Source organism: Candidatus Brocadia sapporoensis, from assembly GCF_001753675.2.
In the GTDB taxonomy this organism is placed as follows: domain Bacteria; phylum Planctomycetota; class Brocadiia; order Brocadiales; family Brocadiaceae; genus Brocadia; species Brocadia sapporoensis.
The window spans coordinates 1-57,671 of the sequence record NZ_MJUW02000122.1; the positions used below are offsets into that span (position 1 = coordinate 1).

Sequence of the window (57,671 nt, forward strand, 5' to 3'; positions counted from 1 at the left end):
CAGACCATTTATCATCATGCGGTGTTCTTTGGACAATGCGTGTATGACATGCATTCTCGGAATGAGCGCGAATTTGTGAAAAGTAATTTCGTAACCATTTGGTTTTCGAAAAATTCCCAACAATAACCATGTTTCCCATGCCGTGTAGGGGCAGGTTTGAAACCTGCCCCTGCAATAAATACCATTCATGCAAAATGGTTTTAAAAAGCTAAATTATTACAAAAGAAGATTTTGGCAAGTGTAAAATTGCCCCGATGCTTTTCAAAAAAAGGATGTTTTCGTTCAGACACTAACGATAGGCCGGGGGTGTATTTCAGTATTTTACACACCCCTATATTACCTCTTTCCAGAGGGGACTTAAAAGATCGAAATTCCTTATCATTTAATTGAGTTTACAGTAACTTATACCTGGTCTCCTCCTGTCTCTCCACTGTTTACAGGAAGATTATGGGGGCATTTAAAATTTGTGAATATCCATCTTTAGACAGTTTCATTTCAGAAATTCATCTTGGCAATCCGTTGTGCTCCTTGACGGAAGGAAGAATTGCGGTGAACACGTCGATTGCCGATATGGTACGGCCTGCTTTAAACCCAAAGCTTGGATCATCAAGCAGGGGTGTCAGCATCAGTTCTTTGTCAGTGCAGTGTCCAATAAAATAGAGATTCAAAGCCGGTACTTGGACGGCAATATAAGAAGAAACAGGTATGCCCGTGGAGTCAGAGGCATTTCTTCGAATATTAGCAAGGATTTTAATCAGGTGAGGACCACCAAAATTTGTAGCATTCCAGGCCCCTTGAATTTTTTCTACAACAACTGAAGACCGTATCTGTTCTCTTGCTGTGAAAGGATAAATAATTTTATCGGCGTCTATGAGTAGTTTGTTGGAGTCGCTTCCCGGTTTATACTCACGCAACTGATCAAGTTGTACGAGGAAAACACGAATAGGCTCCCCCAGGGCAACAGCAGACACTTTGTCGAGTGATTCAAAGCCCATTGCTTTGTAGTTCTGCCCGTTGACCAATTTGCGGAGTGTCACCATCGACTCAGATGCTACCTTCTGTGATTCGTTATTATCCGATTGAGCATTTGCATGCGCAATCATCACTAACCATGGTAAGAGTAGTGCCATTAAGAGACGCATATTTGTTTTCCTCCTTATTTATAGGTAATGTCGTAATAGTCATTCCAATGACTATCGCCTGAACCACTGACATACGCGGTATAGGTGATAACGCGTTGGTCGCCAATGTTTGGTGGCCATGGATCGTTGATGATTACATATCTGTCCCGTCTATAGTTACATAACCAATTACAACCATCCTATGTCCTCCGCAGCCAGACCAGTGCCAGGAAAATGCAAATGGTTTCTTTTTACAGTAAATCGGGTCTTTTACTTGATACCAGCTTAAGGGTGTGCCGAAGGTGGTTTTAAATTCGAAGTTATACTTATCAAATTCCGGCCAAACGCTATTGAAGCATGTGGACGGCACGGGATTATTGCAGCAATCCGTGCTGCCGAATCTTTTGTTTGCTTGGTCACATTGGCTCACATCATGGCCCATAAAATCCATTATCATTTCACCACTGGCAGCCCAACACCACATTGACGTCTCCTGTGGGTGCAACCTAACAGCTTGGGAGCCGATCACAGCAGGCTTGCACCAACCAGCCATAAATACTGAAGCCGCAAGTAAGCTGCCTAATAAAAGCCCCCGTCTTTTGGTTCTCACTAATTCTTTAGCCACGACAAGTACCTCCTTTTTCTTGTTAAATACCGTGTAAATAACCTGTGTCTTTTACATAACAATTGCCCACCATGACTTTTCAATTTGGCAATCAAAATGCAGCCAGCGTCATCATATATGACGAAGTGTAGGCCATGGGAGCAAAAACTGTTATCTGCAGAGTCTATGTTATATGTTATGTTGTTAACTCTTTCGAGCTCCGTTTAAACCAACCTCCCTTCTCTGGGATGTCGTCGAGCGTCTATTTTGCCCAACGGTCTCCCTTCTAAAAGTATTGAGCTGGAAGAACTCCTTTTTGGCAGATTTCTCCCCCTTTCCCCTGTATGCTTAACCCAGCTTTCTACGAAAGCTGGGTTAAATGGTAACCGGTTTCTGTCTTTCAAAATTACGGTTGATCTCGCCCACATGGAAACATCTTCGGCAGTAAGGCTGTTTTTTGTGTACAGTAAGGTTGTCTAAGGAACTCACTTCTCTGTGCTCTCAAAGACCCTTTGCTTTGCGTCCCCTGATTACTCAGGGTTTGCCCTTATCGTAATGTTTTTGTTTATTTCTTCATTCTGTGAAAACCATTGCTATCAATCATCATTTAGATGTCAAGAAAAATAATAAATAGTATTGAGTTCTTTTCGAAACATTCTATAATGACGAGTAAAGAGTGATTCGTGAGATGTTGACAGACAAAAGACAAAAAAATGGAAGACGGGTAGTTATTATGTACTTACAAAACATATTCGAGCCAGCGAAAATTGACAACCTTATTCAATTAGCCATTCAGGAAGACATTTTTACAGGGGATATTACGACCGAGAATCTTATTCCGGAAAACCTGATTGTTGAAGGGGCGTTTATTGCTAAAGAAAATGGGATTATTGCCGGATTGCCGGTTGTTGAGTATTTTTTTCTAAAACGGGACAAGAATGTTTTTTTTAAACAATGGGTAAAGGACGGGATTTTTGTTCATAAAGGTGAGACCATTGCCACGATACATGGCAGTGCGAAGATATTACTCTCTGGTGAGCGGATTGCCTTAAATTTCCTGCAAAGGCTTTCAGGAATTGCGACGTTAACTGCGCAGTTTGTTGAACGTGTCAAACCTTCAAAAGCTTCCGTTTTAGATACAAGAAAGACAATCCCCGGCTGGCGATATTTGGAAAAATATGCAGTGACCGTGGGCGGTGGAGTTAACCATCGAATGGGACTCTACGACCAGGTGCTCATAAAAGACAATCATCTGGATATCATGAAAAACAAACTATCCTATGATCTTCCTTCCCATGTCAGCATTATAGAAAAGGCTGTCTCGATATTGCGGCAAACGATAAACAAAGGTGTTTTGATCGAGGTAGAGACAAGGACGCCGGAAGAAATAAAAAATGCCCTCAAGTCAGGGGTTGATATAATTTTGTTTGATAATATGAGCATCCAACAGTTAAATACTGCGGTGAGAATGGTTAATGAATGGAACTATAGTGAGGGTGTACGCCGACCGCTTACGGAGGCGTCGGGAAATATTAACCTCGAAAGTGTACACCTTGTGGCACAAACGGGTGTAGACAGAATCTCTATTGGCGCCATTACACATTCAGCAAAGGCTCTGGATATTTCGCTGGAAATATCCAGGTAAATATTTCAAAAATTGGTTGAATGCGAAAGATTTGTTCAATAGAATTAAACTTTTGTAACCATTTGGCTCTTTGAAAAAGGTAGCGCCGGCCGTCCGACGAAGTTCACGACAAAATCCCTTGTGGTCGGCTGCCTACGGGCGGGCATTGTGCGGGGGGCTTCGTAGTGAACTCTGTCGAACGATAAACCACCCGCGCTGTGGGGTATATTTTGTGAAGATTCCCATTGCAGGTGTTTTTCAAAGAGCGAAATGGTTACCAATTTTTAATTCCTAAAAGGTGATTGTATCAGAATGGCCATGATTTTCTTTATACTCCGCGTTCGGCGGCAAGAAGTTGAGGCTGAAGAATTCCATGATTGAATGTAGCGTATGAAGGCGGTTGTTATAATCCCTGCAAGATATGCGTCGACCCGGCTGCCTTGTAAATTGATCCTGCCAGAAGTCAAGTCCGTTACCGGAAAATATATCATAGAGCACGTCTATCAAAACGTAAAACAGGCGCGACGCATTCACCGGGTTATTGTTGCAACGGATAACCGGCTTATCTATGATATTGTGAAAGGTTTTGGCGGCGATGTGGAGATGACTTCCGTATCGCATACCTCAGGAACAGACCGGATTGCCGAGGTCGCGGGAAGGTTAGACGCCGATATCGTTGTGAATGTGCAGGGGGATGAGCCGGAAATGAATGCGGATATGGTCGACCAGGTTATTGATGCCCTGGCTGATGAAAAGACCGCCGTCATGGCAACTCTTGCACATAAGATAAGTGATACTACAGAATTATCCAATCCCAATGTGGTAAAGGTTGTACGGGATAATTGCGGATACGCACTCTACTTTTCCCGCTCGCAGATTCCTTATGTGCGTGATAATAGAGAACCCCTCAGTGAACCCGGTATTATTTTTCTGAGGCATCTGGGTCTTTATGCATACAAAAGAGAGTTTTTATTGCACTACTCCAAACTCACCTCTTCCGTTTTAGAACACGCGGAAAAGCTGGAACAGCTCAGGGCGCTTTCCAACGGTTACAAAATCAAAGTGGCAATTACCGAATACACTTCCCGAGGCATTGACACGCGGGAGGACTTGATGGCTTTTTTGGAAAGATACAAACATGACTAAACATATCTTTGTTACAGGTGGCGTAGTTTCTTCTCTCGGTAAAGGGCTCAACTCTGCATCCATTGGGTTGTTGCTGGAGAGCAGAGGACTTAAGGTACGACTGCAAAAATTTGATCCCTATGTGAATATCGATCCCGGGACGATGAGTCCCTATGAACATGGGGAGGTTTATGTAACGGACGACGGTGCGGAGACAGACCTGGACTTAGGGCATTATGAACGATTTACCAATAGCAGAACGAACCGGTACTGTAATTTTACAACGGGTTCGATCTATTATTCTGTTATCACAAAAGAACGTAAAGGTGAGTATTTAGGAAAGACCGTGCAGGTAATCCCCCATATTACCAATGAAATCATCGAATGTATCCAGAAGCTGGATGGGCCAGATACGGATATTGTTATATCCGAAATTGGCGGTATTGTGGGTGATATTGAAAACCAGCCGTTCCTTGAGGCTATCAGGCAGTTTGGCCAAAGGGTGGGGCGGGAAAACGTGCTCTACATTCACCTTACTCTCGTCCCTTTTTTGAGTGCAGCAGAGGAGATTAAGACAAAACCGACCCAGCATAGCGTTGGTATGCTGCGGCAGGCAGGCATTCAGCCGGACATTATTATTTGCAGGACAGAAAAGCACCTTGGCGTTGAGGTAAAAGAAAAATTGTCCCTTTTTTGTAATGTGGATAAAAATGCAATTATTGAAGAACGGGATGTGAAGCCCTATCTTTATGAGATACCGCTTATCCTTATCGATCAGGGCCTGGATACGTTTATCATACAGAAACTAGAACTGAAAACAAATGGTAATACTATCGATCGATGGTTGTCAATATTGGAGATATTGAAAAATCCAACTCAGGCTACCGAGATAGCGATCGTCGGTAAATATATTGCACATCAGTCAGCCTATGAGTCTATTTACGAATCCCTGATTCATGGGGGCATTGGGAATAACGCCCGGGTACGGGTGCGCAGGGTAGAATCTGAGGACGTGGAAAAGAACGGGGCAAGGGCACATCTGGAAGGGGCAAGAGGGATTCTCGTTCCCGGCGGATTTGGGGTGCGCGGGGTTGAGGGTAAGATTGAAGCGATACGGTATGCACGGGAAAACAAGATCCCCTTCTTTGGCATTTGCCTCGGAATGCAATGCGCCGCCATTGAATTTGCGCGGAATGTATGCAATCTCAAGAGTGCAAACAGCACGGAATTTGACATCAATACTCCTGATCCGGTAATCAGCTTGTTGGAAGAGCAGCGCGCTGTGTCGTCTAAAGGCGGGACCATGAGGCTTGGGGCGCAACCGTGTGTCCTTCATGAAGGTACAAAGGCATTTAAGGCATACGGAAGCAGGGAGATCTCAGAACGGCACCGGCACAGGTATGAATTTAATAATCGCTATACAGAGCTGTTTGTGGACAGGGGCATGGTTTTTAGCGGATATACCTCTGACAAGCAATTCGTAGAAATCATGGAACTCAGGGATCACCCCTGGTTTGTTTGTGTGCAGTTTCATCCGGAATTTAAGTCGAAGCCCACCGACCCCCATCCCTTATTCAGGGAATTTATCCGGGCATCGTTGCAGCAATAGGGAACACTTTTTCCCTGTATTTTCCAAAGAAAATATTGATATTTTAGCCAAAATGCTGACTCACAAATTTCGTGCTTCGCCTGCCTATCGGACAAATGGGGAACCTGCCTTTTCGGTAGGGCATTGATCACTGCTGTCCAAATTAGCTGAGAAGTCCAGGTACAGGCCTTGAATTTACTGGCATTTTGGACAAGTATTCGTTGTTTTTAAAATCGGGTTATCATAAACAATGGTTCGAACATTTTTTATTGAAAAAGTAAAAGAGGAGTATCATAGATCCTCGCGAGAGAATTTTACAAATGCCACAATAAGAGGATATATGGCACATCCAACTTACCGAGACGATTTTAAACCAAATGAAAGGTATACGCAAATCACAAGTTAAATTTATGGTAACAGCTTAGCTTTTTGAAAGGGAATTCCCATGCATTTTATTTGTATGGTAAGAGATGAAACATTTGCTGCCTTGTGACACACCCCCGACCTCTCTTTTTAGAAGGGGAGAGCAAGAGCCCTTTCTGGAAAAAAGGGATTTAGGGGTGAGTTTGATGCGATCAAACGCCTTGTCTTTTATAAAGAGCAGCAACCTTCATGTTGCTGGGATTTTTCAAAAAACGGAATTGTTACAAAAAATACAATCTGTTTATCAAGGACTGAGAAGTTACGGCGCTATTGCCGCTTAAATTTGTCTGAACTGTTGTATATACAAAGCACTACTTAAATTTATAAATGTAAATGGCTAAATATTTTTTTAATATATACCCAATCTTTTTCACTTTGAAAAACCACATGATTTGCCTCTAGTTCTTCTTTTTTCAATTGTTTTTCCCACCACTTTATCTGCTTAAATTCAGTAACAGAAACGACAAACGAATTCAAAATGGTATCGTGATCACCAATTTGCTTTTCCAGGGTTTTTATCTCTTTATGAAAACGTATCTTTGGATCATCAATGCCTTTTGCATGGCGAATGCCGTGCGGGTCGACAAAACTTACGTACTGCTTTCCAGAAAACACTAACCACATAATAAAATCTGGATAAAAATTATGTGCCTGAAAAAAACCTACACCCCTACCTTTGCCCAGGTTCCGGAGCAAATATAACTCTTTATCCTGAAAATAGTCGGTATTGCCCTCGAAATAGTTCTTTAAATCAATAACAAACTGATTTTCACCCTCATTCAATGCAACTGGCATCACCTTTATTTCACTATCTTTTATGTAAATCAGGGGTTTGTATAAATGCTGATCAAATGAAAATGAACGGAGTGATCTAAACTCAAAATCGCTGAAATCGTGACGTCCTATCTTTTGCTTTAGCTCTTTCAGTTTGGCAATGATGTCATCACGTGACCTCTCAACGAGGAAGGTATATTCATCTACGATATTACCCTTTTTCCCTTGTGCTTCTAAGGCTGCTTCGACCTCATCAAGATACCTATACTCCATCTTGTCTTTTTCATAATCTAACTTCTTTGCATGGTAAAAATGGTCACAATATTTTTTTAGTAGTGTTATTGCTATTTCCTGCCATAAACGCACCTGCTCAAAAGAACGAAATACAAGCTCTTCTTCCGGAATATAGAGAACATACCAATCCGTCCGTTCCAATAAAACGGGCAGTATATCCTTTTTAATATTGAGATTATGATAGGCACGCTCGTTCTTATATTTTTGCAATTCAAAATAGACATTCTCATAATCAATAAAGGCACGTTGCTCATCTCCCAGCTTTCCTTCATGAAGTGTCGCTGTTGCTGAAGATCGTGCCAAACGACTCTGAATTGCTTCGATTTTTGGATACCAATCAACGATTATGGGACGTTCAAGTAAATACTCATCAGGTTCTCCCAGTGTCGGTCTTTCGCCATCCTTCTTGAAATCTACCCCTTCCTTCAGTTGTGGATATTTCAGTTTTCTTGTACCAAGGTTGGAAATTGCAGGGATGACAATCTCTTCGTAATCATCCTTTCCCTTCACCCCTTCCTCTTCTAAATATTCACGAAATTGGCGCATATAATCAGCCTTAATCCCAAAAACATTCAGCGTCTCAACGGTTCCAATGTGCTTTGGCACTTTGGTTGTTTTTATATACGAGCTTCGTTTTAAACTCAGCTCGTATCCCTTCAACCGGACTCCCCGACCAAACAATTGAATAATTTCCGACCCTTCTGACCTGCCTATGTTCATAAGCCCCATAGTGCTTACGCGCCAGCTGTTCCATCCTTCGGTAAATTTCTTTGACCCGATAAGTATTTTCACCGGAGAATGCCTCTCTGAGAGCTGGTGAAAAAGCGAGTCAGAAAAATCTTTATCCGATGCAGAAATACCATTCTGTTCACAGAGCTTTATCAGCTCACGATCATCGCCAACGTTAATAACACCAAAATACTCGTTATCTCCCAGTCTTAAACCAATTTCACCCTGAACACCCTTTAGATTATCCAGATGCATCTGCGCCTCGGTAGTACCACAATTAAACACCAGCTTTCTAACATCTGCGTATACATCCAGAGCGCTCATCCCCTTTTCAATCAAATAGGTAAAACGTCCGGCAAAAAGGTCTCTGCCCTGGGTGTCGTTGAGTTGAGATGTGTCTGTTAAAAGTCTATCGATATACTCAATCGATTGCTGTGTATTCTTCAGAAAACCATTCAGAAACAGTAAAATATCGACAACATCAGATACCTTCTTTTTCTCTTCTGTGCGAACCGCAGTTACCTTACTTCCTACAAATACCCACAGCGGCTCTTCCAATAAAAACGGAGAAAATTCCCTCTCGTGTTCTTCATATATGAGAAGTTGCTGGTAAAAACTCAGGAGGCATGCGGTAAGATAGAGTTCCCTTTGCTCCTCATGGCGGTCTTCCGCAAGGTTTAAGATAGAATATTCCTTGCCATACCCGTCCCGGTAAAAATATTTATATGAGTAATCAAACACAATGCATTTCGCATACTGCAGAAGCATTTCTTTTTTACCCGATGCCTTCATTGCCTGGCCAAAGGTAGCTGAATACTCAAAGGAAAAACCCTGTTCACACAGTCGATTCCGCTTATCCATCCACTCCTCTCCGCCAGCGCCGCGGTGTCCCTCGTCAACAAGCACCAGATTATTTCCCTCAAAACAATCCACACCCACTGTCTTTTCCCCTGATTCTTCCTTGAGTTTGTGCACATCAATAATCTCAATGGCATTACTGCGAAAGAGTCCCATTGCGTCTTTGTTAAAAAGCTCTGCGTCCATGCCTGATAACAAGAATTCTCTTCTGTGCTGCTCTGAAAGCCCTTCATTCGGTGTTAAAAGGATGGTTCTGTTCACCTCATTCTGTCTGCCATACTTCTTCAGATAATAATGGTACTGGAGTATATTGACGTGCATAATCAACGTCTTGCCGGAACCTGTTGCCTGCCAGAAGGCGATTTTGTTAAGGTCGTCAGATGTATATGATTCCACCTGTTCCCCTGGTTCTTTATCCCTGTTGAATTGTGTAACAAAGTTATTCAATTCAACCAGAAATTTTTGGGGATTTTGGAAATACTTATCCAGATAAATCTCCGTAAAGAGGAGCGCCATATATTGGAAATATTTCCAGCGAAACCCTTCGCGTCTTCTGGAAATGCGCAGTGTGTGGCTTACGATATTTTGATCGTATTCCAGAAGCATATCATTAGGCAGAGCCTGCCTTTCAAAAAGTTTATTCACCAGATGGTTATGGAAACGAGACACGTTATCCTCGTCAAACCCTTCCAACTGGGATGCCTTCATGCCCTTGCACAAGTCACCAAGAGAGTCTGCTTCAAAAAGGCTCAGGATGTACTGGAAAAGGACAAGGGATTTCCCGAAGTTGAATGTTGTCTGCCTTTGTCTGTTTTGTCGTCTTTTGGCCATAGTTTTATAAAATATATTGCAAGAGTCTTTGTCTAATCATTACAAGGTTTGGGCTTGTAACAGACAGAAATTCCGCGTTCATTTTTACCCACCCCTCAATCCCCTCCCAAGAGGGGACTTATCAAATTCCCCTCTTGGGAGGGGCAGGGGTGGGTTTGTTCATTGGTTAACTAAAAATATTGAAATTCCGAAACGTTAAGAATAGATTTTAAATGAGTTTGACAAAGAAGTCAGGCTTTGGTACTTTAATCATCAGCGGGTAAATCCTGCAATGTGCCTCTGGCGCTTCCTTCCATCGGTTGGCTATGAACCAGAGGAAATGGGCATTGCAGGGACCGCATTATTTATACGACAAAGCATGTTTTAGACAATTATGACAATATAAAACATGGAGTGCTGTAGAGACGTATTACAATGCGTCTCTACTTGAACCTGTCGGGGTTACAAATAGTTATACTTTTTGTCTCACCAAATATACACAAACATATTTGTGTCTCACAAACAACTAAAAATGAGACGCAAAATAAATTGTGTTTCACCAGTTAAACACTAAACGTTATTCCACAATTTGGAATAAATGGTTTCATGTTCATTTTTTCAGATTTAATAAGTTAGACGTCCTTCACATCAAACATACGTTTTTTTAACTCTTCTTCTATAAGCGACACCTTCCACTTGTCTTCCGCAACCTTCAGATTTTCAAGGTTGTTGTCACCATTTACGAATATCCTGTCATATTCATAATCCTGTGTGTTATATTTCTGTTTTAGGAAAAATGTATCCAATTCCTTATTAGACTTTTCTTTTGTATTTCGCCAGATCACGAGCGTTTTTTCTCCTGTGCGCAACCTACCTCGAATTACCTTGAATCCACGAATGACCTCTGTCTGCTCCACATACAGTCCAATCAGATAGTTAAAGGTTTCCACAAGGTCTACCCTCGTTGTCTTCAGTTCACTATCATGGCGAATTTGTAATGTGTAATTGAAAGGGTCTTCAAATTTGTCAATGTTAAGGAGGCTGTCACTTTCCCGTGTTTCCACATCAAGCCAGTAACCCAGCATGTACTCCTCTTTTGCTGTCTTGCTGGAGGTAAGCGCCTTTTGTTGTTTCTTGTCACGCTTGATAATAAGGTTATCCAAGGTATCCTCATAGCTTTCGAGCTTCATATATTTGAACATGTGGCTAATGCCTTCTCTTGATACCGGCTTGCCGTCCTTCCAGTCTTTGGAATACACGACTTTCTGAATACGGGGTTTTAAGACCGTGTCGAAGTATTGCCCCATTTCCACGAGGATGTATTTGCGTTTTCCACCATCTTCACGGTTGAGATTGATGACTGCATGGGCTGTTGTGCCGGAACCGGCAAAAAAATCCAAAGTTAAATCATTTTTTGTAGTTGAAAAATTAATAAGATGTATTATTAACTCTTTTGGTTTTGGATTTGAGAAAAATTCTGGTATACCAAAAATATCATTATTTAATTCTTTAGCAGCACTATCAGAGGAACCATGTTCTAAAAGAAGATTTGGATGTGCAGATAAAGAATCTTCGTCTTCAAAATCATAAATCTTAAGCTTTACAATTCCCTCTTCAAATATAAACCTTTTTTTCTTTTCCAGTTTACGTGCCTTTTCTTCACCAATTTGCCATCGTTTCCCTTCCCTTGGTTTATGGCCAATAATTGAAAACTGCATAGAATCTCGTTTGTAAACGCCAACATTCTTTTTTTCTATTATTGTAGTGCGATATTTCCCTTCAGTATCCTCATAAGGATAACTTCGATTTTCAGCTTTTGTAATTCTCGGATAAATACCTCGTGTATTACCGTAAGTCAATGTGTTATCAACTAAAGAACTCACATATGCTCCTTCCACATTAGTAGACGTCCCTTTTTTCTTCCAAAGAAAGTTTGCGATAGGCTTATTAACTCCAAAAATTAAATTCATAAGCAATATAAAGTTCGCCTGCTCGGTATCATCGAGACTCACAAAAATATTACCAGTATCTGACATTAAGTGTTTAGTCCGAAAAAACCTGCTATTCATCATAGAAACCCAACTTGAATGCTGATAATTATCCTTATAAACAAATCCATCTTCCCCTGTGTTATAAGGCGGATCAATATAAACACACTTCACCTGCTCACGGTATTTCTCTAAAAGTAAATTCAGCGCCTGAAAATTTTCCGAATTAACAATTACCCCATCACACATCTCATCAATATTATCAAGGCTTGCCAACAGTCTTTCTTTGAACTCATTGCTAAAGAATTTCGTATCCACAATCAGATAAGGATTTGCCTTGAGAAATTTCACCGTAAGCGGTTTTGTATAGCCGGGGTTTGTTAAATTCTTTTTAATCTCGTCAATGGTAAACAATCTTACCCACTCTTCTCTTTGTGCATTATTTTTCGCTATTTCATCGTATAGTTCTTCTGGCACACGATCCAGGGTCACGCAATATCCACACTCAACCACAAACTTTTTCTTAAGCCACAACTTCTTCTGATAGTCCTCAAGCTGGGCAAGAAATGTGATAATCTTGTGCGCAATGCGCTTTAAGACCTTAACCTTCCCAATGGACTGAAAGACCTTTCTCTCATCCTGCTCATCAAGGTCATCAATAAAAAGCACCTCGTTTTTGATGTAGAAATCAAGTTCACGCCGTAAGAAGCCACCCAGGTCTTTATGAATGAAAAAATCAAAATTAAAGCGCGCGGTGTAGTTATTTAGATGCTTTTCAAGGAGTGTCCGATGTGGACTTTTTGCCGTTGGCATCATTTCAAACAATTCATGAAAGTCAACAAGTCCTTTTGGTTTTTTGTACTCACCGATAATGTATTCCAATGTTTTTTTGTTGAGATCTGCCTGCTTTGTATTATCAGGAAGATAGGTAAACCGGATATAAAGATTATCATCTTCGGTTTTTAACGGCTCGTCCTCGCAGAGACGAAAACGTCTCTCTTTTCCCTGTTCCTGTTTTACGTTATCTTTTTCCTCCGTTGCATCAACAAGCTTAAAATGCACCCGTTTTTGGAAAGGGAGTGTGAAAACATAGTCACGCAGATATTCGAATGACTTTATATAGTATTGATCTGCGTTTGCCCAGTGAAGCTTTACCTCTTCGCCTTCGTATGGAATGGCGTAGGTATCCTTTTTATAACGTCTGAGGCTTAAAAAGTCACCATTATCGTAATAGCGCCTGAAAAACATGGTTAAATGTGAAAAGACCTCATTTGCCAATGATTCCTCATCGCCATAAGCTGCCATTTCTTCTTTTATCTTTAAAACCTTTGAGTTTGTTTCAGGGTCAACATCCGCATCTTTCAGGGTTTTTATAAGCCCTTCCAATTCCTTTTGTCTTTCCCCGGCTTCGGCGCTTTTATATCTTGTAAATTCCTGTTTTACCTGCGGCAGCAGTTCTTTATCAAGAAAGTGTTCTATTTCTTCACGCTTCTGGTTCATAATACGATAAATGCCAAAATCAAGGTCTGCCTGATCCATCTGGAACATCTGCCTGAGAATTTTCTTTAGTTTTTCATACTGGGTTTCCATTATGTTCTACTCCTAAGTATATCTTAACCCTGACAGGGTTCGGAACCCTGTCAGGGTTAACTTTAAACGACCTTCCATCGTATCGTAAATAATACTTCTGAAGTTGTTTTTTGCTGCAATTTCTTTTTGAGTTTTTCAATTAAATCATTACGCTTTTCTTCGATTTCATCCTCAACATCAAATATCCTTTGCCTTTGTTTACGCTGAACCTTTTCTGTTTCCTTAATCTTTATCTCAAGGTCATGTTTTTCCTGCATTGACGTTGATTGGCGTAACAGACGGTTTAATGTCCTGATCTGATTTTTGGTATCTTTTAATTCCTTTTCTGCCGAAGAAACAAGATCGTCAGCCCATCGAAACAAGCGATCGCATTCGTCCTGATAATAAGAATTGTTTCGCTCCAATGTTTTATCTATCATAGCGTTTATATGGCATTGGGCATCATCCTGTAATCTCATAAGGACATCGTCAGGCAAACGAACGTCTCTGCAAGTAGTTGCACCGCAATCAAATATTTTTTCACATATTTCAGGATGTATTACAGCGCCTGACTCATCAAAGGCATTGAAAAGCAGATACTCGTCCTTCCCAAAACTGTGAATGGTGAGCTTGGATAAAACCATGTAACCAGTTTTTCCTTTGAGAGATTCTACCACAGAAATCTTAACGGGATGATTACTAATATCAAAGACTAGTTCTGCATGCGGTGTATTACACTTTTGTGACTCAGATAATACATACTCACCCAAAGGATGTGACATGCGATATAAATATACCCCTTCAATATTCTCTTTTCTCTTGGAAATGAGGGAATAATGTCCCGTTGGGAATTTATTACCAGGCGCTTCTTTAAGGTAAAAAGACAATCCATTGGGATTAAATTCGGCTCTATCCCGCAATGCATGTTCAGTTATTGCCCAAAACCGCCGTTCCATTTTATCAAGAAACGTTTGGGTTTGTTCCAGATGCACTTTGAGCCGCTCATGCACATCTTCATCAAAATGTTCTAAAAGGATTTGTTTGCTTTCCTCAATCTTTGATTGAATCTGCACATCCATGCGTTGTTGCAATTCGGAAAATGCCTTTTGAATTTCATCAGGCTTACGACATTCCTTATAAATTCTGAGCACTTCTCTCTCGAAATCAACCCCAGACTCAAGCGAACCAAGCACTTCATCTGATGCACCGAAAACCCCGCTAAAGAGGTTAAATTTATATTCCAAGAGATCGTACACCTGGCAGTCTACCTCATTCCGTTCATTGAGAAAATTAATCACAACAACGTCATATTTCTGTCCGTAACGATGGCATCTGCCAATTCGTTGTTCTATACGTTGCGGATTCCAGGGAAGATCATAATTAATCACCAATGAACAAAATTGCAGATTAATGCCCTCTGCTGCCGATTCCGTTGCAACAAGGATATCTGCCGTATCCCGGAAATGTTCGAGAATAGCCATACGTATATCTGAGCTTTTCGACTCTGTGATACGGCCAGTTTCTTTATTTCGTTCAAGCCAGCTTTCGTATAGATTTTTTGATTCCTGATCTGTATTTGTACCATTGAAGGTAACAACCTTTCCCTGATAACCATTAGCATCGAGAAAATTTTTCAAATACTGCTGAGTCCTCCTCGATTCTGTAAAAACAACAACTTTTCTCTTCGCCCCCATTCGCTCTGCTTCCATGAAACCCCGTTCAATACCTTCTTTGAGTCTTTTTGTCTTTGAGTCAATTTTAATATTCTTCGCATTTTCAATAAAGCTTTCCAGTAACGCAATCTCCTGCTTAACTCTTTCCTTGTCAATTTCTTCTTCACCCTGATTAGTTTCGGTTGCGTTATTACCCGAATCTTCTCCTGACGTTATCTCTAATTCTTCCAGTTCTTCTTCGTCAAGAGATTCGTCATCAACCAATTGCTCTATAATATTTTCACCGGGTAGTTGTTCATTCTGTAACTTTTCCAAACGGCATTTAATCGTTTCCAATGTCTTTATAAGCGCATACGATGACGAGACTAATATTTTTCTGATAACAAGGGTAATTAAAGACTTTTGACTGGTAGGTATGGCATACGTATCAGGCCGTTGAAGAAAAGCGGTTATGTCCTGATATAAAGAGACTTCCTGATCTGCCTGTGCAAAGCGAATGGTTATAGCCTTACGATGTGTGTAAGGGATATATTGTAAAACCTGTTTGCGAAGTGTACGTTTGCAAAAACCTTTTAATCGTGCCTTTAAACTTTCTAAATCCGTATCATTGACATATAACTGACGAAAACTTCTGCTATCGCCGAATATATAATCATCAATAATTGTGGATAATCCAAAAAGCTCCATTAAGGAATTTTGTAACGGTGTTGCGGTGAGAAGAATCTTTTTTGTATCTTCCAGAACCCATTTAATTGCCTGACCAAGTACATTTGTGGATCGGTATGCATTTCTTAGCTTATGTGCTTCATCAATAATTGCTAAATCCCAGGGCACGAGCTTTCCCGTTTCCTGTTTCTTATTTATAAATTGATATGAACAGATAACAACTTTATTTTGAAGAAAAGGATTCTCGTGCCCTTCACTTTCAAGTCGATTGTATACCACTGATTCAAGGATTACGGATGGTATATTGAATTTTTCTTCAAGTTCTATGCACCATTGCTTGCGAATAGAAGCGGGGCAGATGATGAGTAATTTACGCTTCCGTTCTGCCCAGTATTGGCACAATACCAGAGCGGCTTCTATCGTTTTACCCAAACCAACCTCATCGGCCAGGACAACGCCTTTTGATAAGGGTGAATTTAAAGCAAAGAGTGCCGCTTCAATTTGATGTGGATTCAAATCAACTGCAGCATCGAAGAGTGAACGGGATATTTTTTCAATCCCGTCTTCAGTAGAAGATCGTAACAGATCGTGGGCGAAATATTTTGCGTGGTAATCAGTGATATTCACTAAAACAAATCAATACAAAATCGGTCAGATGAAAACGGATATATACTTCTCAAAATCATTCCTATCATCTCATCAGGCAGTTTTATACAAGATGGTTTTTTTGGCAACAAAAGATACTTCAGCAGGTGTGTGGATAGTTTTGGAAGGGCTTATTAGAGATGTTCTGGAGAATGGCTACGACAACTACTCCGCTGTATACAACCAGCAAGTAAGGGGTGCACCTTATACGGTCCAACCTTTTTCCTGATTATAGTGCGTCAGAGTTTCCAACAGCCCGCTGAAGATATCCATTGTTTCAAAATACGTTGCGGAATATTTTCTGTGTATAGTATTTGCTCTGAATTCTTTGTCATGCTATTAACCGCAACAAGCCATTTTGTAATATTGTAAACAGGTGGAGATATACATAAAAAAAGCCAACCGGGAATATCCCGGCCCCTATAGTTAGTCTTTGTATAAGCATTACATCATCCTTTTGTGTTTTCAGCAATATCCTCAACACAGCGTGGATTTGTTTTCTGATGGTTTGATTCTATTCACTAAGTTTTGATTTATCAAGCTATTTTTCGTTTTTCTGCATGCGTCCTCGAAGATGCCTCGGTGATTTCAGAAGCACGGATGGCTTTATTGGGGGGGTAGGGTAATTCCTTCTACTATTTCTAAGACTCTTCTAACAAATCCTAACACGGAAAATGTAAGGGATAATCTATTAATTCCTAGGCTAAACCACCCGCTAGGCGGGTGAGAATAGGAAAGGCTATGCTGTGGTATTTACAAAAGAAGTCTCCGCCGGTAAAGTGCAAATGGGAATGCCCGGAATTTGTACAATGCCAGGGGGAGACGAAGATGAAAAAGAGTTTATCACGTGCCGTATGGGGGTGCAAGTATCTATACTGAACCCCGCATCTGAAACATTATCTCCCTTAATAACAGCAGAGGAAGGAAAAAAGCCACCCTATAACCGAAGACATAACTTGAATGAGCCTTTGGGCATATCCAAAAATCGGTCTCATGCCCAAAACGTAAAAGCCGGTTTCATGACTATACCCATTAATCATTTATGATGCTCAATATCTGAAATATTGGAACAACAGATTCCAGGTTGGTTTTGTAAATTAAAAGGATTTCATGCCGGTAGAAACATTTGCGCCGTCTATAAGGTGTCGTGTAATAAACATCAATACGCTTTGACCATGTCTGTTGCTGTTCAGCGAAGATGGTATTGCCGGTTCTTATGCGAATGTAGCATATCGAATATTTGGCTGGCTCCATGAGATACAATATACATATTTAATAAAATGATTCTTGAGTTTACTCGGCAAGTATCAATATATGGCACAAATTCCCCAAAACATCCTTACCCGTGGTGGTATGCTGAGGGGACCCAATAAGCATTTTAATGAATTTCTGGAAATTAAAATTTGTTGATTGACAACAAATACACTTATGATATACTGCCAACACCTTAACACCTTGGTAGAAGCATGTTTGATAAATCAGAGAGGTATAGTTCTTACATTTCAGGAGATGCAACATGCGATTTATGACAAAATTTTATCTTCGCCTATCTCTTCTTGTGGTCATGGCTTTATCCGGCTGCTATGCACCGCCTGCTTTTAAACCGATAACAACCATACCTGTGAAACCACCAAAAAAGGAAGTCCCCTATATAGGAAGCCAATTGGATCGTTACTTTGTGAGAGACTGGAAGTATATTGTCATACATCATAGTGCATCCGCATCGGGTTGTGCTGCGGAATTCGACAGATTTCACCGGCAGAAGAGAGGATGGGAAAACGGTTTAGGGTACCATTTTGTCATAGGAAACGGAAATGGCTCTGGTGACGGACAGATTGAGATTGGTAATCGTTGGGTGAATCAGATCGATGGTGCTCACGCTGGGGTACAGGAATATAATCATTATGGTATTGGGATTTGTCTGGTTGGAAATTTTAATAGCTCATCTCCGACAGCGAGCCAAATGTCCTCGCTTTCATCATTAATAGAATATCTCCAGGAGCGTTGTCATATCCCTTCAGAAAACATTATCATGCACCGGCATTTTAGAGAAACAGAATGTCCCGGCAGAAATTTTCCTTATTATAAATTGCTTGCGAAGACTACCCGGCGGTAAGCGTCCGCCTCGTTTCCGAGCCGTAGCAAACAAATATTGCAGATTTTAGCCAGTATTTTGTTTCATTCCACTTTATCCTCGTTACATTATCTCTTTGGTGGAAGTCTGAATGATACCTATCCGCGACCGAAGTCCGTCGGGAACGTTTCCCTTTGTTACTGTTGGTATTATTCTTGCTAATGTTTTCGTTTTTCTCATTGAGCTTTCTTTGGGGGGGCAGCTCGAATCTTTCCTGTTTCGATTTGGTGTGGTTCCCGTTAAGGTGTTCTATTCTTCCGAAATTCCTGATTCCACGTTAATCAATACCTATTTTCCCTTTCTGAGCTATATGTTCCTTCATGGTGGATTTGTTCATCTGATAGGAAATATGTGGTATCTGTGGATTTTTGGTGACAATATTGAGGACCTGCTCGGACGCGCCAGATTCATTCTCTTTTATCTTCTGTGCGGCGTGGGTGCCGCCATCGTACACGTGTTTTTTAATCGTCAGTCCGGGATTCCCTGCATAGGAGCAAGTGGGGCAATTGCGGGTGTGCTGGGCGCTTATATGGTTACTTTCCCAAGGGCGCGGGTACTTGTCATTCTTCCCCTTTTTATTTTCTGGGAATTCATTGAACTGCCTGCCATCATTGTGCTGGGCTTCTGGTTCCTTATTCAGTTTTTTGCTGGCACTGCGGCTATTTCCGCTGCACAGGGAGGAGGTGTTGCATGGTGGGCACATATCGGCGGGTTTATTCTTGGCATAATCTTTATAAAAGTATTTCCGAGACATCGCCATCGTCATCCATAAAAATCTGCCTGTTTGCAAAACCTGATGATAACTTGGGACACGAAATACGCCGGCATGCTTTTTCATAACGCAGTAGAGTCGCAACCAAATCCGATCTATCAAGGGAGATAAAGTTCTATAGTTCTGCGGGCGTTCTAGTCAAGTTTTAATTTCAAAAAGAAAAAAGAGCAATAAAGTTCTTTAAATATAAACAATTACAGCGCCATAGCCTAACCCGACTTTCGCAATTCGAGGAGTATGCAAGCTGCTAAGCCAGCAAATTCAAGGGGACAAACAAAAAGGTCGGCACTACAGCCCGATCTGTCCTGATGCATAAAGCTTGGGCAGCGGTTGTCCGGGAAGCGATAACCCCCTTATGCCAAAAGGAGGGAAACACCTTTTCTGTCTGTGTATAGTGGCTCATGACAATGTGGCGGCCATCCGTGGTTGGTAAATGAACATCAATCATTTGAATATTCGACATTTTTTCCAAAATGGCTTCGGATATCAGCCCTGCGGCTCGCCTACGCACAAGATTTCGCAACATGGTGTGGAGACAAAAAGCCAAAAGGGAGACCAAAATATGGGCTTCCATTCTCCATTCCAATTGTTGCCAGAGGGGGCGGATGGGAAGCGATCCCTTCAAATCCTTAAACGCCTGCTCACTGCGTGTCAAAAGTAGATACGATTTCCAGACGGTTTTAGGCGAAGCGGCCTGCATGTTGGAACGAAGCCGATAGCGTCCCTCACGCCGTAACGTTCGCCGCAGGCGTTCACGATCCAGGCTGAAATGGAACGTATTCCCATTGACCGGTTCCTGCGGATTGGGAGGGGGTAACAATTTAGTTTTTTGAAAAATTCTCTATATGAATAACCTTGTCTCGTAGGGGCAGGTTTGAAACCTGTTCCTACCTGCAGGTAATACGTTGTTTTTGTTGAAATATTTTCACGCGGATATTCTCCCGCGTCTGCATTCAGGTCTCTTCGAGCAACGGTTTTTCAACACGCGTCAAGTGTCCCTTCGGGGTGCTTACCAAATAATCAATCCCTCGTTCACGCATCTTTTCCAAGGTATCCTCCGTTGGAATACCGGGATCCATGAGCCAGGTGCGCCGGAATTTCCCATACCGCTTTTCGATCCAATCCAGAAACTCCTCCAATGTTGCCGTGCCTCTTGTATTCCCGGGATATACTTCATAGGCCGCGGAAAATCCTTCCGACGTCAACACCAACGCTACTCTACCACCTGCACGCAATCCGAACGTTTGTCACAACCGTATCCCAACTGTTTTTTACCTCCCGATCCAGCCGATGGCGGTTCGCTATTAAAATATATAGTGTCAGAGCGAAAACTACTAAACAGGTCATTTCGAGCAGAGCAAGAAATCTTTTGTGCATTGAAATTGTAGGGTTTGAAGATTTCTCCCTTCGGCCGAAATGACAAAAGTATGTGTTTTCGCTCAGACACTAAAGTTTATGCAGTTTGGGTAAAGCATCTCGGTAATTGTGATTTACAATATCCCAAAACATGAACGCAGCGTTTCTGAGGCTTGACGAATTATATGTAATTTTTGCAGGATAATTTCTTTTGTGTTAACCGGCCGATCGGCAAACGTACCAAAACCACAATCCGGATTCAGGTAGATTTGTTTAGGATGACGGTGCTTTATGAGCGATTTAACGTTATTCACGACAAAGTCAACCGTTTCCACTCTGGTCGTGCGTGGGTCAACAACGCCCAGTCCGATCTCTTTGTCCGGAAGCAAATCAGCAAGCGCATCAATGCTTCCAGCCCTCTCTGTGGCACACTCCAGCACGAATTGATGAATATCCATCCGGTTGAAATAGGGAATCAGAGGACTATAGGCGCCCCGGAGCAAGACGTCTTCCCGCTGACTCCAGTTGCCCCGGCAAACATGCAGAGCCGTCTTCATCTTCCCGCTAATACCTTCTACAACCCGGTTTAGCAGGTCAGCGGCAAAATCCAATTCCTCTTCAGGACTGCTTTTTTCTGACAATGCCGCACACATAAAGGTGTGTGTGTCATGAGGTCCTGTAAAAGCCACCTCGGCAAGCACCGGCTCATCGAACTGAATAAACGTGCAACCTGCTTTACACAACGCCATAAGTTCTTCCCGGAGAATATCGACGACATCATTTCCTAAAGATACTTTGTCAGGATAAAAATTATAAGACAGGCTTTTTACCCACATAGAACGGGTCAGGAGATACGGCCCCGGCAGGGTTGTTTTGATGGGCTTATTGGTATGCTGCCTCAAAAACAAATAATCGTTAAGAACTAATGGGTGCTTCCGCTTCAACTTGCCGGTCACTACCGGATTTTTCAAAGCAAAGGCCGGTACATCCAGGGCATTGAGCAGTCGTTCGAAGGTAGCCTTATCTTCTACATAATTGAGCATTTCCGTCAGGGACATCAATTGAATGCCATCAATATGCCCTGCGACAAAGGAGTAAAAATTGTCACGGCGCTGCTCGCCATCCGTCACGATATCGACACCTGCTTCTTCCTGTAGTCTGAGCGCCTCCAGCGTTGCATCACCGACAATTGAATCAAATTCTTTGTCCCCGATCAGACCTTTTTGTCTTCTGCCCAAGGCTTTGATAACCGCCTTTGATCGCGGCAAACTACCAACCATAGTAACAGGAAATAATGGAATGTTTAGCATAAGAAAAAGATCTTAGACAACTCTCAAATCAACATGTACTCCAACCTGGCGGATTAATGTGCTGGTAACAGGTGAGGCAGCTATTGTTTCCTGCAAGATTTGACTTAAAACTTCCTCGTCCGCATCGGATTTGACGTAAATCGTACCTGTTATCTCTTTCAAACCGCTGTGTCCATTCTGTTCGATACCGAGAAAAACGAAGATGTTATCGATCTGTCCACTTAGAGAAATTTCCAGTTCATCAACCCTGATATTTTGTCGGGATGCACGAATCTGGAAGCCCATCACCAAGCAGGCTCCGAGAGCGCTTAAGATATACTCAACGGCGCTAGGGGCTTCATCTTTGACATCAAAACTGGCAGGTTGGCCAACTGCCCAGGAATGGTTGCGACAGAAGACTTTTACCTGCATTCCACCATTCCAGTGAATGCGTGTCTGCCAGCGGTAGTTACGGGCTTTCTCGTAATCTTCTTCCGCCTTTTTATCATTGTCGCCTTTCCTGATAAAATATTTATAATGTTCGGTACCCGGCTGGCAGCCAAGATACGGATTTTTCGTCATCCGACACCAGGCAGGCAGGTCTTCCTTAACACTAACCTCCGTACTGCGGATTTCCAAAATCTGGCCATCCGGCACCTGATGTATTGCCTTGCGAATGAGCAAAAGCAAACCCGAACCACAGTCAAGGTTGCCGCCTTCACAGACATGTGATGTTTCAATGTTGTCTGATAAACGAAAATCACTTGGTAACATTTTGGATTAATATGTAATACATGAGCCTCCGGTAGTTAAAAATTCAACCACTTTTGCCCCACCAACAATCGTTGCCCCTTTCACAAGATTATTCATATCCAATCCCCGTTTCTTAAAACAGGGAGAACAGACCCAAATTTTTCCCTCTGCTTCCACAAAATCAGCCATGAGCTGTTTGAGAGGAGCAAACCCTTCTTCATGGACATCATCCGCATAGCCATTTGAGGAGAGACGCACGCCTTCCGTAGTCAGAAACACAACCGTTTCAACACCGGATGCGGCTGAAGCATTTGCGACCACAAAACCGACAGTTGCGTTGTCGGAATTATCTTTCGCATGAGTGATACTAACCATAAATTTTGCCATTATGTGCAACCTCCTTTCTTGATGTAATAATACTCATTGTTTTCACCACAGGGACCAGCAAGAAATACATGCCCCCTCATCCTGCACCAGGACGGAATGTCAGCTTGCGCTCCCGAATCAAGGGAACGCACCTTCATTACCTGGCCGTCTTTCAGTAATTTTAACGCCTTCATCAGTGCAATAATTAAATCACCACACCCCATCTCCCCTAAATCAATTTCGGCATCAGGCAGAATATTTTTTTGATCATTCGTTTCAGACATAATACGCAAATCAATTTTTCACTTTGGCCGGTATTGAAGACGACCGTCAAACAAACATTATCTGCTAAGTATCCTGAGACCAGCCACACCTATGAGAATAAATATAATGCAACAAATACGACCCCAGTCACGTGGCTCGTGAAAGAGAAATATCCCTGCTAGTACTGTTCCAACACTGCCGATACCCGTCCATATCGCATAAGAAGTACCGACTGGAAGGCTGCGCACTGCGATGCCTAAGAGCACAAAACTTATTATCATGGCAAATGAAGTTACCACGGACGGAAAAAACTGTGTAAAACCCTTCGAATATTTGAGCCCAACGGCCCATACTACTTCAAAGACACCTGCTGTAATTAGAATAATCCAACTCATGTTGACCCGTATACAATCCTTATGATGAACAGGGAATAACCTGTCGCCATAAAATTTATTGATTTTATCGCAAGCTGCTATTTTATAATTGAAATTTCAATAAATTACAATACTAAATACATTGCCGAATCTTATATTTTTACGTAAGAAAGCACTTTCTCATCCTGTTTAAAAACTCAGCCATGAGAATGTATCCGAACGGGAAACTTTCCTGTCGTCAGGAAATGATGCCGCTTGTCTTGAGTTCTTTATATTGTTCGATACACGATACGCTAGGGTCGCCAAAGAGTTTTTTCCCAAATAGAGAACCTTTACGGCATCCCTTTTTCTTTAGTATGTGTCTATAGGGTAGGCCAGCACTATCAGGCTTTTGAAATGAGCTCCATTAAAACCAAAGATATTCCGGTGATTCTTACCCCAAAATGATCTTTTTTTATCGCGAAATGCGAAAGCCGGATTAGCTCAATGAAGATAAAATAGAAGGGGTGATTTTATTCAGTGGGACGATCGCATCAACTGCTCCCAATTTGATTGCTTCCTTGGGCATGCCAAATACCACGCAACTTTCCTCATCCTGTGCCAGCGTTGTAGCGCCTGCTTCTTTCATTTTTAAGAGACCGCTTGCGCCATCATTACCCATGCCTGTCATGATTACACCAACGGCATTGACGCCTGCGTATTTTGCGACCGATTCAAATAATACTTCGGCGGATGGTCTGTGACGGCAAACCGGAGGCCCCTGATGTGTTGTTACGAAATACCTGGCGCCGTTTCTTCGCAATTCCATGTGATAATTTCCGGGTGCAATCAGGGCCAGTCCGGGAATAATACTGTCTCCATCTCTGGCTTCTCTCACTTCAAGAGAACAAAGAGAATTTAAACGGTTAGCAAATGATTTTGTAAATGACTGTGGCATGTGTTGTACAATCAGTATTCCCGGTGCATTCGGTGGCATTTGCATTAATACCTCTTTGAGCGCCTCCGTTCCTCCCGTAGAGGCCCCAATGGCGACGATCTTGTGCGTACTATTGATCAATGCATGGCTTCTTTGTGTGTTTCTGGCTATAGTATTTTTAGTATCAGTATTTTTAAAATATTCCTTTTTTTTAACTTTAACACCTGCTGATTCTTTTATTTTTTCTGCTAATTCGGTTACTATCTCGTTCAGGGTGTGGGATACATCCAGTGAAGGTTTTGCGACAAAATCCAGTGCACCAACTTCGAGTGCCTTTAGTGTGGTTTCACAGCCCGACTGTGTCAGGGAACTGACCATGATGACAGGTAGAGGATAGTATGTCATTAATCTTTGCAGGAAGGCGATGCCATCCATCCTGGGCATTTCCACATCAAGGGTAATTACATCGGGTTTTAAATTTATAATTTTGTCTCTGGCAATAAATGGGTCTGCTGCTGTTCCTACGACTTCGATCCCTTGATCTTTACTCAGTCCGGCAGACAAAATTTTTCTGACAACGGCAGAGTCATCCACAATTAACACCTTTATTTTTTTTCCCAAATTACACCTCCTTCTCGCGTATATCTCCGATCCGGAGATATACGGAACTATAAAGATACAAAGGACACGAAGAAGTCAAATTGTCACAATGGCTCACTTCTGATAAATTGTTGGTTGTATGTACCGGAATTTGCTGTCTGTACCGGTAAGGCTTTCGGAATGACCGATGAAAAGATATCCATCAGGGGCAAGATGTTTATAAAATTTTGATACCAGATTACTCTGGGTTTGTTTATTAAAATAAATCATTACGTTTCTGCAAAATATGAAATCAAATTGTCCTTTAAAAGGAAAGGCTTCATCGGTAAGATTAAGCCTTCTGAATACGACCATGTTTCTCACGAAATCTTTTATTTGATAATAATCTTTGAAATTATATATTACCTTTTCGAAATAGCTATTTTGCATTTGAATAGGGATTGCCCTTAACCGGTCTTTTGCGTATATCCCCTGCACAGCCTTTTTTAAAACCCGGGTCGATAAATCGGTAGCCAATATTTTTACATCCCATTCTCCAATTCGTTCCATAAATTCCGCCAGTATCATAGAAATGGTATAAGGCTCCTCACCCGTGGAGCATCCCGCGCACCATACCCTGATTTTTTTTTCATGGTGTCCCTTTTTTGTTGCTAATAAGACAGGAAGTACTTTTTTCGAAAGGAATTCAAAATGCGCCGGTTCCCGAAAAAATTCTGTCAGGTTCGTAGAGATGCAATCAAGCATGCTGATCAGCTCTTCGCCCGTGGTATCTACTTCGGTAACATATTGATAATATTCCTTAAATGAGGTCAGTGATCTTTCCCGTAAACGTTTCATTAAGCGGGATTTCAACAGCTCTTTTTTGGCTGAGGTAAGACTTATTCCGCTTTCGTTATAGATTAAGCGCTGAAAAAGATAAAATTCCTTATCCTTGATATCAATATCCATGGGTTGTTTCCTTTGAGGATTTTCAATTATATAATCTAATAATATTCCTATTTCTGTTGACTTATTAAGAAGGTCTATTCGAGTTTGTTCATTTAGATATTCACAGTAAAAACCAAAATCAACGCATATCCGCGTTTCGCTGTTTTTCCTATCTGTATCAGATATCTTAATTATAAAAGATGCTGGGCACTGACTATTTTTATATTCTTCGGCAATGTTTGTATAGAACAAACGTGACGACCTTCTGGTTTCGCTTGTCAGCGAAAAAAGTTCATCTCCGGGAAAATTCTTTGTCAGGCGGTAAATCTTTCATTGCCAAACAAAATATTTCTCTGTAGGCAAACAAATCCTTAAAATTATTACTTAGTAATGTATCCACTGCCTATTGTCTACTGCCTACTGTATCTTCCTGTTTCTTCGCAAATATATTTTTTATTGCCGCTACCATACGGTCGTCTTCAAACGGTTTTACTACATAATCTGCTGCACCATGTCGAAGGGATTCCACTAACGAGTCTCGCTGATCAATGGCGGAAATCATGACTACCTTTGCCTGTTTATCGAACGCAATGATCTCTTTGAGCCCCTGAATTCCATCCACTTCTGGCATTACAATATCCATAGTTACTGCATCGGGTCTTAATTCCTTATACTTTTCTAATGCCTCTCTGCCATTGCCTGCTTCTCCCGCGATCTCAAATCCATTTCGTGTCAAAATCTGTCGGATTATCATTCTTATGACTTTTGCGTCATCCACCACTAATATCTTTTTCATGTTTTTACTCCTATAGAATCTAACAATTTTACGAACGAATTCATTTCAGGAACTAAAAATAGATAACATTCAAGTTCAGTACCACTAATTTCAAATATCGTTTCTATCAGCAAAAGCTTATCATCGATCATGCCTTGTTCTAGTACGAGGTTTGTAAATATAACCCCTGCATAATCATTATGTACTTGTGGTGGCTGTGGAATTAACTGTGCATTAAAATCCGAGACTAATGCATTGCTGATGTGACTAGCAAGAATGTTTCCTAGCTCCTGTATCGCACTTTCAGTAAAAACATCGCATTCTTTTGAAGTTCCTATGCGTTGCCGAAGAAACAGATCCGTGAGAATTAATGATCCTTCCAGTGGTAACATAAATAAAAGCTTGCAGCCTTCATTTCCCTTAAAATTAACCATCACGCTTATCATTTCTCTTTGATCTTCATTCATCTTCTCGGTAGTCTCACCAAAATCCGCAATGGATATTTTTGAAAGAGAAATTCTTGCGCCTGTCCTTAGAGATTTGGATAATGCTCTGGAAGCACGATCAATACTGAGGCTTGACATGATCTCCAATATCTTTAGACGATCTTGAGTAATGTTCATCTTTTACCTCTCCCATTCTATTTAATTTTTAATAGACTATGACTGATTCGCCAAATACGCGGCATGTCACATCCCCGGTTTCTGTATCAAACAAAATATTGTATCCTTTTACACCGCCAGTCCTCGACGCTGCTATCCTGATACCTTCTTTTTTCAATATCTGTCGCACCTCTAATTCATTTGATTCTCCTATATTAAACAGGCCATTGGTTTCAAACATCTTTGCACCCCCAAAGATCTTTGCATAAAGAGATCCTCTGGATGCACCCGTATGCGTAACCATTTGATAAATAAAATAGGGCAGTCCAGTATTGGCATATTTAGTTATCTTTAAATCATTACCGCTTTTCCTGGGCAACATAACATGCAAGAGCCCGCCGATTTTATTGATGGGGTCGTGTAATACTACGCCAATACAGGAACCTAATAATGTCTTTAATACATGTGGTGCTTGTGTAATCTTTAAATCGCCGACGCCAACGGTAATCATACGCTCAGTATTATCCACCTGAAAATTCCTTTCTCGAAGTGACCATTCGGATTAACGGCATAGATGCTTAAATTATTTGCTCAAGAAGAGATTCCTTTTGATTTCAAATCCGGCTACCCTGAAGTATGCCAATAAACCGTGTTTGCCGTTTTAAGCCAACAACCTTTTTGTGTATTATGACTTTTGCGGCTAGCACGGGATAGTCACACTTTCAGGCGTTAAAAATCCTTAAAATCATTGCTAAGCGGTATTAGTTCTTCCGGCGTTCTAATGGTTACTTTTTTTCTTTCTTTTGAACCATTTCCACTCTTTCTTTCGTCGAGGTTTAAAGAGGTATTTGCTTTCTTGACCTGTGCAGATTGCTTACTTCCATTGACAATTATCTCTTTTCGTGAGGAACGGGGTTTCTTTTCAAAGGTAATACGTGATTGGAGTTGTTCAGAGTCCTCTAACTCATTGTCATTATGTCCAATTTCCAAAGCCAGTTCCTGTATAATTGATTTCAGATTTTCTGCCTGTGCGGATAGCTCTTCACTCGATGATGCCAATTCTTCGGCGTTAGCCGCATTCTGTTGTGTAACGACGTCTACCGCCGTAACTGCCTTGGATATCTGACCGATTCCATCCGATTGTTCCTGCGAGGCAGCGGCAATTTCACCGGCTAAGTCCGTGACCTTCTTTGCCTCTGTTGCAATTTCTCTGAGATTGGCTGCGAACTGATCAGAAATCTTTGCAGCATTTTCACTACTTACTACCCTTGAATTGATTAAATCTGCAGTTTCCTTAGATGCTACAGAACACCTTTGCGCAAGATTGCGTACCTCCTCTGCTACAACGGCAAATCCCTTTCCGTGTTCTCCTGCCCGTGCTGCCTCAACGGCTGCATTGAGAGCAAGGAGATTCGTTTGAAATGCTATTTCATCAATTGATTTGATTATCGAAAGAATTTTATCGTTGCCCGAATTTAGATCTCGCATCGTTGTCTGCAAGGTATCCAGTGCCTCATTTCCACTTTCCGCAGATATTTTTGTCTTTATTGCAAGTTGGTTGGCTTCCTTCGCATTATCAGCATTTTTCATTGTCATAGAGGCCATTTCTTCGATTGAGGCAGAAGTTTCCTCAATTGACGATGCCTGCTGTGATGCCCCATCAGCGAGGGATTGACTGGAAGAAGAAATCTGGTTTGCTGCCGATGAAACCTCTTCTGCACCATTTTTTAAATTGTAAACTAACCTTTTAAGTAAGGACACGATACTCCTGGCTATGAGAAAGACGATGGTCCCTACCAGTATCACGTAAACTCCGTTTCCTAAGATGTTAAAATTTCTATTGGAGGCAATTGCTGAATTTATGGTATCCATTGGCGCCATTACGCTTATCCCGCCGCGGATATCTCCTAGTTTGTAATTTTCCATTTGTCTGCCGGTAAGGTCTTTTCCATCACCAGTTGGACTTGTTGCCGGATCACCATGACATTTCAGACATGCCTCTTCGATTTTTAAGGGTACTACGAATCGAAAGACCTCTGATCCGTTTTCCAATTTTGCTATTTCAGAGATGTCTTTTAAATTTTGATCTTTCTCAAATTTTTCTAACTGCTGAATCTCCCATGCATCAGGTTTGTTTAATGGGTTTCTGTATTTAATACTCGTCTGTTTCATCTTAAAGATGGTTTTTTGGCTGAAATCTTCAGAAATCTCACGTCCTACAAGCGCAGGAAATACACCTTTGAATTCAAAGCCACCTTTTGAATCCGTGTTTATTAACTTTTGTTTCTCCGCAATCACTTTTCTGGCAGAGATGAGTTGATCCGCCATCATTTTAGCCTGTTTTTGCACTTCTACCAACATTTGTGCTTTCTGTTTTTTCGTGTTGATGTATGTCAAGATACTAGTCGATATCACAAGCACTGAGACGATGGTAACAATAAGTCTTGTCATTATAGTCATTTTGCCAAACATTTTTTTTCTCCCGTTTTTTCATTTTGTTATTGTTCTGTTGTTATGCCTTTTACGCAGCTACTTAGGTTATCAGGTTCTTGGCTAGTTGTTTTATCTTTTTCATAATTCTTAGGATAACTGATAGTCCATGGATGGCAGTATGTGTTTTTTTCCTTGATTATAGACTTCTTTGGATCCATAGGATGATTCTATGCTCTTCATCCAGAACTATATAAAGTATGCTCTGAACCCTCATACAAGGCAGTTCAATATAACATGCCGTAAGAACTGAATGGGCTTGGTGTTTGTACCGCGGCAATATTACGCATCGATGCTCCTAAGCAATTATTTGATATAAAGAATCTGAATATTAACTGACACTGGTCAGATTCTCGACCATACCAATCTCTTCCGTACCTACGACCTTATCGATGTCGAGAAGAATTTTTACCTTGTTCCTTATCTTCGCCATGCCCAAAAAGATTTCCGTATTTATACCCTCTCCAAGGTGAGGTGCGGGTTCCAGATCCTCACTACTGACGTCAAGTACTTCTGAAACTGTATCTACAAGAACTCCGGTGAGTTTGTTTTTGACTTCCACAACTATGATGCATGTTTCTTTTGTGTGGTCAGTCTCTTGAAATCCGAATTTTAATCTTAAGTCTACTACGGGAATCACCTTTCCCCTGAGATTGATTACTCCCTTCATGTAACCTGGGGTCTGAGGCACGGGTGTTATATTCATAATGCCTATAATTTCTCGTACTTTTAATATCTCTATGCCGTACTCCTCACCGCACAGCACAAAGGTAAGGTATTTTCCTTCACGAGACGTCGCATCCATGGCATCTGATTTTTTCTTTTGTTCCATTACTGCCTGCATGTGTTTTTCCTTTCTTTTATTAAATGGAATGTGTAGAAAATGCAATTACACCTTCATCTTCAAAAACGCACCGATTTTTTTATCCTCGTTCCCGATGTGATTTGTCAGCCAGTTACATATTTTTTGTTGTACTTGGATTACCAGATGTGGGGTAACACCTTTTGTTTCAAATTCTTTTTTTAAGGCAGAAAAGTCTTTTATAAACAACGCATGCTCTGCCTTCTGCGATGGAAGGCCATCGTAGTTATTCTTCGCCATAATTGCCTCTTCCGCACTGAAATGCTTTACGACATAATCTGCTAAAAACACTATTACTTTACCCACTTCATCCCTCCCCTTACCCTGTGCCATTGCGCTCAGCAGATTGTTTACTCTGCTAAATATTCCTTTATGCTGTTCGTCAATTGTACCTACCCCTACCGACAAGCTTTCAGTCCATTGAATTGCCATTTTTTCTCCTTTCGTAATGTTAAAGAATTTCAAGGTTACGGTTGTAGAGCGACGAGGCTTGTCGCTCTGCATTAAGAAAGCCGTCTAAAGACCTGATTTACACCATATTTAAAAATCTTTAAATTCATTATACGTCATGGGGATTATACGATTGGACTTAGTAGCCGAGACAACATGTTTATTTTTGTTCTCTCCCTGCAAGCTTTCGTCCAGTACATCGTGATGAAATTCATTGCCGTCTTTGCGCTTGTTTCCCCACGTAGTGCGGTAGTCTGGCTTTTTTCGGGCGGATACGGTTCTTTTGCTCGGATGGAGGAATACCTCCTTTTTCGATGACCGCGTCTTCTCCTTCGTTGAACCTTCTGTTTGTTCCTTATCGGTACCAACTTCTCTGGCGATTCTGCTCACAAGCGAATTCAGACTTTCTGCCTGTGCGGAAAGTTCTTCACTGAACGATGCTGTCTCCTCAGCGTTTGCGGCGTTTTGCTGGATAACTTGATCCATCTGGGTAACTGCCTTGCCGACCTGGTCTATTCCATCTGCCTGCTCCTTCGAAGCGTTCGTTATCTCATTTACAAGATCGGTAACTTTCTTTGCCTTTGTAACGATTTCTTTGAGGATTTTGCTTGATTGTTTAACAAGGTCTGTGCCAGAATTAACCTTCTTTGCACTATCTTCAATCAGTCGGGCAATGTCCTTTGCTGCACTCGCGCACCTCTGAGCAAGATTTCGCACCTCTTCGGCAACCACGGCAAAACCTTTTCCATGTTCCCCTGCTCTTGCAGCCTCTACGGCAGCGTTGAGTGCCAAGAGGTTGGTTTGAAAGGCAATGCCGTCAATAACCTTGATAATGCTTACGATATTATTGCTACTTTCATTGATTTCCTGCATGGAGTCATTTACCTTAGTGATGGACTCATCACCAGTCTGGGCGGACAGATAGCAGGAGGTTGCTAATTCGAATGACTTGTGGGCATTCTCTGCATTCTGTTTGGTCATAGAGGACATCTCTTCCATAGATGAAGAAGTCTCTTCAATTGAGGCTGCTTGTTCCGATGCCCCCTGTGCAAGACTCTGGCTCGATGCTGAAATTTGTTCTGAAGCAGAGGCTACCTGCGTAGAACTCTCGGTCAAGTCATCCAGGAGTGCCCTGAAAAGTCCTGATATCTTGTTTGTAATCTTGACGACAATGATACCTAACCCGGTGACAAAGACTGCCGAAGCGATGCCAATAATAATAATCAATTTCCGTAAGTCATCAACAGCTTTGAACGCCTCTGTTCTGCCGATCTCAGCTATAATTACCCAATTCATGCCGAGTACATTAATCGGTGCATATGCACTCAAAACAGGTACGCAGCGATAATCGTTAATAATCTTACAGTCGCTTTTCCCACCGGCGGCCTCTTTTACAGCCTCTGTATCAACCTTATTAACCAAAATTGTGGATTTTTCTGAGAATCTTGAATTGGAACGCATCAGTCTATCCGAACCTACCAGATAGGTCTCTCCCGTTTCTCCAAGACCTGAGCGTTCTTGCATGATGGCATCAATTTCACTGATAGGCATCTGGAATATGAGTACACCTACCTTCTGATTACCGTCATAGATTGGAGAGGCAATAAAAGAGGCGGGGTCTCTATTTGAAGGGGCATAAGATTCAAAATCGGCCAGTTTTATATAGTTACGCGCATTGGCCGCATTCGCGGAGTCAACATCCTTATACAATCTCGCAATATTTGTTGTATTATAGGGACCAGTAACTATATTGGAGCCAAAATCCAGTTCTTTAAAAACGGTATAAAGGACATTCCCTGTATCAGCATCTACAAGGAAAATATCATGATATGCATTTTCTTCGAGGTATTGTTTGAAGATAGGGTGAAGGCGTGCATGTAACTTGCTATAATTACTGCCGTCCTGTGCATCAACATATTCCAGTTTCTTCCCGGCCGGGAATGGATTTTTCGTAATATACAATTCCCGAATCTTTTCAGCCCCCAACTCGTAAAACGCCTTTTTAAATTCCTTTACGGCATTGATGGCCATTTCATTTCGTGCAAGAGTTATTGCATCGCTTTTTCTCTTTGTGAACCAATCATCAATAAAGGCTTGCTTGATATTTCTCACAGAAACTAACTGATTAAATGCTTGTTTTTCCAATGCCTTGCTGGAGCTATAATAGCTTAATATTCCGATAGCAATCAAAGGTACTAAACCACCAATTATAAATAGTGAGATAGTCTTTGTACTTAAATTCATCTTCACGCAATTCTTCTCCTGCCTTTTAAAGGATTAATAATATGGGTCTATACATAGTTTTTGAATCTCAGATGTTCTTGATTATATAGAGATCCTTCCTTTCAAATGTGTATGATGAAATAGTTTTAAAATAAGTAACTTTTGAGCAATCAGCCATCAGGAGTCCGTGGGCTGGGCATCTGGGATCGAGGATTGGACGAAGGATCAATCGTCTAAAAATCGTTGATAAAAAGACTGAACCTTATCCTTGATCCCTGATACCGGATCGCTAATTTAACGCCATACTCATAATGCCCCCTACATCAAGGATAAGGCCTACGTGTCCATCTCCAAGTATAGCGCTGCCGGAGATTCCTCTAATATTGCAGAACGGTTCTCCCAGGCTCTTAATGACTATCTGTTGTTGGCCAAGGAGGTCGTCGACAAGGATTCCACACCTTCGTCCCTCACCTTCAACGATTAAAATGAGGGCATCCCAAGGATCTGTTTTTTTTGGTTTAACGTTATACAAATTGTGGAGCCGCAACATAGGCAGCAAATTGCCGCGCACGTTAATCAGCTCGCCGCGCTGTTGTACGGTGGAAATGTCTTCCTTCTTTGGACGAATGGATTCTTCAATAGAAAGCATGGGAACGATATATTTTTCTGAGCCGACCTGTACAATCATGCCATCGATAATTGCCAGAGTAAGTGGTAACTTAATAGAAATTTTGGTGCCTTTTCCTTCTATCGTGGAAATCTCGACCTTTCCTCGTAACCGTTCAACATTCTTTTTTACAACATCCATGCCTACTCCACGTCCTGAAACGTCGGTTACCTTTTCCGCTGTAGAGAATCCGGCGGCAAAGATGAGATTATAGATTTGTTGATCGGAGAGTGAGGTATCTTCCTCAATCAATCCTTTTTCAAGAGCCTTCTTCAAAATTTTTTCTTTGCAAAGACCTTTGCCATCGTCTTCAATTTCAATAACGATATTTCCACTACGATGGAATGCGTTTAATCGAACAATGCCTTCGGAGGGTTTTCCTTTCGTCATCCGCTCATTTTGAGACTCAAGCCCATGATCTATTGAGTTTCTGATAATATGCACCAGCGGGTCGCCGATCTCTTCGATAACGGTCCTATCCAGCTCTGTTTCTTCTCCGGAAATTTCCAATCGCACCTTTTTGCCTACCTTTGTGGAAACATCCCGTACCAGCCTGGCCATCTTTTGAAATGTTGATTTCAAAGGCACCATTCTCATGCACATAACCTGATCCTGTATATCCTTGATGATTTTATTGAGGTGGGTAAGATTTTTATTTACGCCGTTATTATTGCTTCCCAACGTATCACGAATAAGGGCGTTGGCAATCACCAGTTCACCTATAAGGTTGACAAGGTTGTCCAGCTTTTGAGTATCTACTTTAACGGTATCAGAAGATGGCTTGCCCACCATGGATTGGGTCCTGAGCGCTTTTTCTACTCTCTCCTGCGTTGTTATACCTTTCTCAACCAGTATTTCACCTAATCGTTTTCCGTGTGCCTGTTCCTGCAATGCAATTTCCAGCTGATCTTTACTGATATCGTCGGTTTCCAGTAGTATTTCGCCGATATATTTATCTTTTGGAGAACTTGCTTGGGTATCTTCCGGTTGAGCCTGGTTCTGATTCTGTCTTAGAATAGCGGAAATTTCAGACAAAAGCGGTTGATAATCAATCACATCTACCGGTGCATCTTTGTTCTCTAGCTTCTTTGCTATGGTTTCTCTCAGTTTTTTCAGTACATCAACGCCTCCGTAGAGAATTTCAATAATTTCCGGTGTGAGTTTTATTTTTAACTTTCTTGCTTCATCCAGGAGGGTTTCTAACTCATGACTTACCTTGCCAATATCTTTCATACCCAAAAAACCTGCACTGCCCTTCATGCTATGAATCGGGCGGAATATGCTGTTAATAACATCTACATCTTCCGGATTTTTTTCCAACTCCAGTATCTTGGCTTCAACGTCATCCATGTGGTCGTTAGATTCGGCAAGAAATTCTCTAACGATCTCAACATCATTCATAAAATTTGTATTTTCTTCCATATCCTTTGTCCCTAAAATCAAAATTTTAAAGAAAACGACAAATCTCTCATTCTGTTTTTTTATTACTTCTGAGGTAATGTCTTATTGACAAGGCAACAATACGTTATTGTTTTTCACATGTTTATCAATTTTCTGAATTAATCTTTGTCTTGTGAAAGGTTTTGCGAGGAAATCTATAGCGCCAGCCCGAATAGCCTTTATCACATTTTCTTGTGTCGGAGAAGAGGAACATATTATGATTGGTACCGCATTGGATATGGCGTTTCGTTTAATTCGTTCGCAGAGTGTTATTCCGTCGACACCAGGCATATAAATATCCATCAGCACGAGGTCAACATGGTTTTTTTGGAGTATAGAGAGCGCGTTGTTAGGATTGTCAGTAACTACGATTTTATATTCGCTACTTAAAAGTTTTCTGACTATTCGCAGATCCGTGTTTGAATCATCTACAACCAGTATAGTGCCCTTGAATTGTTTATCATTTTCTTCGATGACTTCACAAAAAAACTCTTCACCGATTAGCTTTGGTATGCTTAACATGAATAGGCCGTCATCAAAGCCAAGAATTCGCATGGTGACTGTGAGAACAAGATGTTCTTCATTCAAAACTTCTTCGCTGAGTATGGTATTCACATTTTCTTTGTTAATTAATACGGTACTTATTAATTTTAAATGAATGGGCTTTGGTAGCTTAGATCTTAATTCGCTATCAAACATACCGCAAACCTGATTCGTAAATTCCTTAAATGCGTCTGTACAATCACCATCATAAACACCCTTGCTTACATTTTCTCGTATTATCGCATCCTCAAGAGCTAACAAGAGACTGCCAATTGTGATAGCCTCCTTTACGGCAAAGATTAAATACATTTCACCTTTGTAAAACTCTTCGATCGCAAATTTCGCCATTACATAACTCGTGTTAGCTTTCTCAATAAATGAGTTTAGTGTTGTACTTTGTAATGCTGGATTTGTTAAGAAAAACTGCTTGTTCGTTAGCTTGCCGCAATCAGTACAAATCCGTGGAAAAGTGCTTATCAGCGTTTCCTCGAGCCTGGATGAGGTCTTTTTATTTAAAGGGTTTTCCATTGATGATCTATTTAGTCGATTCTCGAAGCAACAAACCTATGTTAAACATTTCGTTATTGGATATAAAAGGTGTCATGAGCCACGGGTCTTTACTAAAACAAGAAAGCGTAGTGTCCGCTACAGCAGAATGGTTATTTACTGCAGTGACAGAGAGACCTTCCCCTGCAATAACCATTGGGATAGAAAGATGCATATCACCGTGTTGAGCCGCCAGTTTTGTCTTTACATTTCCTGCAATCATATTTGATACCTCACCGATTGCATCTTTAACCTCGTTCGTAAATTCGGTCAGTTCTGTCATCAGCATAGTTGATGCAATTTTTAATGCGAATTTTTTTGAACAGAACAAGGCAATAACCCCGTGATATCTACCAGTAAAACTCACCATGCCGATAACATCTGTTCTTATTTGTGTATCATCTACTAAGATTGCATCATCGTACTTTAAATCCATCAGAATCATCGTTTCGAATAATGTTTTAGTAGCATCAGCAATATCTGCGGCAATGCTTTCCATCAAGCTTTCTAACGCCATGGTATGTTCTCTCCTCTTTACATTGAATTTGTGAATTTCACAAAGGGGATATAACCGCTATTTTACGAGTAAATAATTCCCTAATTTAGTCTTTAATTGATCCGGGGTGAACGGTTTTGTCAGATAACCATTGGCGCCGCTGTTTTTGGCCTCTTCAATCCTTGTCTCACTGCTTTCCGTGGTTATCATTACAACAGGAATATTACTCTTTAGCCCTGATCCCCTGAGGGCTTTAACAAAATCTATTCCTGTCATATTTGGCATATTCCAGTCACACAGGATCAAATCAATATTACTGGAAGCAGCTTTTTCCAGCCCTTCCTTTCCATCGCCAGCTTCAACAAATTCGTCAATCAAGAAACCAGACTGCTGAATAATCCTTTGAATCATCTTTCTCATGACAGCAGAATCATCGATTATCAATACTTTTGGCATGTGCTGTACCTCCATTTTCATTGAAGTTGTTTATTTCACTTTTTTCTTGTATCCACTGATCGATTTTAGACCGCTCAAATCGCCACATATTCATTATCCTAAATGATGGGATTGTTCCTTCTTTCACCAATTTATATACCGTGCGTGGACTTATTTTAAGATACTCTGCGACTTGTTTTATTGTCATGATGTTCGGATTGTGCATAGATGTTAACCTTTTTGCATATAGTGTCTTTTTATTGCATTAATTACCTTGGATTATCGGAATAATAAAAAAATAATTTAGCTCGAATTCCATATTTCAAAAGGACAGTATGAGAGTTGAATCAGTACAAGCAATGTTGTGTAGTATAAGATTTTATGACTGATTTTTTATGAAATATGGTTTTTGCTATTGCGCATGAAGAATAAAAATATACTTGGAGGAAGAAATTTACTATTGCATGGGTAACAAAAAGAGGAACATTCCGCTTCATAATATTACTCTGTAAAAGTTTCTTTTTTGGGGAAGTATGTAGGCGACATTTTTCAGAGGCATTGGAAAGTCTTTCTTTTTGAGTTTGGGAGACATCCCTAAAATACGATATCCCTTTTTGGCAACTTTATATCTACCCGAACGGTGACTATTCAGCGAAAAAACAAGGGTAAAAAGCCTGTGCTATAATAGTCGCAGTAGATAAATGAGTGGCTCATTATAAAGGCGGGAACCATTAACGATAAACAATATAGACATAGAGGTAACGCTCCAAAAAGCAGAGAAACTTCTTTCTGAAGAGAAAGGCATGGCGCCAGCCATGAGGTCAATGGTAGAGTTGTTGGTATTACTGATAACGCTGCTAGCGGGTCGTTTAAACCGGAACAGCCGCAAGTCTTTCTCAGGCGATCCGAACCGCAGGAAAGAGAGCAAGTCAAAAGACGAGAGGAAGGCTGGGGGGACAAAAGGGTCATGAGTGGGTAACGCTAGTCCTAAAACAAGCGAGGTTTTTTAAACCTCGCTTGTTTTAGGACTAGCAGGTGGTACAAGATTCGAAGGAAGTGATGCCGTGAAAATAAAGGACAAAGGAAAGGGCGGTGCCAATAACCATGGAAAAAGAAGCACCATTAAATGAAACCGTTTTTAAAGTAAAAAAGGGAGGCTTTTTGGCCTCCCTTTTTTACTTCATCTTTGCTACAATCATCCTTAGTAACAAACGAAATTTTTAACAATAAAACTATCATAACGAGGAAATAGATGCTTACTAAGGAGTGGCAAACCGAAATTCATAAATGTGCAAAATGCGGCAAATGCCGGTCAATCTGTCCCGTCTTTATCGAAACGGGCAAGGAGTCCATGGTGGCACGTGGCCGTATAAGCCTGGCCGATGCGTTACGAAACGGTGAAATTTTTCACACCGAACTCCTAAGGGAATATCTTCTTTCGTGCAAGAAATGCCTCCGATGCTCTCATATCTGCCCCTCGGGTGTTGATTATGATTTCATTATCCAAACTATGTTGGATGATCTGGCAAACAACATCGGAATATGGTTAATACCGCGGATTGTATTCAGTATATTTTTAACCAGAAGGGGCATCTTTAATCTGCTTTTAAAAATAGCCAGTGTCTTTCAACGGTTAGTTCCTTTAAAACGTCATGGCACTATGAGGCATCTGCCTTTCATGTTTATGGGTGGTAGATGGATTCCACCTTTGGCAAAAAAGCCGGTACTCAAAAAATATCGAGGTATGAAGACGATAAAACATCCTAAAATGAAGGTGGGGTTTTATGTGGGCTGCCTCATCAATTATGTTTACACCGATATTGCCGATGCAGTAATTGATGTGTTAAACCATTTTGAGATAGAAGTTGTTGTCCCCCAGGGCCAATTGTGCTGCGGCATTCCCGCAAGATCATTGGGGGACGTTAAAACGGCACGACGATTAGCGGAAGTGAACGTTGCGGTATTTGAAAAGGCTGGCGTTGATTTTATTATCAATGCATGCGCCACGTGCGGAAGAACTCTGAAGAAGGACTACCCGCGCATTCTCGGTGAGCAGTGTCTGAAATTTTCCAACAAAGTATACGATATTACCGAGTTTATTGAGCAATATTGCAATTATACAACAAAACTACAAAATACCAGGGTCGCCTACCACGACCCCTGTCACTTGTACTGGGGCCAAAATATTTCAAAGCCGCCCAGAGATATTTTGAGGCGTTCTGCTGTATTCCAAGAAATGGAAAATCCGGAACGATGCTGCGGCGGAGGTGGAGTATTCAATTTATTACACTATGATCTCTCAAAAAAGATCGGGGAGTACAAAGCAACGGCCATTGAAAAAAGCGGTGCAGAGATCGTAGCAACAGGTTGTCCCGGATGCCGGCTCCAAATCGAAGATCTTCTTGCAGCAAGGAACTCTCCGGTTAAATGTACACATACGATACAGGTTTTACGGGATGCTATACTGCCACCGCCATGATATTTTGGCACTATCTGCCAGTGAGAGGATATTTAACCAGCGGTCTGACATAACAACATCTCGGCAATCTGGATAGCGTTCAGTGCGGCGCCTTTTCGAAGATTATCGCTCACAACCCATAGGTTAATTCCGTTCGCAATGGATTCGTCCTCGCGAATACGTCCGACAAAAACATCGTCTTTCCCCACGGCGTTTGTTGCGAGAGGGTATACCTGATTTGCAGGATCGTCCATCAAAGTAACTCCCGGTGCCTTTGAGAAAAGTCTTTTTACTTCTGCTGCGGTAATTTTTTTTTCCGTTTCCACATTTACCGATTCGCTATGACCGCGAACAACAGGTACCCGAACGGTAGTGGCAGTCACTCTGATGCTGTTATCGCCCATAATCTTTTTCGTTTCATTTATCATCTTCAACTCTTCGGATGTGTACCCATTGGACAGGAAAGCATTGTTTTGAGGAATCTGCGGCAATACGTTAAAGGCAATCTGATGGGGAAACAAATATCTTTTAAAGCCTTCCTTGCCGGAGAGAACGCTCATTGTCTCCTTCTGAAGCTCGTCTATTGCTTTCAGCCCGGCGCCGGACACCGCCTGATATGTCGAAACAACGATCCTCTTTATCCTTGCAGCATCATGGATTGGTTTTAAGGCAACCACCATCTGAATGGTGGAGCAATTAGGGTTGGCAATCACACCATGATGTTTTGCAATCTCCTGAGGATTCACTTCAGGCACTACCAATGGCACGTCGTCATCCATCCGGAAGGCGCTGGAATTGTCCACGCAAACAGCACCACTCTCAATTGCATAAGGTACGTATTCCCTGCTGATGCTTGCCCCCGCGCTAAAAAGGGCGATCTTTATGCCTTGAAACGAATGCTTCGACAGTTCCTGTACGGTATAATCAGCTCCGCGAAACTGCATTTTTTTTCCGGCAGAACGTCTTGATGCTAATAATCTCAACTCTTTAATCGGGAATTTTCTCGTCTCCAGTATTCTGAGAAATTCCTCACCTACGGCTCCTGTTGCACCAACCACCGCTATATTTACCGCCATTTTTCCTACAACTCCTTCCGTTGTTAAAAAACATCAGAGTAGCTACCAGTATGAAGCCTGAGTTACTGACGTTTATCACTAAAAGTGACTTAATTATTTGATACGTATGAGAATATCATCCTGAATTTTTTCCCTCTGTCTGATATGTGCTATTTGCGCTAAAAATCGCTGTGCATCACTATAATACCCTGCTGTGGGTTTCAAACCAGGTATAAATTGAAGCCAATATTGATTTTCCAACCGCACAAACAACTCCCGAAGATATTTGCTGAACATCGAAGCAAGGGCTACGGTCATACACCTGTCTTCGCCCTTTTCTATGAAGGAAATCGTCATCTTCTTCTGTGCGGTTTTCACCTCGTATGTTGAAATTTTGTCTTCCTCCTTTAAAACACGTATATCGGCAATCGATAATTGCTCTTGTAGTAAATTGGTATAGGTATTTCGACCCCCTTGTTTATCAACAATCAAACGAATATGGTCGTTGCTTAAATTCCAAAGCCGGGAAACAAGTGCAGCGCTCGCCTTAAACAAGACAATAGACTTATTCCGCAACAGCTTTACCTGTTCGTTAAATTCCCTCACCGCAACAACACAACTGCTTGAGTGAAAAAACCTCACATCGCGCTTGCAAAAAGTGTGGTTTAAAGAATCAGCACTATTTAAGACAACCACACGATTTGTGGTTAAAGGTAATGAAAAATCTTTTCCTGTATACCATGGGTATTGGTCAAAGATTCCGATATCATTGCACGACAGGCTGCCAAGCAATTGATAAAAGGACGTGATATTTAAACCCTTTGATTCAAGGAATGAAAGAACACCGACTTCCAATGGTTTTAAGCCTAAGCCATGATGTGAACGATATAGTTTCTTACTATCCCGAACAGCGATCCGCTGGTTCCTGCTCTTGAGATCGTTTGAAATAGCATCTCTCAAGATTTCCCACAGAGAGAGATTAATCATTTCGTCCGGCACAGAAAAAGCAACTATAGAAGTCACCATTGGTCCAAGTACCGGGCCATATCCGGACTCATCAATGCCTGCTATGATGGCCATATCATGATATAATTAATCATAACCGCAACAAAACCACAACCAAATACTCCCCGTTAAGAGGGGCGAAGGAGGGTATAAAAAATTTGCAAAAAAGATTTTACAAAGACGTGTTGATAAGTAGCGCATTGCCAAGATAGAAGATACTTTTTTTGTAAGTACCAAAACCTTAAGCTTACCATCCACACTAATTCCAGATCCAACAGCAGTTCCGTTATGTGCAACACACAGACATGATATTGTAATAGTTCCGGATGTACGTTAAACGCAAAATCTATCCTGGAGGTAAGATAAAATTTCCCTTCCCAATGAAAAATGGCCAGGATAGTGGTAGCTACCTTTTCTTTAATGCCTAAGTCTCGGCTGACGATCGACGCTGCCTTTCCTGTGGGAAGGGCGGGAATAGTTTTAACGGGGATATGTGGTTCAAAACAGCTTGCCGGCGTGGTTGTAGACCATCCTTTAGCAGGAGGATGTTTCAGCAAGTCCTCCAGAAAGAAATTTAGTAACATTTTACTGCTCTTCCCACTTGATACTGAAATTTTTCAAAACTGTCTTTTCTCACTCTGCAAGAGCAATTCTTTGGCCTTTATTTGCAGAAACAGGAAGCCTTTCCCGCCATCAGAGTATTGAAACCAAGAATTATCATCAAAGATACAGCTGCTCGTGTCCAATATTTTTTAATGATCCTTTTCCTTTTTTTCGATGAGATTCAACAAAGAAAGAGTCATTTAAAATATTTTTTTACTCATTGTCAATAAAAAATCTTTTGATGAACAAACAAAATCCCATGCCTTTTGAAAGAATATTGATATTTATGATTGCATTTGGTAGATTGAACGATAAATCTTTATGTCTTGGTTTGAAAAAATTCATGAAAGGAGATGTAAATTATGAATTTAACGGAAGCGATTGACATGGTAGCGAAAGACGAACGGGATTTACAGTCAAAATACACGAAACTCGCGGATGGGGAAACAGACCCATTCGTAAAGGCATTTTTAAACAGAATTGTCAAAGATGCGATCAAGCACGAAAAAAAAATCTATAAAAAATACGAAAAAGTTATGGCTACTTTAAATAAGAAAACGTATTAAGCGCCTTTTTATAATAACCTGTTGAACCAAAGCAGAAAACCCCAATATCTTATGCAGATACTGGGGTTTTGATGTCGCAATTATAATTTAATGACAACTCCATATTTTTATGCGTCAGCCGGCCGAAATGATTTTCGTTATAATATAAGAGTGTGCTTTTTTAATAAATTTTATAATTTGACGACTTTTGCAGCCTTGTAGCCCTTCTGGTCTTTAATGACTTCAAATTCGACCTTGTCTCCCTCCGCAAGAGTTCTAAAACCCTCGCCTTGAATAGCAGTTTGATGTACGAATACATCTTGACCGTTATCCTGGGAAATAAAACCAAATCCTTTTTTGTCATTGAACCATTTTACTGTCCCTGTTGCCATTCAAAAATCACCCCCTCTCATTTTAAAAAATTCAAAAAAACAGAAAGACTACGAGGTTCTATCGCTTGTAGTCTTTATTGTACCTAGAAACGACTTTACAAAACTGCTAACCAACGTAACAAAATGCTATCAAACAATAATTGTCAAATCAAGAGAAATAATAGAGATGTCGTGGAATATGGTATGATAAAATTTATTTGAATTTCTGTTGGGTGTTTGTTACACTCCAGCATCCAAACAAAGAGTTTATCGGTTTATTAGAATGCATTTTTTATGCAATGTATGGAGGTTTAACAATAAAATGCCAACAGCGGTTGCAGATACAGACCTTGATACACTCCTGAAGGTAGAGACATTGTCAAGGGAGACCATAAATTATATCAAAGAACAAGTATTTAGTTCCAAAGAAACTAGAGAAGATCTGGATGCAAAGATTGCTTCGTTAAGAATTGGCATAAAAAAGGTACACGATGTGAACGAGGCGAAGGACTTAACCCTTTTATTGGGGATTTTGGAATGGATGATTGGAAATGTAAAAGAGGCTTCTGAATTCCTGAAAGAGGTGAAATCAAGAAAAATTGCTGCCTATTATTTGGGTAAATGCTATCAGGAATTAGGCGATTATGACCACGCTTTGGAATGTTTTGAACGAGCCAAAAAAACGGATACTGAAGAATTTGACATTTGTATGGATATTGCCGAAACCAAAAGACTAAAAGGCAATAACGAAGATGCCCTGAAAATCGTTAAAAGTTTTTCCCACTCCCACGAAAACAATCCAGACTTTCATTACCAATTGGGATGTTGCTTGGACGCCCTCGGAGAATATGATGATGCGCATAGTCACTATGAGCAGTCACTTCGAATAGCCCCAAGCTATGCAAAATCTCTCTTCCGTATGGCTTTTAATTATGATCTCGGCGGAGAAGATGAAAAAGCCATTGAGTACTATGAACAGTGCATAAAGTTGTGTCCTAATCATAAAAATGCATTTATCAATCTAGGAATATTGTATGAAGATGAAGGCAGCTTTGATGATGCGGTATATTGCTATGAAACTGTTTTAGAAGCCGAACAAAACAATCCCCGGGCCTTGTTGTTTTTAAAGGATGCAAAAGACTCCATGGGCATGTATTATGATGAAGAGATTTCAAAAAAACAAGGAAAGGAAAGTGAGGTGTTAAATATACCCATCTCAGATTTTGAACTCTCCGTAAGAAGTAAAAATTGTTTGGAGAGAATGAACATTCGCACCTTGCGAGATCTTACACGAATTACGGAGGTCGACTTACTTTCTTTCAAGAATTTTGGAGAAACCTCACTCAACGAAATCAAGTTCATCTTATCACAAAAAGGATTACGTTTAGGACAGGCAGTTGAAAGCGATAGCGAAACAGAGGGTTTTGGTAATGACCATACAGAAAGGAAGACGGGCATTATACAAACTATTTCTGAACTCGGGCTCTCCACGCGCTGCAGAAATGCCCTGATCAAGGTCGGCATTGAAACAATAAAAGACCTTACTGAAAAGACAGAAATAGAGTTAGATCAAAAAGGGATAAAACAAAATTATATCGATGAGATATGCGACAGATTATCCGAAGTTGGTCTAGTTTTAAAAAACGTTGATAACGGTAAGTCAGATTTGGACGGAACCGTCACAGAGTAGCCTCTTTAAAAAATTCGGATGGTGTGATTACGGAAGCTAAGGATGTGTGCACATGCTAGATTACATCCGAGGAAGGGTTGTTAGCAAATCTCCCACAAGGCTTATCTTGGAAGTAGCTGGCATCGGTTATCTATTACACATTCCGCTATCTACCTTTGAGAAGATACCCAATCACGAAGAGGTTACAATCCTTACGCAGTTATTTATCAAAGAAGATCAGATAAAAATCTTTGGGTTTGCGACGGGGGAAGAAAGGGATTTGTTCCAACTGTTGCTTTCGGTGAATGGCATAGGACCTACTACAGCAATCACAATACTTTCTGGTAGTCGTGTGAGTGACATCAAAGATGCAGTTGCCCGTGAAGATGCGAAATCCTTGGAAAAGATCAAGGGGGTGGGTAAAAAAACTGCTGAACGGATTATCCTGGAACTCAAGGGAATAATAAAGGAAATGTCGCTCACCTTACAATCAGGTATAGAGACCGGACAAAAGACGTTGATATCTGATGCCGTCAGTGCGCTAATTTCTCTGGGTTATGGGAGATCTGTGGCAGAAAATGCCGTAAACGAGGCAATGAGAAAACTGGGAGCCATTACTAATGTTGAGGTGCTTGTTAGGGAGGCATTGAAACACAAAACCTGATTGCTCCGGCGTGCGACTTAGGATCTCACAGTAGGATATAGGTTATGATAAAAGAAGATATTTTATCTTCTGTACCCATTGTTGAAGATAAAAACCTAGACTTTACCCTCAGGCCAAAACGATTCAATGATTTTATCGGACAGAATCGCATAAAGGAAAATCTGCTCATTTATATTGAAGCTGCAAAAAAAAGGGGAGAACCGTTAGACCATATCTTATTTTCTGGCCCTCCCGGGCTGGGAAAAACAACGTTGTCTCAAATTATTGCTAACGAAATTAATGCCTCGATTAAGACAACTTCCGGCCCCATTCTCGATAAACCTATGGACCTTGCTGGTATTCTTACGAATTTGCAACATGGGGACATTCTTTTTATTGATGAAATCCATAGGTTGAACACAACTGTTGAAGAGTATCTGTATTCGGCGATGGAAGATTTTTATATCGATATTATCATTGATCAGGGACCGAAGGCCAGATCGGTAAAAATCAATTTACCTAAGTTCACCCTTATCGGTTCGACGACAAGAGAAGGGCTGCTTACAGCGCCGCTTCGTTCCCGCTTTGGTGTGCTGGAAAAATTAGAGTTCTATCCGTGGACCGATCTCTATAAAGTTGTGTGTAATTCAGCCCACGTTCTCTCTATCCGGATAGATGAAAAAGGGGGCGAAATTATTGCGAAAAGGTCCCGCGGTACCCCCCGAATAGCTAATAGATTTTTACGACGTATTCGGGATGTTGCCCAAGTTCGCGGGAACGACATAATCAACAAAGAAGTTGCCCAAATGGGTTTAGAGATGTTAGGTGTGGATGAGAATGGTTTGGGAGAAATGGACAGGAAGATACTGGAAACCCTTATTCGATACAGCGGTCCCGTCGGCTTGAAAACTATTGCAGTTTCGGTAAGTGAGGAAGAAGATACCATCGAGGAAGTATATGAATCGTATCTGATCCAACGGGGATATCTGGATAAAACACCGAGAGGAAGGGTTGCGACCAAGCTGGCTTACGAACATTTAGGATATCCATGCCACTCAGAAACAGGACTCCAAAAACGGCTATTTTAAAGGAGCCGCCTTATGAATCTTTTGTTACATATTTGTTGCGCATGTTGTTTATGCGCACCGCTGCAGGAGCTGAGAAAAGAAGGTTTCGCAGTAACCGGGCTCTTTTACAATCCAAATATACATCCGTTGCTTGAGTTTAGGCGGCGATTAAAGGCGCTGCGCGTATTTCAGGAAAGCGATCCTTTATCAGTAATATACTACGAGGAGTATGGTTTACGGGAATATTTGAAACACGTTGATCATGAGGGCAATGATCGGTGTGCTGATTGTTATACCATGAGGCTTAGGTTTACTACGGTATACGCACAGGAAAACGGATTCGATGCCTTTACCTCAACCATGTTGTTCAGTGTTTATCAAAATCACGAGCAGTTAAAAATATTTTCAGAAAATCTGGCGCGCGAACATGGTATTGATTTTATCTATCGTGATTACCGTGCTTTATCTGAATGCAGTCATGATATAGCCAAAAAAAAGATGATTTACCGGCAAGGATATTGTGGTTGTATCTTCAGTGAATATGAAAGATACAAAGACACGACACGAGAGTTGTATAAAGGCAGCAGTCTGAATAAGAAGGATGAAGAAGGTGTCCAAAATGTCTTTAATATCAAAAACACGTTACATCGATGTGACTGTCTTTGATAGAGTATTGGGGAGTTCTTTTCTGCAAATCTGTCGGAGATCACGAACTGGTTTGTGCCTTGCAGGATCTCGTAATGCTGGTTTAAATCAGAAGTAAATACGTTCCCAATAACAGCGAAAATAACATGACTATGAATAGGGTATCTTTTTTAACAATGGCTATGATATTACCAATTATTTCCGCAGGAGTCCATCTTTCGTGTTACAGGGATAGTGTGGTGGTTCAAGACGATATTCATGACTACGGACCTCTGATGGATAAAACACCCGCTGTACGTGTACTTCTCGTAAATGATAAGCGGACTGCACAGCTAGCAATTCATGGATGCTATCAGATTACCGGCAGTCTGACAAACATTGTAGATCAAGGGCAGGATTTACGAAGGTGTGCCATATCAATAAGTAATGGCGGTATTAATATCGGGAATAAACATTATAATCACAACGAATTAAGAATTGTAAGTCAACAAAGTGGAGGGATTGAAGTAAATTCTGTACGATATCGTGGTGAGATAAGAATATTACAGCAACTTAATGACAAATTGTCCGTGATTGAAGAAACAGATATAGAAAGTTTTATCGATGGTGTCCTTGGGAGTGAAATGCCGCAATCATGGAATGAAGATGCCTTGCGTGCCCAAGCAGTAACAGCAAGAACCTATGCGATGTATAAAAAAAAGATAAGGCGGGATGATGTTTACCACCTGGATATGTTAGAGCTTGCATATCGGGGTATAGCCAATGAATCAGGTCGGCTTACCCAAATTGTGCAGGACACCAAAGGCATCGTGATGGTTTATAATTGGAATATTTTCCCTGCTTATTTTCATAGCACGTGTGGAGGTCATACAGAAGATGTTCGCCATGTATTCGGGAAAGACAGCATACCACCCCTCAGTGGTGTGGCATGCAATTACTGTAGCGACTCCAAACATTCCAGTTGGAGTACGGACATTAGCAAATCTGCTATTGAAAAAAAATTACAGGAAGCTAATGTTTATATTTCCAACATCAGCACAGTAATGGCTGTAAATCCAGGGGCTGGCAACCATGGTTCGAGAGTTGAAATCGCTTCTGCTAATGGAAGTAAAGAAATGAATGCAAATGATTTTCGATTAATGATTGGGCCGAACAATTTGTTAAGCACGTCCTTTCAGGCGAAGAACAATGGAAAAAGTATTACCTTTACGGGAAAAGGGTGGGGGCATGGTGTCGGGCTTTGTCAGTATGGTGCTCAGTCCATGGCAGAAAAGGGTTTCAAGTGGGCCGAAATTTTAAAGTATTACTATCCGAAGATAGAGTTGGTTCGGGTATATTGATGCCTCTGTGGGGAGGTATTTTTGTTTTTTAGATGTCTGGCGGTTGATAAACAAACAAAAGCTCGCTATGGCGAACTCCGATTTCTGAATCATCGTATTCCTACACCAGTTTTTATGCCAGTTGGTACGCAAGGAACGGTCAAGACGCTAACGCCTCAGCAATTAAAGGAGACCGACACAAAGATTATCCTATGTAATGCGTATCATCTTTGTTTAAGACCTGGGGAGAAAATTATTAAACAATCAGGTGGCATCCATAAATTTATGGGATGGGATGGCGCAATTATCACTGATAGCGGTGGATACCAGGTTTTTTCTCTTAGTGGTCTGACAAAGATTTCTGACAACGGAGTAGAATTTCAATCCCCTATCGATGGAACAAGGTTTTTCCTCACCCCTGAAAATATGATGCAGATACAAAAGGATATTGGTGCAGACATTATTATGCCGTTTGATGAATGTGTCCCGTATCCTTGCGAAAAGGACAGGGCGAGTGTTGCAGTGAAAAGAACTACGGAGTGGGCAGAGCGCTGCTTAAATATGCACACGAACAGACAACAAATACTTTTTGGTATTGTCCAGGGGAGTGTATTCAAGGAACTTCGTATTGAATGTGCCAGAAGCCTCGTGGAAATGAATTTTGAAGGATATTCAATAGGTGGGCTCAGTGTTGGTGAAGGGTCTGTCCTCATGAACGAAGTGCTTGATTATACCGTAGATTATTTACCCGAGGATAGACCCCGGTATTTGATGGGTGTTGGGTTTCCTGTAGATATCCTCAACGCAGTAGAACGCGGGATCGATATGTTCGATTGTGTTGTTCCCACGCGCAACGGGAGAAATGGGTGCGCCTTTACCAGCATGGGAAGGGTAAAAATACTCAACAGTCAATATAAGGAAGATTCTTCCCCTTTGGATCAGATGTGCAACTGCTATACCTGCTGCAATTTTTCTAGGGCATATCTGCGGCATCTCTTCTTGGCGCATGAAATTTTAGGGTTAACATTGCTTTCATTACATAATATATGTTTTTTTCAAAATCTGATGCAGCAAATAAGGGAATCTATCAAAAACGGTGATTTTAAGAATTTTAAAAACGAATTTTTATCAAGGCAGTCTGATTAAAATTGTCGTGAATACGCGACAAATCGGAGAAGTGTTTTTTTTGAGTGAAACTTTTTCATAATAGGTAGGAGGAATATGATGTTTTTTTTATTGCAAGCGGCTGGAAAATCGTCATCGCCGGGTGGTATGTTATCCATGCTGCTTCCGTTTATTCTCATGTTTGTTGTGATGTATTTCTTGATCCTGAGACCACAAAAGAGAAAGGAAAAAGAACGCAAGATTCTGTTGTCCAGGATTAAAAAGAACGATCGGGTCGTAACGGCTGGAGGAATCCACGGCCTTATTACGTCTGTCAGAGAGAATGAGATTATCCTCCGTGTAGACGATGCAAAAGACGTAAAGCTTAAGATCGACAGGAGCGCAATTGTTACGGTATTAGAGGTCTCTGGCGATGATACAGAAGAACCAAAAGAACTTCCAAAAGAGAGTAAAGATACAAAATAACGTTTTATATATGATTATGAGTATGAATCAGCAGTTTATTTCAGACAATGAAAAAAGGAGCCTGTTGAGGAGAAAGAAATGACTAAAAACTTAAGATGGAGGATACCTCTCATTGCGATAGTTATTGCTATTGGCAGTATGATCGTGTACCCACCGTCAGAAAAGGTCCTGAAGAAGGAGCAAGTTAAGGAAATCGATGGGAATGTAGTTGAGCGTACGACTCTGGAAAAATCATGGACACGTTTTTTCATAACAAATCCAATTATCCGCGAGACGATTGTTAACGAAGAGACTGACAAGGATGGCAAGAAAGTTTGTAACAAGGTCGTCGAGTATGTCTCAAAGGGTAAGATTAAGCTTGGATTAGACCTCAAAGGTGGCTCAGAGTTGTTGTATAAAGTAAGGGTAGATAAAAAAGAAGACCGACCAGGGATAACAAAGGAAATTATTGAAGTATTAAAAAAAAGGATAGACCCTCAAGGAGTTATAGAGTATAGGATCCAGGAACAGGGCAGTCATCGTGTGCTCATTCAGGTTCCGGGAGCAACAAAAGCAGAAATAGAAAGCTTGAAGAACCGAATCACACGCCTTGGCAAGCTTGAGTTCAGGCTTGCAGCCAGCAGCGATAGCCCGGAATATAAAGAGGCGCTGGAGGGGAAACAAGTTCCGGGGTATTATAAACACTGGTTGCGGAAGAAAAAAGGCGAAGAAGGGGAGGCCGGCAAATGGTACCTTGTTCGGAATAAGACCGAGATTTCCGGGGAACACCTATTCAGAATATATGCTGACCGGAAAGGGATCGAACCCATCGTTGGTTTTGAGTTCGACGCTATTGGTAAATCTAAATTTGGACAAATTACAGAACGTAATATTGGTAAACCTCTGGCAATTATCCTGGACGGCACCCTCTATTCTGCACCTGTTATCCGCGATCGTATACCCGGGAAGGGAATTATTGAAGGAAACTTTACCCAAGATGAAGTCAATGAACTTATTGCTATTATGCGGGCAGGAAGTCTTCCTGCAGACCTGGAACTTGAAATGGAAACCATGGTCGGGCCGAGTTTGGGAAGAGATTCAATTAACAGGGCGTTGATAGCCGGCACGATAGGTGGTATCTTTGCAATCCTTTTTGTTGGAATTTACTATATGGGGGTGGGATGGGTTGCAAACTGTGCAAATGCTTTGAATATCTTTTTTACTGTTGGAATGATGGCATTACTCAATGCTACTTTGACTCTCCCGGGTATAGCGGGATTAGTGCTCATGATCGGTATGGGTATCGATTCAAATGTGTTAATCTTTGAAAGAATCCGTGAAGAAAAGGCCAAGGGAAAATCCTTACGGGCAGCGGTAAAGGCGGGCTATGAAAAGGCGTTTTCTGCCATTTTTGATTCCCATGTTACCACGTTAATTACGGGTGTAATACTTGCAGCGGTGGGTACTGGTCCTGTAAAGGGATTTGCATGGACATTAATCCTGGGTTTGATTATCAATCTGTTTACAGCCGTTTTTGTAACAAGGGTTGTATATGATTTGTTTATGGATTTAAACTGGATCAAGAGCTTCTCGATGTTTAAGCTGATCGGCGTCCCCCACGTTAACTTTATAAGCTATCGTTTTATCCTGATTATTATCTCCGGCTCATGTATTATCGGCGGTATGGCAACCTTTGTTATGCGTGGGAACAAAAAATATGATATCGATTTTACTGGTGGTACACTCGTTCATTTACACCTGAATAATTCAACTTCTCCTGGATTTATAAGAACGGCACTTGGTGAGACGGGCTATAATGAAGCCGAGGTCCAGAGTATTTGGTCCGGAGAGAATCTGACACAGTTTGCATCAACATCAGATGAATTCGGTATACGAATCAAAGGCCTTGATGATGAGAAGACAAAGCAAAAATTAACAGAGGATATCAAGCGAGTTCTGGATAAAACGGATTTATTTGCCGGAATCGATTTTATTGAACCCTTGATTTTTAATCTGGAATTGAAAAAACCGACAGATGAGATGGCTATTCAAAAAAGCTTGAAAGACGCTGGTTACAGCGATGAGGATGTGGTGTCAATAACACCCGTTAATCAACTTGCAAAAGAGTACTTAGTGGATATCAGCGGTCTGGAAGATGTGAAAAAACGCCCACAATTAGTCGGTGCAGTGGTAGATGGTTTGAAGAATAACCTGGTCTTCCGCGAGGTTAAAATAACGTTGGGTGAGATTACCGAGTCATTGCAAACACAAGATGTCAATATGCAGGTGTCGAAACCTTTCGTGGATGCGGATGTAAGTGAATCCATTGATCCTGCCATTCTTAATTTTGAGCTGAATAAGCAGGGGTTTGGCAATATTACAGTGACAGGACGATCAAAAGAATCATCAATGGCACGCACAAATAAACTACGAATAGAAAGTTCAAGGACAACTTTACAAGATATAAAACAGGCCGTGAAGGGATCGATCTCGGTGCCAAGCGTTTCTATCACAGGAAACGAAGAAATCCGTGTAGAGTTAAAAGAAGGTATCAGTAAAGGAAGTTTTGTGACGATGATTCGGGAGATTAAGCCCATTAAAGGTGTTGTAAAAGGTGTTTTTTCAATGAACGCTCCCGCACAATTATTTGCAATTCATATGCGACCTTTAAGTGCCGGAAAAGTGCAGGAAAAAATTAAAGAGGACATCATTAGTAAATTTAAGGACCACTTGTATAAAGAAAAAATCGATGTCTCTTTCGAACCGTTGAAAGATGCTTCCCCGGATACTGAGATAAGCACGGCCAGTCAGGGAAAAGAATCAAACCAGGCTCAATTCCGCATGACATTATCTAAACCTTTAAAAAAAGAGGTTATTGAAGAGGTGCTGATTACCGCAGGATACCCCACTATTCTTGAGCAGGGTCTGGAGGAGGGCAGAGAATATAAGAGCGTGGAGATCGCCCTTAACCCTCGTAATACAGAGACGGCAGAAAAGGCCATCAAGAGTGCGTTTGAGATATCTCAGCCGTTAAAAAGGATCGTGAGTATTGGTTCCACTGTTGCAGGTGAGATGAAGAGTCGCGCCATTTTGGGGGTAATCTTTTCCTGTATTGCTACGATATTTTATGTGTGGTTTCGTTTTGGAGACTTTAAATTTGGCTCTTCAGCAATCATCGCTGTTATCCATGATATCCTGCTTACTTTGGGTGCCGTAGCTGTAGCAGATTATTTGTTTGGAAATATGAAAATTGACAGCTCTATGGTAGCTGCATTTCTTACCGTAGTAGGCTACTCTCTGAATGATACAATCGTCATCTTTGACAGGATTAGAGAAAATATGGGAGGGCGGGGTAATCTACTTACGCCGCAATTGGTTAACGACAGTATCAACCAGACATTAAGCCGAACTCTCTTGACAGGGGTTACAACCATTGGTGTATTGTGTGCCCTCTTTTTCGTGGGTGGACATGAGATTCATGGATTTGCATTTGTTATGCTCGTAGGAATCGTTGTCGGTACGTATTCAACGATATTTGTCGCATGTCCTATGCTACTCAGGTGGAAGGGACTTTCTCCCGTAAGTCAAGTATTGCCGCGACAAAATTATCCGATGCAAGGAAAGGAGGTAATAACTAAAAAGAGATAAAAATTATGATTAATAAGGCCATTCACAGGGTGCAGGTCTTGTTAAAAAGATGAAAATTTTTTGAAAAATGCAAATGCGTTTCAGCTTGTCGATTGGCATGAAAGAGCGGACAGAAGGTTCATTTTATTGTTCATTCCTATAAAACCTACGAAAGGAATAAAAAACGATGAAAAGAGATGTGCAAGTTGGTGTAACTTTAGGAGTGATTATTATGGCAATTATCGGTGTCTTTCTGAGCACAAGAACTGCGGTTAAAGAACCTGCGATCCCTATTCCAGAAATGGAGGAAGAAACCCAGGGTAATGTAGCGGATATCAACGAACTATCACCGGAACCACAAAACGTAAATCAAGAGTCTTTTAAAAAGGTAACGGCAAAGGAGCAACAGCCCAAACAAAAGGAATCATCCGTTTCAGACACAGCTAAAATCGATGAACAAACGAAAGAGAACGAGGACAGGGTCATTGAAGTGGAGTGGAAGAAGGCAAAGGAAGCTAAGCCATTACCGACAACCAAAAACGATGAAAAACTAGCTGATATGTCAAACACGGAAGATTGGAAAGACATTTCTTCTGACGACAATAAAAAGATCGGTGCAAAAGCTACAACATACAAGGTAAAAATTAACGACAGCCTTCGTAAAATAGCAAGCAAATATTATGGCGACGAATCAAAATGGCTTCTCATTCTTAACGCTAATCAAGATAAGATTCCGGACAGAAACAGCCTCAGAATTGGTACGGAACTTTTCATACCGGAAGAAAAACTCGTATCAAAGACGACAAAGACAGGGATAAAAACGGAAACAACCACCCCCTCACTCTCTCAACTGGTTAATGTAGATGAAGTACAACCCGCTGAATCTGCTGTTAAAAAACACACGGTACTGCACGGCGATACACTGTACACGCTGGCTGTTAAATATTATCATGATGGCGCGAAATGGGAAAAAATATTCAATGCGAACAAAAAAAACCTTAAGGATAAAAAATCCTTGAAAATTGGACAAGAACTTATTATTCCCAACATCTAAGATTTAAGGTGTAAATATGATGAATTTGAAACGACGTAGTTTTTCTTTTCTTTCAAACCCTCTCTTTTATCTGATAGTTATTGCAATTACGCTATACAGTGTATTATCCGATCCTTCCATTGATGCCCAGGAAACAATGAACGCATTCCCTATGTTTCGATATAATTTAGAAAGAACAGGGCTGGTACCTTTTGTTGGGCCTTCCGGGAATACTTTTAAATGGAGTATATCGAGTGCCGGAGAAATTTGGTCATCTCCTGTCGTGGGTGCAGATGGAGTTGTTTACGTTGGCAGTACGGATGGGAAGTTGTTATCTGTTACTCCCAAAGGAAAGATCTTGTGGGTGTTTAAGAGCGGCGACGAAATATTTGGCTCTCCGGCAATTGGTGCAACCGGTGTTATTTATTTTGGTTCTGTAAGCGGAAGAATGTATGCGGTTAATCCTGATGGAAAAACAAAATGGAAGTTCCAGGCAGCCGGTGCCATTCATTCGTCTCCTGCTTGTGTCGATAAAGAAACGGTGTACTTCAGTTCTTATGACGGGAAACTTTATGCGGTTGGTACAAATGGAAAACTTTTGTGGAGTTATAAAACCGGAGACGCAATTATGCTTTCCTCGCCTGCGATTGGCAAGGATAAAACTATTTATATTGGTTCCTGGGATAAGCATTTGTATGCCTTGAATCAAGACGGCACTTTAAAATGGCGCCTGGAAGTTGAAGCCAAAATAGATTCTACGCCAGCCATAAGCAATGGAGCTGTTTGTGTGGTAGATATGAGTGGAAAGCTCTATTTCGTAAATTTGGATGGGACATTAAAGTGGGCATTTGACCTGGGCTGCAGATCACATTCTTCGCCGGCAGTAGGTGCGGATGAGACGATTTATGTAGGTGCACAAGACGGCAACTTATCCGCAGTGACGAAGGAAGGCACATTAAAGTGGAAATTTAAAACGAAAAAGCCCATTACCGCATCGCCTGTCATTGACGCAAATGGTACCATTTATATTGGTTCGTGGGATGGTTATTTGTATGCTATACAGACCGATGGAACCCCAAAATGGAACGTAAAAATTGGTGAACCATTATTGTCTTCTCCGGCAATTAGCGCAAATAGTACGCTATACGTTGGCTGCGTAGACTGGAAACTTTACGCAATAGGACAATGATTTTTTCTTTCACAAAATGGTTTTACTTAATCGCTATTTTTCGTTATACTATACTACATTTAAGTTTTGTGAAGAATAAATAATTGTATGTGGTGCTTCTATCCACATAATACATGAGCACAAATGTTCGTGCAGGAGATATTATTATATGATCGGCATATCAAAATTATACTGCGGGACGGTAGAACCATCAGATGCATTGCGTTATGGAAGAGAATCAAAAAGATTACCATCTCATTTATTGCAATTTTCGCAAGATAAAAAACCTGTTGTGGTATGGAATGTTGGACAACGTTGTAATTTGAAATGCATTCATTGCTATTCTCAGTCAAAAGATATTGAATATCTCAATGAATTGTCTACCCATGAGGCAAAAGCAATGTTAGATGATCTTGCGGAATATGGGGCGCCAGTAATTTTGTTTTCTGGCGGAGAACCTCTTATGCGATCGGATCTTCTTGAATTAATAGGGTATGCAAAAGAAAAAGGTTTGCGGGCGGTAATTAGTACTAATGGTACATTGATTACCTTGGAAAAGGCAAACGAATTAAAGAAGTTCGGACTTTCTTATGTGGGAATTAGCCTGGACGGCCTTCAAGAAACCAATGACCGTTTCAGAGGGATTCATGGTGCATTTGATGCTGCGTTGTCGGGAATTAAGAATTGCCTGTCGGTTGGTATTAAAGTTGGATTGCGTTTCACCATTAACAAAAGAAATGCTCATGACATACCCGGAATATTTCATCTCATTGAAAAAGAAAACATCCCAAGGGTTTGTTTCTATCATTTAGTTTACTCTGGGAGAGGTTCCAACTTAATTGAAGAAGACCTTTCCCATAAAGAGACCCGTGAGGTTGTTGATCTCATTATCGATAAAACGAAAGAAGCTCACGATAGAGGCAGAAAAATTGAGGTACTCACGGTAGACAACCATGCAGACGGACCCTATGTGTATATGCGTTTATTGAAGGAAAATCCTGCAAGGGCAAAAGAGGTCTTTGAACTTCTCCAGATGAATGAGGGAAACAGCTCGGGCAAGGGACTTGCCTGTATTAGTTGGGATGGAGAAGTGCACGCTGATCAATTTTGGAGACAATATTCC

The 57,671-nt window shown here is 41.1% G+C and carries 47 protein-coding genes, 4 pseudogenes and 1 riboswitch (1 of these 52 running past the window's edge); of the genes and pseudogenes, 20 read left to right on the top strand and 31 right to left on the bottom strand.

The annotated features are described in order from the left end of the window. Positions 1-503: 503 nt before the first annotated feature. Entirely contained in the window at positions 504-1,130 is a 627-nt protein-coding gene (locus BIY37_RS12495) for a hypothetical protein (RefSeq protein ID WP_143299280.1), read from the bottom strand. A gap of 145 nt (positions 1,131-1,275) precedes the next feature. After that, complete coding sequence (locus BIY37_RS12500; RefSeq protein ID WP_070068179.1) at positions 1,276-1,746, bottom strand: papain-like cysteine protease family protein; 471 nt, start codon at positions 1,744-1,746, stop codon at positions 1,276-1,278. Between the two features lie 416 nt (positions 1,747-2,162). Beyond that, positions 2,163-2,281: riboswitch (cyclic di-GMP riboswitch) on the bottom strand. Positions 2,282-2,413: 132 nt separating this feature from the next. Between BIY37_RS12500 and nadC the strand changes: the two genes are divergently transcribed. The 3 genes from nadC to BIY37_RS12515 all read left to right on the top strand — a co-directional run bounded on the left by nadC (position 2,414) and on the right by BIY37_RS12515 (position 6,083). Then, a complete protein-coding gene (gene nadC, locus BIY37_RS12505; RefSeq protein WP_201789442.1) occupies positions 2,414-3,370 on the top strand; it encodes a carboxylating nicotinate-nucleotide diphosphorylase in 957 nt (318 codons plus the stop codon). Between the two features lie 369 nt (positions 3,371-3,739). Continuing rightward, entirely contained in the window at positions 3,740-4,495 is a 756-nt protein-coding gene (gene kdsB / locus BIY37_RS12510) for a 3-deoxy-manno-octulosonate cytidylyltransferase (protein ID WP_070068180.1), read from the top strand. Then, positions 4,488-6,083, top strand: coding sequence for a CTP synthase (locus tag BIY37_RS12515; RefSeq protein WP_070068181.1), 1,596 nt, complete (start codon positions 4,488-4,490; stop codon positions 6,081-6,083). Before kdsB ends, BIY37_RS12515 begins: the two co-directional genes overlap by 8 nt. Before the next feature lie 723 nt (positions 6,084-6,806). On the opposite strand, the gene BIY37_RS12525 is transcribed toward BIY37_RS12515, so the two are convergent. The 3 genes from BIY37_RS12525 to BIY37_RS12535 all read right to left on the bottom strand — a co-directional run bounded on the left by BIY37_RS12525 (position 6,807) and on the right by BIY37_RS12535 (position 16,473). Then, on the bottom strand, positions 6,807-9,971 hold the full coding sequence (locus tag BIY37_RS12525) for a DEAD/DEAH box helicase family protein (RefSeq protein WP_070068183.1): 3,165 nt from the start codon (positions 9,969-9,971) through the stop codon (positions 6,807-6,809). 611 nt (positions 9,972-10,582) lie between these two features. Further along, on the bottom strand, positions 10,583-13,528 hold the full coding sequence (locus tag BIY37_RS12530) for a site-specific DNA-methyltransferase (RefSeq protein WP_070068184.1): 2,946 nt from the start codon (positions 13,526-13,528) through the stop codon (positions 10,583-10,585). A gap of 62 nt (positions 13,529-13,590) precedes the next feature. Further along, positions 13,591-16,473, bottom strand: coding sequence for an SNF2-related protein (locus tag BIY37_RS12535; RefSeq protein WP_070068185.1), 2,883 nt, complete (start codon positions 16,471-16,473; stop codon positions 13,591-13,593). Positions 16,474-17,237: 764 nt separating this feature from the next. On the opposite strand from BIY37_RS12535, the gene BIY37_RS12545 reads away from it, so the two are divergent. From BIY37_RS12545 to BIY37_RS12565, 3 genes are all read left to right on the top strand, one after another. After that, positions 17,238-17,537: a hypothetical protein gene (locus tag BIY37_RS12545; RefSeq protein ID WP_070068187.1), complete on the top strand. Its 300-nt coding sequence runs from the start codon at positions 17,238-17,240 to the stop codon at positions 17,535-17,537. A gap of 470 nt (positions 17,538-18,007) precedes the next feature. Continuing rightward, complete coding sequence (locus tag BIY37_RS12560; RefSeq protein WP_070068190.1) at positions 18,008-18,607, top strand: peptidoglycan recognition protein family protein; 600 nt, start codon at positions 18,008-18,010, stop codon at positions 18,605-18,607. Between the two features lie 109 nt (positions 18,608-18,716). Next, the gene (locus tag BIY37_RS12565) at positions 18,717-19,397 is read left to right on the top strand and encodes a rhomboid family intramembrane serine protease (protein WP_070068191.1); all 681 of its coding nucleotides are present in this window, start codon (positions 18,717-18,719) and stop codon (positions 19,395-19,397) included. Positions 19,398-19,685: 288 nt separating this feature from the next. Here BIY37_RS12565 and BIY37_RS12570 read toward each other — a convergent pair. The 22 genes and pseudogenes from BIY37_RS12570 to BIY37_RS14445 all read right to left on the bottom strand — a co-directional run. Then, positions 19,686-20,208: pseudogene (locus tag BIY37_RS12570) on the bottom strand (IS1634 family transposase); the annotation flags it as partial. A 145-nt stretch (positions 20,209-20,353) separates the two neighbouring features. Next, positions 20,354-20,709 (bottom strand): annotated as a pseudogene (locus BIY37_RS12575) (transposase); the annotation flags it as partial. Between the two features lie 178 nt (positions 20,710-20,887). After that, entirely contained in the window at positions 20,888-22,063 is a 1,176-nt protein-coding gene (locus BIY37_RS12580; protein WP_070068194.1) for a cobalamin-independent methionine synthase II family protein, read from the bottom strand. 12 nt (positions 22,064-22,075) lie between these two features. Then, positions 22,076-22,816, bottom strand: a complete 741-nt coding sequence (locus tag BIY37_RS12585) for a sulfurtransferase TusA family protein (RefSeq protein WP_070068195.1) — start codon at positions 22,814-22,816, stop codon at positions 22,076-22,078. Positions 22,817-22,822: 6 nt separating this feature from the next. After that, positions 22,823-23,182 carry a DsrE family protein gene (locus tag BIY37_RS12590; RefSeq protein ID WP_070068196.1) on the bottom strand — a complete coding sequence of 120 codons (360 nt, stop codon included), beginning with the start codon at positions 23,180-23,182 and terminating at the stop codon, positions 22,823-22,825. After that, positions 23,182-23,445, bottom strand: coding sequence for a sulfurtransferase TusA family protein (locus BIY37_RS12595; RefSeq protein WP_070068197.1), 264 nt, complete (start codon positions 23,443-23,445; stop codon positions 23,182-23,184). The genes BIY37_RS12590 and BIY37_RS12595 overlap by 1 nt, the downstream gene beginning before the upstream one ends. Positions 23,446-23,502: 57 nt before the next feature. Continuing rightward, positions 23,503-23,820 (bottom strand): DMT family transporter, encoded by a 318-nt coding sequence (locus BIY37_RS12600; protein ID WP_070068198.1) that lies wholly within the window; start codon positions 23,818-23,820, stop codon positions 23,503-23,505. 457 nt (positions 23,821-24,277) lie between these two features. Continuing rightward, positions 24,278-25,336, bottom strand: a complete 1,059-nt coding sequence (locus BIY37_RS12605) for a protein-glutamate methylesterase/protein-glutamine glutaminase (protein ID WP_070068199.1) — start codon at positions 25,334-25,336, stop codon at positions 24,278-24,280. Between the two features lie 93 nt (positions 25,337-25,429). After that, positions 25,430-26,263 (bottom strand): CheR family methyltransferase, encoded by an 834-nt coding sequence (locus BIY37_RS12610; RefSeq protein WP_070068260.1) that lies wholly within the window; start codon positions 26,261-26,263, stop codon positions 25,430-25,432. Positions 26,264-26,296: 33 nt separating this feature from the next. Continuing rightward, positions 26,297-26,569 (bottom strand): annotated as a pseudogene (locus tag BIY37_RS14440) (four helix bundle protein); the annotation flags it as partial. Positions 26,570-26,645: 76 nt separating this feature from the next. Next, positions 26,646-27,038: a response regulator gene (locus tag BIY37_RS12615; protein WP_070068200.1), complete on the bottom strand. Its 393-nt coding sequence runs from the start codon at positions 27,036-27,038 to the stop codon at positions 26,646-26,648. After that, positions 27,035-27,640, bottom strand: a complete 606-nt coding sequence (locus tag BIY37_RS12620) for a chemotaxis protein CheC (RefSeq protein WP_070068201.1) — start codon at positions 27,638-27,640, stop codon at positions 27,035-27,037. Before BIY37_RS12620 ends, BIY37_RS12615 begins: the two co-directional genes overlap by 4 nt. Before the next feature lie 28 nt (positions 27,641-27,668). Then, the gene (locus tag BIY37_RS12625; RefSeq protein ID WP_201789443.1) at positions 27,669-28,148 is read right to left on the bottom strand and encodes a chemotaxis protein CheD; all 480 of its coding nucleotides are present in this window, start codon (positions 28,146-28,148) and stop codon (positions 27,669-27,671) included. A 200-nt stretch (positions 28,149-28,348) separates the two neighbouring features. Beyond that, positions 28,349-30,091: a methyl-accepting chemotaxis protein gene (locus BIY37_RS12630; RefSeq protein ID WP_070068203.1), complete on the bottom strand. Its 1,743-nt coding sequence runs from the start codon at positions 30,089-30,091 to the stop codon at positions 28,349-28,351. 349 nt (positions 30,092-30,440) lie between these two features. Further along, the gene (locus BIY37_RS12635; RefSeq protein ID WP_070068204.1) at positions 30,441-30,953 is read right to left on the bottom strand and encodes a chemotaxis protein CheW; all 513 of its coding nucleotides are present in this window, start codon (positions 30,951-30,953) and stop codon (positions 30,441-30,443) included. Between the two features lie 45 nt (positions 30,954-30,998). Beyond that, the gene (locus BIY37_RS12640) at positions 30,999-31,403 is read right to left on the bottom strand and encodes a bacteriohemerythrin (protein ID WP_070068205.1); all 405 of its coding nucleotides are present in this window, start codon (positions 31,401-31,403) and stop codon (positions 30,999-31,001) included. Between the two features lie 108 nt (positions 31,404-31,511). Continuing rightward, positions 31,512-33,665: a methyl-accepting chemotaxis protein gene (locus BIY37_RS13600; protein WP_070068206.1), complete on the bottom strand. Its 2,154-nt coding sequence runs from the start codon at positions 33,663-33,665 to the stop codon at positions 31,512-31,514. A gap of 268 nt (positions 33,666-33,933) precedes the next feature. Further along, on the bottom strand, positions 33,934-35,733 hold the full coding sequence (locus BIY37_RS12650) for a chemotaxis protein CheA (protein WP_070068207.1): 1,800 nt from the start codon (positions 35,731-35,733) through the stop codon (positions 33,934-33,936). An 81-nt stretch (positions 35,734-35,814) separates the two neighbouring features. Then, positions 35,815-36,642, bottom strand: a complete 828-nt coding sequence (locus BIY37_RS12655) for a response regulator (protein ID WP_179129404.1) — start codon at positions 36,640-36,642, stop codon at positions 35,815-35,817. A 187-nt stretch (positions 36,643-36,829) separates the two neighbouring features. Then, on the bottom strand, positions 36,830-37,357 hold the full coding sequence (locus BIY37_RS12660) for a chemotaxis protein CheX (RefSeq protein WP_070068209.1): 528 nt from the start codon (positions 37,355-37,357) through the stop codon (positions 36,830-36,832). Between the two features lie 57 nt (positions 37,358-37,414). Beyond that, positions 37,415-37,792, bottom strand: coding sequence for a response regulator (locus BIY37_RS12665; protein ID WP_070068210.1), 378 nt, complete (start codon positions 37,790-37,792; stop codon positions 37,415-37,417). Continuing rightward, entirely contained in the window at positions 37,767-37,997 is a 231-nt protein-coding gene (locus BIY37_RS14445) for a helix-turn-helix domain-containing protein (RefSeq protein WP_070068211.1), read from the bottom strand. The genes BIY37_RS12665 and BIY37_RS14445 overlap by 26 nt, the downstream gene beginning before the upstream one ends. A gap of 511 nt (positions 37,998-38,508) precedes the next feature. Between BIY37_RS14445 and BIY37_RS12675 the strand changes: the two are divergent. Together BIY37_RS12675 and BIY37_RS12680 are read left to right on the top strand one after the other, a co-directional pair. After that, positions 38,509-38,736, top strand: a pseudogene (locus BIY37_RS12675) (IS66 family transposase); the annotation flags it as partial. 287 nt (positions 38,737-39,023) lie between these two features. Beyond that, positions 39,024-40,250 carry a (Fe-S)-binding protein gene (locus BIY37_RS12680; RefSeq protein WP_070068212.1) on the top strand — a complete coding sequence of 409 codons (1,227 nt, stop codon included), beginning with the start codon at positions 39,024-39,026 and terminating at the stop codon, positions 40,248-40,250. 32 nt (positions 40,251-40,282) lie between these two features. On the opposite strand, the gene BIY37_RS12685 is transcribed toward BIY37_RS12680, so the two are convergent. The 3 genes from BIY37_RS12685 to BIY37_RS12695 form a co-directional block, all read right to left on the bottom strand. Then, positions 40,283-41,305, bottom strand: a complete 1,023-nt coding sequence (locus BIY37_RS12685; protein ID WP_070068213.1) for an aspartate-semialdehyde dehydrogenase — start codon at positions 41,303-41,305, stop codon at positions 40,283-40,285. 93 nt (positions 41,306-41,398) lie between these two features. Beyond that, complete coding sequence (locus BIY37_RS12690) at positions 41,399-42,364, bottom strand: hypothetical protein (protein ID WP_070068214.1); 966 nt, start codon at positions 42,362-42,364, stop codon at positions 41,399-41,401. A gap of 53 nt (positions 42,365-42,417) precedes the next feature. Beyond that, positions 42,418-42,873: a hypothetical protein gene (locus tag BIY37_RS12695; RefSeq protein ID WP_070068215.1), complete on the bottom strand. Its 456-nt coding sequence runs from the start codon at positions 42,871-42,873 to the stop codon at positions 42,418-42,420. A 381-nt stretch (positions 42,874-43,254) separates the two neighbouring features. Here BIY37_RS12695 and BIY37_RS12700 point away from each other — a divergent pair, with 381 nt between their 5' ends. Then, positions 43,255-43,458, top strand: a complete 204-nt coding sequence (locus BIY37_RS12700; RefSeq protein WP_143299282.1) for a ferritin family protein — start codon at positions 43,255-43,257, stop codon at positions 43,456-43,458. Between the two features lie 170 nt (positions 43,459-43,628). Here BIY37_RS12700 and BIY37_RS12705 read toward each other — a convergent pair whose 3' ends face one another. Beyond that, positions 43,629-43,829, bottom strand: a complete 201-nt coding sequence (locus BIY37_RS12705; RefSeq protein ID WP_070068217.1) for a cold-shock protein — start codon at positions 43,827-43,829, stop codon at positions 43,629-43,631. A 301-nt stretch (positions 43,830-44,130) separates the two neighbouring features. On the opposite strand from BIY37_RS12705, the gene BIY37_RS12710 reads away from it, so the two are divergent. The 11 genes from BIY37_RS12710 to ahbC all read left to right on the top strand — a co-directional run. Next, a complete protein-coding gene (locus BIY37_RS12710; RefSeq protein WP_179129405.1) occupies positions 44,131-45,498 on the top strand; it encodes a DNA-directed RNA polymerase subunit alpha C-terminal domain-containing protein in 1,368 nt (455 codons plus the stop codon). 52 nt (positions 45,499-45,550) lie between these two features. After that, on the top strand, positions 45,551-46,141 hold the full coding sequence (gene ruvA, locus BIY37_RS12715) for a Holliday junction branch migration protein RuvA (protein ID WP_070068219.1): 591 nt from the start codon (positions 45,551-45,553) through the stop codon (positions 46,139-46,141). 44 nt (positions 46,142-46,185) lie between these two features. Beyond that, positions 46,186-47,208, top strand: coding sequence for a Holliday junction branch migration DNA helicase RuvB (gene ruvB, locus BIY37_RS12720; protein ID WP_070068220.1), 1,023 nt, complete (start codon positions 46,186-46,188; stop codon positions 47,206-47,208). A gap of 12 nt (positions 47,209-47,220) precedes the next feature. Beyond that, positions 47,221-47,853 carry an epoxyqueuosine reductase QueH gene (locus BIY37_RS12725; RefSeq protein WP_070068221.1) on the top strand — a complete coding sequence of 211 codons (633 nt, stop codon included), beginning with the start codon at positions 47,221-47,223 and terminating at the stop codon, positions 47,851-47,853. 155 nt (positions 47,854-48,008) lie between these two features. Further along, on the top strand, positions 48,009-49,172 hold the full coding sequence (locus BIY37_RS12730) for a SpoIID/LytB domain-containing protein (RefSeq protein WP_179129406.1): 1,164 nt from the start codon (positions 48,009-48,011) through the stop codon (positions 49,170-49,172). A gap of 21 nt (positions 49,173-49,193) precedes the next feature. Continuing rightward, complete coding sequence (gene tgt, locus BIY37_RS12735) at positions 49,194-50,297, top strand: tRNA guanosine(34) transglycosylase Tgt (RefSeq protein ID WP_070068223.1); 1,104 nt, start codon at positions 49,194-49,196, stop codon at positions 50,295-50,297. Positions 50,298-50,372: 75 nt separating this feature from the next. Then, complete coding sequence (yajC, locus tag BIY37_RS12740; RefSeq protein WP_230402529.1) at positions 50,373-50,741, top strand: preprotein translocase subunit YajC; 369 nt, start codon at positions 50,373-50,375, stop codon at positions 50,739-50,741. 78 nt (positions 50,742-50,819) lie between these two features. Beyond that, positions 50,820-54,368 (top strand): protein translocase subunit SecDF, encoded by a 3,549-nt coding sequence (locus BIY37_RS12745; RefSeq protein ID WP_070068225.1) that lies wholly within the window; start codon positions 50,820-50,822, stop codon positions 54,366-54,368. Positions 54,369-54,534: 166 nt separating this feature from the next. Continuing rightward, positions 54,535-55,401 (top strand): LysM peptidoglycan-binding domain-containing protein, encoded by an 867-nt coding sequence (locus BIY37_RS12750; RefSeq protein WP_070068226.1) that lies wholly within the window; start codon positions 54,535-54,537, stop codon positions 55,399-55,401. Between the two features lie 16 nt (positions 55,402-55,417). Then, positions 55,418-56,569 (top strand): outer membrane protein assembly factor BamB family protein, encoded by a 1,152-nt coding sequence (locus BIY37_RS12755; protein WP_080325078.1) that lies wholly within the window; start codon positions 55,418-55,420, stop codon positions 56,567-56,569. Between the two features lie 148 nt (positions 56,570-56,717). Continuing rightward, positions 56,718-57,671, top strand: the 5' portion of a protein-coding gene (ahbC, locus tag BIY37_RS12760; RefSeq protein ID WP_070068227.1) for a 12,18-didecarboxysiroheme deacetylase. 273 nt of this gene lie beyond the right edge of the window; 954 of the gene's 1,227 nt are visible here — the first part of the coding sequence; it begins with the start codon at positions 56,718-56,720; its stop codon lies beyond the right edge, outside the window.

Bases quoted from the DNA above. Each gene is read 5' to 3' on its own strand.
- BIY37_RS12700 (WP_143299282.1), top strand. From the start codon at position 43,255: ATGAATTTAACGGAAGCGATTGACATGGTAGCGAAAGACGAACGGGAT.
- BIY37_RS12560 (WP_070068190.1), top strand. From the start codon at position 18,008: ATGCGATTTATGACAAAATTTTATCTTCGCCTATCTCTTCTTGTGGTC.
- BIY37_RS12525 (WP_070068183.1), bottom strand. From the start codon at position 9,971: ATGGCCAAAAGACGACAAAACAGACAAAGGCAGACAACATTCAACTTC.
- BIY37_RS12630 (WP_070068203.1), bottom strand. From the start codon at position 30,091: ATGTTTGGCAAAATGACTATAATGACAAGACTTATTGTTACCATCGTC.
- BIY37_RS12595 (WP_070068197.1), bottom strand. From the start codon at position 23,445: ATGTCTGAAACGAATGATCAAAAAAATATTCTGCCTGATGCCGAAATT.
- kdsB (WP_070068180.1), top strand. From the start codon at position 3,740: ATGAAGGCGGTTGTTATAATCCCTGCAAGATATGCGTCGACCCGGCTG.
- BIY37_RS12705 (WP_070068217.1), bottom strand. From the start codon at position 43,829: ATGGCAACAGGGACAGTAAAATGGTTCAATGACAAAAAAGGATTTGGT.
- BIY37_RS12620 (WP_070068201.1), bottom strand. From the start codon at position 27,640: ATGAACATTACTCAAGATCGTCTAAAGATATTGGAGATCATGTCAAGC.
- BIY37_RS12680 (WP_070068212.1), top strand. From the start codon at position 39,024: ATGCTTACTAAGGAGTGGCAAACCGAAATTCATAAATGTGCAAAATGC.
- yajC (WP_230402529.1), top strand. From the start codon at position 50,373: ATGATGTTTTTTTTATTGCAAGCGGCTGGAAAATCGTCATCGCCGGGT.
- BIY37_RS12690 (WP_070068214.1), bottom strand. From the start codon at position 42,364: ATGGCCATCATAGCAGGCATTGATGAGTCCGGATATGGCCCGGTACTT.
- BIY37_RS12655 (WP_179129404.1), bottom strand. From the start codon at position 36,642: ATGGCGAAATTTGCGATCGAAGAGTTTTACAAAGGTGAAATGTATTTA.
- BIY37_RS12665 (WP_070068210.1), bottom strand. From the start codon at position 37,792: ATGCCAAAAGTATTGATAATCGATGATTCTGCTGTCATGAGAAAGATG.
- BIY37_RS14445 (WP_070068211.1), bottom strand. From the start codon at position 37,997: ATGCACAATCCGAACATCATGACAATAAAACAAGTCGCAGAGTATCTT.
- BIY37_RS12695 (WP_070068215.1), bottom strand. From the start codon at position 42,873: ATGTTACTAAATTTCTTTCTGGAGGACTTGCTGAAACATCCTCCTGCT.
- ruvB (WP_070068220.1), top strand. From the start codon at position 46,186: ATGATAAAAGAAGATATTTTATCTTCTGTACCCATTGTTGAAGATAAA.
- BIY37_RS12660 (WP_070068209.1), bottom strand. From the start codon at position 37,357: ATGGCGTTAGAAAGCTTGATGGAAAGCATTGCCGCAGATATTGCTGAT.
- BIY37_RS12730 (WP_179129406.1), top strand. From the start codon at position 48,009: ATGGCTATGATATTACCAATTATTTCCGCAGGAGTCCATCTTTCGTGT.
- BIY37_RS12585 (WP_070068195.1), bottom strand. From the start codon at position 22,816: ATGTTACCAAGTGATTTTCGTTTATCAGACAACATTGAAACATCACAT.
- BIY37_RS12650 (WP_070068207.1), bottom strand. From the start codon at position 35,733: ATGGAAGAAAATACAAATTTTATGAATGATGTTGAGATCGTTAGAGAA.
- BIY37_RS12685 (WP_070068213.1), bottom strand. From the start codon at position 41,305: ATGGCGGTAAATATAGCGGTGGTTGGTGCAACAGGAGCCGTAGGTGAG.
- BIY37_RS12615 (WP_070068200.1), bottom strand. From the start codon at position 27,038: ATGAAAAAGATATTAGTGGTGGATGACGCAAAAGTCATAAGAATGATA.
- BIY37_RS12580 (WP_070068194.1), bottom strand. From the start codon at position 22,063: ATGCTAAACATTCCATTATTTCCTGTTACTATGGTTGGTAGTTTGCCG.
- BIY37_RS13600 (WP_070068206.1), bottom strand. From the start codon at position 33,665: ATGAATTTAAGTACAAAGACTATCTCACTATTTATAATTGGTGGTTTA.
- BIY37_RS12530 (WP_070068184.1), bottom strand. From the start codon at position 13,528: ATGGAAACCCAGTATGAAAAACTAAAGAAAATTCTCAGGCAGATGTTC.
- BIY37_RS12635 (WP_070068204.1), bottom strand. From the start codon at position 30,953: ATGCAGGCAGTAATGGAACAAAAGAAAAAATCAGATGCCATGGATGCG.
- nadC (WP_201789442.1), top strand. From the start codon at position 2,414: ATGTTGACAGACAAAAGACAAAAAAATGGAAGACGGGTAGTTATTATG.
- BIY37_RS12600 (WP_070068198.1), bottom strand. From the start codon at position 23,820: ATGAGTTGGATTATTCTAATTACAGCAGGTGTCTTTGAAGTAGTATGG.
- BIY37_RS12710 (WP_179129405.1), top strand. From the start codon at position 44,131: ATGCCAACAGCGGTTGCAGATACAGACCTTGATACACTCCTGAAGGTA.
- BIY37_RS12750 (WP_070068226.1), top strand. From the start codon at position 54,535: ATGAAAAGAGATGTGCAAGTTGGTGTAACTTTAGGAGTGATTATTATG.
- BIY37_RS12565 (WP_070068191.1), top strand. From the start codon at position 18,717: ATGATACCTATCCGCGACCGAAGTCCGTCGGGAACGTTTCCCTTTGTT.
- BIY37_RS12755 (WP_080325078.1), top strand. From the start codon at position 55,418: ATGATGAATTTGAAACGACGTAGTTTTTCTTTTCTTTCAAACCCTCTC.
- BIY37_RS12745 (WP_070068225.1), top strand. From the start codon at position 50,820: ATGACTAAAAACTTAAGATGGAGGATACCTCTCATTGCGATAGTTATT.
- ruvA (WP_070068219.1), top strand. From the start codon at position 45,551: ATGCTAGATTACATCCGAGGAAGGGTTGTTAGCAAATCTCCCACAAGG.
- BIY37_RS12590 (WP_070068196.1), bottom strand. From the start codon at position 23,182: ATGGCAAAATTTATGGTTAGTATCACTCATGCGAAAGATAATTCCGAC.
- BIY37_RS12610 (WP_070068260.1), bottom strand. From the start codon at position 26,263: ATGGATATTGATATCAAGGATAAGGAATTTTATCTTTTTCAGCGCTTA.
- BIY37_RS12640 (WP_070068205.1), bottom strand. From the start codon at position 31,403: ATGGCAATTCAATGGACTGAAAGCTTGTCGGTAGGGGTAGGTACAATT.
- BIY37_RS12495 (WP_143299280.1), bottom strand. From the start codon at position 1,130: ATGGCACTACTCTTACCATGGTTAGTGATGATTGCGCATGCAAATGCT.
- BIY37_RS12725 (WP_070068221.1), top strand. From the start codon at position 47,221: ATGAATCTTTTGTTACATATTTGTTGCGCATGTTGTTTATGCGCACCG.
- BIY37_RS12515 (WP_070068181.1), top strand. From the start codon at position 4,488: ATGACTAAACATATCTTTGTTACAGGTGGCGTAGTTTCTTCTCTCGGT.